At 63.4% G+C, this 57487-nt stretch carries 50 protein-coding genes and 1 pseudogene; 23 read left to right on the top strand and 28 right to left on the bottom strand.

Translation table 11 applies throughout. The features are described from left to right. Positions 1-748: 748 nt before the first annotated feature. The 4 genes from F1609_RS31745 to recA all read right to left on the bottom strand — a co-directional run bounded on the left by F1609_RS31745 (position 749) and on the right by recA (position 3854). Positions 749-997 carry a hypothetical protein gene (locus tag F1609_RS31745; RefSeq protein ID WP_167081543.1) on the bottom strand — a complete coding sequence of 83 codons (249 nt, stop codon included), beginning with the start codon at positions 995-997 and terminating at the stop codon, positions 749-751. A gap of 361 nt (positions 998-1358) precedes the next feature. After that, complete coding sequence (locus F1609_RS31740) at positions 1359-1718, bottom strand: hypothetical protein (RefSeq protein ID WP_167081541.1); 360 nt, start codon at positions 1716-1718, stop codon at positions 1359-1361. A 582-nt stretch (positions 1719-2300) separates the two neighbouring features. Next, the gene (gene recX / locus F1609_RS31735; RefSeq protein WP_167081539.1) at positions 2301-2756 is read right to left on the bottom strand and encodes a recombination regulator RecX; all 456 of its coding nucleotides are present in this window, start codon (positions 2754-2756) and stop codon (positions 2301-2303) included. A gap of 15 nt (positions 2757-2771) precedes the next feature. After that, complete coding sequence (gene recA, locus F1609_RS31730; protein ID WP_167081537.1) at positions 2772-3854, bottom strand: recombinase RecA; 1083 nt, start codon at positions 3852-3854, stop codon at positions 2772-2774. A gap of 173 nt (positions 3855-4027) precedes the next feature. Between recA and F1609_RS31725 the strand changes: the two genes are divergently transcribed. From F1609_RS31725 to F1609_RS31685, 9 genes are all read left to right on the top strand, one after another. Further along, positions 4028-4738, top strand: coding sequence for a response regulator (locus F1609_RS31725; RefSeq protein WP_167081535.1), 711 nt, complete (start codon positions 4028-4030; stop codon positions 4736-4738). Next, positions 4735-6261, top strand: a complete 1527-nt coding sequence (locus F1609_RS31720; protein ID WP_370661696.1) for a sensor histidine kinase — start codon at positions 4735-4737, stop codon at positions 6259-6261. The genes F1609_RS31725 and F1609_RS31720 overlap by 4 nt, the downstream gene beginning before the upstream one ends. Then, positions 6261-6575, top strand: a complete 315-nt coding sequence (locus F1609_RS31715; protein ID WP_167081533.1) for a DUF4212 domain-containing protein — start codon at positions 6261-6263, stop codon at positions 6573-6575. Before F1609_RS31720 ends, F1609_RS31715 begins: the two co-directional genes overlap by 1 nt. Next, positions 6572-8611, top strand: a complete 2040-nt coding sequence (locus tag F1609_RS31710) for a sodium:solute symporter family protein (protein ID WP_167081531.1) — start codon at positions 6572-6574, stop codon at positions 8609-8611. Before F1609_RS31715 ends, F1609_RS31710 begins: the two co-directional genes overlap by 4 nt. Before the next feature lie 137 nt (positions 8612-8748). Further along, complete coding sequence (locus tag F1609_RS31705; RefSeq protein ID WP_229422170.1) at positions 8749-10812, top strand: alpha/beta hydrolase family protein; 2064 nt, start codon at positions 8749-8751, stop codon at positions 10810-10812. An 82-nt stretch (positions 10813-10894) separates the two neighbouring features. Continuing rightward, on the top strand, positions 10895-12943 hold the full coding sequence (locus F1609_RS31700) for a S9 family peptidase (protein WP_167081529.1): 2049 nt from the start codon (positions 10895-10897) through the stop codon (positions 12941-12943). Between the two features lie 15 nt (positions 12944-12958). Beyond that, the gene (locus F1609_RS31695) at positions 12959-13324 is read left to right on the top strand and encodes an MmcQ/YjbR family DNA-binding protein (protein ID WP_167081527.1); all 366 of its coding nucleotides are present in this window, start codon (positions 12959-12961) and stop codon (positions 13322-13324) included. Between the two features lie 183 nt (positions 13325-13507). Further along, entirely contained in the window at positions 13508-15949 is a 2442-nt protein-coding gene (locus F1609_RS31690) for an acylase (protein WP_167081525.1), read from the top strand. A gap of 92 nt (positions 15950-16041) precedes the next feature. Further along, positions 16042-17259 (top strand): 6-phosphofructokinase, encoded by a 1218-nt coding sequence (locus tag F1609_RS31685; protein WP_167081523.1) that lies wholly within the window; start codon positions 16042-16044, stop codon positions 17257-17259. A 75-nt stretch (positions 17260-17334) separates the two neighbouring features. Here the strand turns inward: F1609_RS31685 and F1609_RS31680 are convergent, their stop codons facing one another. The 3 genes from F1609_RS31680 to F1609_RS31670 all read right to left on the bottom strand — a co-directional run bounded on the left by F1609_RS31680 (position 17335) and on the right by F1609_RS31670 (position 19251). Further along, positions 17335-17763: a type VI secretion system amidase immunity protein Tai4 gene (locus F1609_RS31680; RefSeq protein ID WP_187363182.1), complete on the bottom strand. Its 429-nt coding sequence runs from the start codon at positions 17761-17763 to the stop codon at positions 17335-17337. 106 nt (positions 17764-17869) lie between these two features. Further along, complete coding sequence (locus tag F1609_RS31675) at positions 17870-18796, bottom strand: hypothetical protein (RefSeq protein WP_167081521.1); 927 nt, start codon at positions 18794-18796, stop codon at positions 17870-17872. Further along, positions 18793-19251, bottom strand: a complete 459-nt coding sequence (locus F1609_RS31670) for a DUF3828 domain-containing protein (RefSeq protein WP_167081519.1) — start codon at positions 19249-19251, stop codon at positions 18793-18795. Before F1609_RS31670 ends, F1609_RS31675 begins: the two co-directional genes overlap by 4 nt. A gap of 554 nt (positions 19252-19805) precedes the next feature. Here F1609_RS31670 and F1609_RS31665 point away from each other — a divergent pair. Both F1609_RS31665 and F1609_RS31660 read left to right on the top strand, forming a co-directional pair. Next, positions 19806-22235 (top strand): acylase, encoded by a 2430-nt coding sequence (locus F1609_RS31665; RefSeq protein WP_167081517.1) that lies wholly within the window; start codon positions 19806-19808, stop codon positions 22233-22235. 107 nt (positions 22236-22342) lie between these two features. After that, on the top strand, positions 22343-22600 hold the full coding sequence (locus F1609_RS31660) for a hypothetical protein (protein ID WP_167081515.1): 258 nt from the start codon (positions 22343-22345) through the stop codon (positions 22598-22600). Positions 22601-22724: 124 nt separating this feature from the next. Here the strand turns inward: F1609_RS31660 and purM are convergent, their stop codons facing one another. Further along, on the bottom strand, positions 22725-23768 hold the full coding sequence (gene purM / locus F1609_RS31655) for a phosphoribosylformylglycinamidine cyclo-ligase (RefSeq protein WP_167081513.1): 1044 nt from the start codon (positions 23766-23768) through the stop codon (positions 22725-22727). Positions 23769-24022: 254 nt separating this feature from the next. Here purM and hda point away from each other — a divergent pair, with 254 nt between their 5' ends. Genes hda through F1609_RS31630 form a run of 5 tightly spaced genes read left to right on the top strand, consistent with a single transcriptional unit; the run spans position 24023 to position 27589 of the window. Then, the gene (gene hda / locus F1609_RS31650; RefSeq protein WP_167081511.1) at positions 24023-24706 is read left to right on the top strand and encodes a DnaA regulatory inactivator Hda; all 684 of its coding nucleotides are present in this window, start codon (positions 24023-24025) and stop codon (positions 24704-24706) included. Then, positions 24703-25377 carry a histidinol-phosphatase gene (locus F1609_RS31645; RefSeq protein ID WP_167081509.1) on the top strand — a complete coding sequence of 225 codons (675 nt, stop codon included), beginning with the start codon at positions 24703-24705 and terminating at the stop codon, positions 25375-25377. Before hda ends, F1609_RS31645 begins: the two co-directional genes overlap by 4 nt. Further along, positions 25370-26770 carry a polynucleotide adenylyltransferase PcnB gene (gene pcnB, locus F1609_RS31640; protein ID WP_167081507.1) on the top strand — a complete coding sequence of 467 codons (1401 nt, stop codon included), beginning with the start codon at positions 25370-25372 and terminating at the stop codon, positions 26768-26770. Before F1609_RS31645 ends, pcnB begins: the two co-directional genes overlap by 8 nt. Next, the gene (gene folK / locus F1609_RS31635; RefSeq protein ID WP_167081505.1) at positions 26767-27240 is read left to right on the top strand and encodes a 2-amino-4-hydroxy-6-hydroxymethyldihydropteridine diphosphokinase; all 474 of its coding nucleotides are present in this window, start codon (positions 26767-26769) and stop codon (positions 27238-27240) included. The genes pcnB and folK overlap by 4 nt, the downstream gene beginning before the upstream one ends. Position 27241: 1 nt before the next feature. Beyond that, positions 27242-27589, top strand: a complete 348-nt coding sequence (locus tag F1609_RS31630; RefSeq protein ID WP_167081503.1) for a DMT family protein — start codon at positions 27242-27244, stop codon at positions 27587-27589. A 5-nt stretch (positions 27590-27594) separates the two neighbouring features. Here F1609_RS31630 and F1609_RS31625 read toward each other — a convergent pair whose 3' ends face one another. After that, positions 27595-28194 carry a hypothetical protein gene (locus F1609_RS31625; protein ID WP_167081501.1) on the bottom strand — a complete coding sequence of 200 codons (600 nt, stop codon included), beginning with the start codon at positions 28192-28194 and terminating at the stop codon, positions 27595-27597. Between the two features lie 139 nt (positions 28195-28333). Between F1609_RS31625 and panB the strand changes: the two genes are divergently transcribed. Then, entirely contained in the window at positions 28334-29194 is an 861-nt protein-coding gene (panB, locus tag F1609_RS31620; RefSeq protein WP_167081499.1) for a 3-methyl-2-oxobutanoate hydroxymethyltransferase, read from the top strand. 4 nt (positions 29195-29198) lie between these two features. Here panB and F1609_RS31615 read toward each other — a convergent pair whose 3' ends face one another. Both F1609_RS31615 and F1609_RS34950 read right to left on the bottom strand, forming a co-directional pair. Beyond that, positions 29199-30542, bottom strand: a complete 1344-nt coding sequence (locus F1609_RS31615) for a sigma-54-dependent transcriptional regulator (protein ID WP_167081497.1) — start codon at positions 30540-30542, stop codon at positions 29199-29201. Next, entirely contained in the window at positions 30539-32398 is a 1860-nt protein-coding gene (locus F1609_RS34950; protein WP_167081495.1) for a sensor histidine kinase, read from the bottom strand. The genes F1609_RS31615 and F1609_RS34950 overlap by 4 nt, the downstream gene beginning before the upstream one ends. A 195-nt stretch (positions 32399-32593) precedes the next feature. Between F1609_RS34950 and F1609_RS31605 the strand changes: the two genes are divergently transcribed. Further along, the gene (locus F1609_RS31605; protein WP_167081493.1) at positions 32594-33172 is read left to right on the top strand and encodes a hypothetical protein; all 579 of its coding nucleotides are present in this window, start codon (positions 32594-32596) and stop codon (positions 33170-33172) included. Positions 33173-33180: 8 nt separating this feature from the next. Next, positions 33181-34035 carry a fatty acid desaturase gene (locus F1609_RS34945; RefSeq protein ID WP_229422169.1) on the top strand — a complete coding sequence of 285 codons (855 nt, stop codon included), beginning with the start codon at positions 33181-33183 and terminating at the stop codon, positions 34033-34035. A 118-nt stretch (positions 34036-34153) separates the two neighbouring features. Here F1609_RS34945 and F1609_RS34940 read toward each other — a convergent pair. From F1609_RS34940 to F1609_RS31550, 11 genes and pseudogenes are all read right to left on the bottom strand, one after another. Continuing rightward, a pseudogene (locus F1609_RS34940) lies at positions 34154-34702 on the bottom strand (HAD hydrolase-like protein); the annotation flags it as partial. After that, entirely contained in the window at positions 34695-36182 is a 1488-nt protein-coding gene (locus F1609_RS31595) for an aldehyde dehydrogenase (protein WP_167081491.1), read from the bottom strand. The gene F1609_RS31595 and the pseudogene F1609_RS34940, both read right to left, overlap by 8 nt. A 10-nt stretch (positions 36183-36192) precedes the next feature. Next, positions 36193-37596 (bottom strand): DUF3138 family protein, encoded by a 1404-nt coding sequence (locus F1609_RS31590; RefSeq protein WP_167081489.1) that lies wholly within the window; start codon positions 37594-37596, stop codon positions 36193-36195. Positions 37597-37668: 72 nt separating this feature from the next. Beyond that, entirely contained in the window at positions 37669-38508 is an 840-nt protein-coding gene (locus F1609_RS31585) for an ABC transporter permease subunit (RefSeq protein WP_167081487.1), read from the bottom strand. Between the two features lie 20 nt (positions 38509-38528). Then, positions 38529-39434, bottom strand: coding sequence for an ABC transporter permease (locus F1609_RS31580; protein WP_167081485.1), 906 nt, complete (start codon positions 39432-39434; stop codon positions 38529-38531). 7 nt (positions 39435-39441) lie between these two features. Next, entirely contained in the window at positions 39442-40575 is a 1134-nt protein-coding gene (locus tag F1609_RS31575; RefSeq protein WP_167081483.1) for an ABC transporter ATP-binding protein, read from the bottom strand. Between the two features lie 67 nt (positions 40576-40642). After that, positions 40643-41752: a polyamine ABC transporter substrate-binding protein gene (locus F1609_RS31570; protein WP_167081481.1), complete on the bottom strand. Its 1110-nt coding sequence runs from the start codon at positions 41750-41752 to the stop codon at positions 40643-40645. A gap of 23 nt (positions 41753-41775) precedes the next feature. Then, positions 41776-43209: an aspartate aminotransferase family protein gene (locus F1609_RS31565; RefSeq protein ID WP_267876827.1), complete on the bottom strand. Its 1434-nt coding sequence runs from the start codon at positions 43207-43209 to the stop codon at positions 41776-41778. 71 nt (positions 43210-43280) lie between these two features. Beyond that, entirely contained in the window at positions 43281-44651 is a 1371-nt protein-coding gene (locus F1609_RS31560; RefSeq protein ID WP_167081477.1) for a glutamine synthetase family protein, read from the bottom strand. A gap of 146 nt (positions 44652-44797) precedes the next feature. Continuing rightward, positions 44798-45553, bottom strand: a complete 756-nt coding sequence (locus tag F1609_RS31555) for a gamma-glutamyl-gamma-aminobutyrate hydrolase family protein (protein ID WP_167081475.1) — start codon at positions 45551-45553, stop codon at positions 44798-44800. A 190-nt stretch (positions 45554-45743) separates the two neighbouring features. Continuing rightward, entirely contained in the window at positions 45744-46865 is a 1122-nt protein-coding gene (locus F1609_RS31550) for a PEP-CTERM sorting domain-containing protein (RefSeq protein WP_167081473.1), read from the bottom strand. Between the two features lie 289 nt (positions 46866-47154). Between F1609_RS31550 and gabD the strand changes: the two genes are divergently transcribed. Beyond that, positions 47155-48609, top strand: a complete 1455-nt coding sequence (gene gabD / locus F1609_RS31545) for an NADP-dependent succinate-semialdehyde dehydrogenase (protein ID WP_167081471.1) — start codon at positions 47155-47157, stop codon at positions 48607-48609. A gap of 23 nt (positions 48610-48632) precedes the next feature. Here the strand turns inward: gabD and F1609_RS31540 are convergent, their stop codons facing one another. After that, positions 48633-49001, bottom strand: a complete 369-nt coding sequence (locus F1609_RS31540; protein WP_167081469.1) for a nucleotide pyrophosphohydrolase — start codon at positions 48999-49001, stop codon at positions 48633-48635. Between the two features lie 223 nt (positions 49002-49224). Here F1609_RS31540 and F1609_RS31535 point away from each other — a divergent pair, with 223 nt between their 5' ends. After that, positions 49225-50049, top strand: coding sequence for a carbonic anhydrase (locus tag F1609_RS31535; protein WP_229422168.1), 825 nt, complete (start codon positions 49225-49227; stop codon positions 50047-50049). Positions 50050-50193: 144 nt separating this feature from the next. Next, on the top strand, positions 50194-51021 hold the full coding sequence (locus tag F1609_RS31530) for a hypothetical protein (RefSeq protein WP_167081467.1): 828 nt from the start codon (positions 50194-50196) through the stop codon (positions 51019-51021). Between the two features lie 27 nt (positions 51022-51048). On the opposite strand, the gene can is transcribed toward F1609_RS31530, so the two are convergent. The 4 genes from can to grpE all read right to left on the bottom strand — a co-directional run bounded on the left by can (position 51049) and on the right by grpE (position 55641). Then, positions 51049-51708 carry a carbonate dehydratase gene (gene can, locus F1609_RS31525; RefSeq protein WP_166880165.1) on the bottom strand — a complete coding sequence of 220 codons (660 nt, stop codon included), beginning with the start codon at positions 51706-51708 and terminating at the stop codon, positions 51049-51051. An 87-nt stretch (positions 51709-51795) separates the two neighbouring features. Further along, a complete protein-coding gene (dnaJ, locus tag F1609_RS31520) occupies positions 51796-52932 on the bottom strand; it encodes a molecular chaperone DnaJ (protein ID WP_167081465.1) in 1137 nt (378 codons plus the stop codon). Positions 52933-53072: 140 nt separating this feature from the next. Then, positions 53073-55013, bottom strand: a complete 1941-nt coding sequence (gene dnaK / locus F1609_RS31515) for a molecular chaperone DnaK (protein WP_167081463.1) — start codon at positions 55011-55013, stop codon at positions 53073-53075. Positions 55014-55104: 91 nt separating this feature from the next. Then, positions 55105-55641, bottom strand: coding sequence for a nucleotide exchange factor GrpE (gene grpE / locus F1609_RS31510; RefSeq protein ID WP_167081461.1), 537 nt, complete (start codon positions 55639-55641; stop codon positions 55105-55107). A gap of 179 nt (positions 55642-55820) precedes the next feature. On the opposite strand from grpE, the gene F1609_RS31505 reads away from it, so the two are divergent. Continuing rightward, positions 55821-55985, top strand: coding sequence for a hypothetical protein (locus tag F1609_RS31505; protein ID WP_167081457.1), 165 nt, complete (start codon positions 55821-55823; stop codon positions 55983-55985). 76 nt (positions 55986-56061) lie between these two features. Here F1609_RS31505 and hemH read toward each other — a convergent pair whose 3' ends face one another. Further along, positions 56062-57168, bottom strand: coding sequence for a ferrochelatase (gene hemH, locus F1609_RS31500; protein WP_167081459.1), 1107 nt, complete (start codon positions 57166-57168; stop codon positions 56062-56064). Between the last annotated feature and the right edge of the window lie 319 nt (positions 57169-57487).

Raw genomic sequence — 57487 nt, 5'->3', positions numbered from 1 at the left:
ATCATTCGAACCACTTCCAGCTTCAGGCTGGGATCGAATGTCTTCCGCTTTCTTGTTGCCATGTATTACTCCTCAGATGGTGGATTTTCCACCTATTGAGGTGTCCGAGCAAATTAGACCACAGCAATGCTCATGATTGTTGCCCTCTATTTTAAAGCATCACAAGCCGTCTCCTCTTTTTTCATTGGCCTTCTTGCACGCAAAGCAAACCTTCTTTTATAAAAAAGAGCGTGGAAACGGCCAATTTAGCTACGCCCAGCCGTGTCCGTTTGCAAGACCTGACCCGTGTCCCTTGACTCTCAGCCCGATTGCTGCCCCTAAGCCGTAACTGTCAGCGCGGGTTCCTGTGCTGGCCCGCTCGCCCTGCCCCGCTACCCCTTTTAATCGTTGCAACTTGCTTTTTCAGGAATTAGCTTAGAAAATTCAAACTCTTTAAAAACAATCGATATCCACTCATCTTTATCAAAACACATCAGATGCTGGAATATCCCAGGTTCTTCAACGGTGAACTGATGAACCAAAAGATCTACCGGCTCGGACTGAAGTAATAGGAGAGGGACGGCCAAATCAATCCTTGTAACATTTAGATATGACAAAGCCGATTTTACGATTCTGTTCGTGTGCGATTGTAGGCACGGGCCCTCTGCAGCATGCATATAGAAGAACTGAAGCGGTCGATTTACTTAAACATTAGTCCCTGTCTAATATCGGATCTGAACCGTACCGCTCGTGACCCCGCTGGTCGGCGTTAATCGTTTTCGTCATCTTCATAGTCGTCACGCAGCATTGCTGGCGTCAGATCAGGGAAATCCTTAAACACCTTCACCATGACCTCTGAATACAAGACTCCGAGCACTTCGCCAATGCCTCGTCTTAGCTTAAGATAATCAGGATCATGTTCTCCGCTATCTGCCCGATCGTCGTAGACAACACTATTTAAGTCAGCGCTAACTTGCAAAAAAACTTTAGTCAAAAATTCAGCATTTTCAAGTTTCATAAGTATCCATCAACGAGGTAGCTTGAGCGAGAAAAGGTCCAGAAGTCCAGAACGATTCGTAGGATCAGAGCGGCAACAAGTCATCACAAGCCGTCTCCTCTTTTTTCGCAGGCCGTCTTGCAGGCAAAGTGTATTACAACGTTGCACACCGCATACGTAGTCACACTTGCTCACCATTGGTCGGGCGCCTTACCCTGCCACGCAGCGGGTGAGATGCTCAGTGCCGACGAAAAAATATATATCGGACAGTCGTACCGCACAAACAGGAACGGTCGAGGTCAACTGGAACTGCATGGCCTCTCCTTGAACGTCAAAAGGCGTGGAAAAGTTCTCGACCAAATGAAAAACAGCTTTCGTCCTCCTAGTCGTATTGGATGAATGAATTTTTCCCTATGATTTTTCCATCGTCAGTGAGGGAAACATCGCAATATGCCTTGTCCAGCATGAAGCCTTTGAAAATGAAGGTGTGCTTGTTGTTGGCAAAACCCGCTTCGGGAAAACCATAGTGACTGGCAGAGACCCTTCCTCCGGGTACTTTATGGTAGCCGATATCCTTCTCGAATTTTTCAATTTCAGAATGAATATCCGAACCCAATGGCATGCGTTCGCAAAAATTCCAAGCTTCTTTTTCAGCACTCGCGTTCGCATACCAAATGGACGCACACAATACGCTGAGCAAGGAGAGGAGGATCAGCGCGCCTTTGGTCAGTTGTTTAGCCATCTTTTATCCTGATGCTCCAGGTGCTACCTTGTTGCGGGCCGCTTACGCCCCACCTGCGCGACAAAAACGCGATCAAAAAATGCTGAAGCGAACTGTCTTGGCAGTGGCGACACACATAATTTTCTATTTTGACACATTCTTCGTACCAGTCATGTGGACTGGCAGTTGCATCAAATGTGTCCTGCTGTTCCCGCGTACGCAGAATCTCCGTCCTCGCGCTGGCCCGAAAGATGGCATGTCTGCTCGATGCGTGGCCTGCTTGGAAAGTTGGCGTACTCGCGACTAGCTTCAGCGGGGTGCGGACATAGCGCACCAAGTGCATCGACGCAGGCAGAACCGCCGATGTCGATGAATGCAAGAGGTGGAAGAGGAAACAGACAGGGCGGAAAAGCGCAGCGCCTTCCACCGTTGAGGAGTATGACAGGCGTACTAGCCCGGCATACGGCGAAAGGCGCTCCGCTTTTCCGCCCAAGGGCGTAGCCCACAGACGTGGCGCCAGCGTTGCGGCGCACTTGTAACAACCACCCGTAAACAACGGAATATATTATTTAGGAATAATAGGTACTCATCAGCCGGATCAACTCAGTCATCATCCGGATCGCGCCCCTGCATCGCCGCCTTGACCGCGCGCTGCGAAAACCCGCGCTGCATCAAGAACCGCATCTGCTTGTTGCGCTCGGCGGGATCGCTCGCCACCGTGCCGTACTTGCGCTCCCACACTTCGCGGGCGCGCGCCATCTCGCTGTCGGCAAGACCCGCCTTGAGTTCCTGCAAGGCTTCGCCCTTGACACCGTGACTTTGCAGCTCGGCCATGATGCGGCTGTTGCCGAAGCGCGCAGAGCGGCGGTGAATCAGGGATTCGGAAAACCGTTCCTGCGACAGCCAGTTGTTTTTCTCTAAAAAATCGAGAAGGGCGTCGACATCCTCACCCTCCTCCGCATGGCGCGCCAGCTTGCGCCCCAGCTCGAGCCGGCTGTGCTCGCGCATCGAGAGATAGCGCAGGGCACGGCCTTTCAGGCTCAGTTGGGGTGCTGCCATCGCCAAACCCGCCGATTACTCGGGGACTGCCTTCAGCTTGGCCGGCTTGACAGCAGGCTCTTCGCCACCGACTGGCGGCAGTTCGCGCACGCCGAGGGCGACGCGGACCTTGTTTTCGATCTCGCGCGCCAGAGCCGGACGCTCCTTGAGGTAAATACGCGCATTATCCTTACCCTGGCCGATACGTTCGCCGTTATAGCTGTACCAGGAACCCGACTTCTCGACGATCTTGTTATCCGCACCCAGATCCAAAATCTCGCCTTCGCGCGACGTGCCTTCGCCATAAAGAATGTCGAAGTGGGCTTCCTTGAATGGTGGCGCGATCTTGTTCTTGACGACCTTGACCTTGGTTTCGTTACCGATGACTTCGTCGCCGGATTTGATCGAACCGGTACGGCGGATGTCTAGGCGCACGGAGGCGTAGAACTTGAGCGCGTTACCACCGGTAGTGGTTTCCGGGCTGCCGAACATGACGCCGATTTTCATGCGGATCTGGTTAATGAAAATCACCAGGGTGTTGGTGCGGTTGATCGAACCGGTCAGCTTGCGCAGCGCCTGGGACATCAAACGTGCCTGCAAACCCGGCAGCGAGTCGCCCATGTCGCCTTCGATCTCGGCGCGCGGCGTGAGCGCTGCGACCGAGTCGATCACTACCAGGTCGACGCTGCCCGAACGCACCAGCGCATCGGTGATTTCCAGTGCCTGTTCACCCGTGTCCGGCTGCGAAATGAGCAGTTCGGACAGGTTGATGCCCAGTTTTTGGGCGTAACCAACGTCGAGCGCGTGCTCGGCATCGATAAAGGCGCAGGTGCCGCCCAGTTTTTGCATTTGCGCGATGGTCTGCAGGGTCAGGGTGGTTTTACCCGACGACTCAGGACCGTAGATCTCGACCACGCGGCCGCGCGGCAGGCCACCCACGCCGAGCGCGATGTCCAGGCCGAGCGAGCCGGTCGAGACGACCTGCACATCTTCAACTGGCGCATTGGCGTCCATGCGCATGACGGAGCCCTTGCCGAACTGCTTTTCAATCTGCGCGAGGGCAGCGGCCAGCGCTTTGCCCTTCTCGCCAGCATTTAATACGGTTTTTTTATCGTCCATAACTTTCTTTCAGTCCAGAGAGTGGTCCAGATCAAGGGCGGATGTCACGTCACAGGCAGTACTGTACAAATAAACAGTGGTTTGTGCAAGCGCCACACGCCCGATTTCAAAAAAATTCCCGGCGTTGCGGCAAATGAAACACAATAGCCTTAATTAGACGTCCCGGTGCCCAGATGCGTATTTTACTTGCCGAAGATGATAGCGTGCTTGCCGATGGATTGACGCGCTCCTTGCGCCAGTCGGGCTACGCCATCGATTGTGTGAAGAACGGACAGGAGGCCGATACCGCCCTGTCCACCCAGGAATTCGACCTCTTGATCCTCGACCTGGGCTTGCCGCGCCTGTCCGGACTGGAAGTGCTGCGCCGCCTGCGCGCGCGCGCGTCGCTCCTGCCGGTGCTGATCCTCACTGCGGCCGATTCGATCGAGCAGCGCGTCAACGGGCTCGACCTGGGCGCCGACGATTACATGGCCAAGCCGTTCGCCCTGTCCGAACTCGAAGCGCGCGTGCGCGCCCTGACCCGGCGCGGCGCCGGCGGCGGCGCGGCGGTGGTGCGCCATGGCCCGCTGGCCTACGACCAGGTCGGCCGCAGCGCCTATATCAACGACCAGATGCTGGACCTGTCGGCGCGCGAGCTGGGCCTGCTCGAGATTTTGCTGGCGCGCGCCGGGCGCCTGGTGTCGAAGGAACAGCTGGTCGACCATTTATGCGAATGGGGCGAGGAAGTGTCGAACAACGCCATCGAAGTCTACGTGCACCGCCTGCGCAAGAAAATCGAGGTGGGCGGGGTGCGCATCGCCACCGTGCGCGGGCTGGGCTACTGCCTGGAAAAATTCCTTGATCCCGGCCGCCCCACGCCAGACACGGGCGTGGCATCGAAGTGAGCGTGCGCGACGCCGCCCTGGCGCCGCCGGATGCCCCGGACGCCCTCGATACCCTGTATGTGCCGCCCGGCGCCGAACTCGAAGAAAACATCCAGCATTCCCTGTTCGGCGAAATCCTCGACTGGATGCTGGCGCCCCTGCTGCTGCTGTGGCCGATGAGTATCGCCATCACCTACCTGGTGGCCAAGTCGATCGCCAACCAGCCCTTCGACCATGCGCTGGAAGACAGCATCACCGTGCTGGCCCAGCAGGTGCGCGAAGTCGACGGCAAGGTGCTCTCGCGCCTGCCCGGCAGCGCGCGCGACATCCTGCGCGCCGACGATGTGGACCAGGTGTTCATCCAGATCACCGGTCCGCGCCGCGAGCACATCGACGGCGACCGCGACCTGCCGCTGCCGGCGGATGACGAGCGCCTGCGCAACGGCCGCGTGCATTTCCGCAATGAACTGATGCACGGCACGCCGGTGCGCATCGCCTTTTCCTACGTCAACCTGCGCCCGCTGGCCAAACGCGGCGACGAGCCCTGGGCGGCCCTGGTGCAGGTGGCCGAAACCCTGGACAAGCGCGCCCAGCTGGCCAACGAAATCATCAAGGGCGTGATTCTGCCCCAGTTCATCATCTTGCCGATCGTGCTGGCCCTGGTCTGGTTCGCCCTGGCGCGCGGCCTCTCGCCGCTGGCGCAGTTGCAGGAACGCATACGCGCGCGCCGTCCGGACGATCTGTCGCCGATCGATTCGCGCCAGGTGCCGGAAGAAATCTCGCCGCTGGTCGGGTCCCTCAACGATATGCTGGAGCGCCTGTCGCAAACCATCGAAATGCAAAAACGCTTCATCGCCGACGCCGCCCACCAGATGAAAACCCCGCTGGCCGGCATGCGCATGCAGTCCGAACTGGCGCTGCGCCAGCGCGACCCCGAAGAAATCCGCCGCTCGCTCGAGCAACTGGCCAAGAGTTCCGAGTCAGCCACGCGCCTGGTCAACCAGCTCTTGGCCCTGGCGCGCGCCGAAAACCAGCCCAACGCGGGTCTCGCCTACGAACAGCTGGACCTGCGCGAGAGCGCGCGCGACACCGTGCAGGACTGGGTGCAAGCCTCGTTCGCGCAGCGCATCGACCTCGGCTTCGAGCAGCCGGACCAGCCGGTGCATATCGCCGCCAACGCGATGATGCTGCGCGAAATGCTCTCGAACCTGATCGACAACGCCCTGCGCTACACCCCGGCCGGCGGCAGCGTGACGGTGCGGGTGCGGCGCGACGCTGAACTGGCGATCCTGGAAGTGGAAGACAGCGGCCCCGGCATCGCCCCGGCCGAGCGCGCCCACGTGTTCGAACGCTTCTACCGCATCCTCGGCAACAGCGCGCCCGGCAGCGGCCTCGGCCTGGCCATCGTGCGCGAGATCGCCCAGCAGCACGGGGCCGAGGTCGACATTTTCAACAACCCGCGCAGCGGACAGAAAAAATTGCCCGGCTGCCTGTTCCGCCTGACATTCCCGCCGCCGCGCATCACCGACGAGGACGACGCCTGATGCCGGCAGCCCTCGACTCGGTGGCCGCGCAGCGGCGCCGCCTGGTGGCCGCGCGCCGCGCGCACTGGCGCCGCACCCGCCGCATCACCGCCATCCTGCTGCTGGTGTGGCTGGCGACCGGTTTTTGCACCGTGTTTTTCGCGCGCGAACTGGCCGCCTGGTCGCTGGCCGGCTGGCCGCTGCCGTTCTACCTGGCCGCCCAGGGCGCCTCGCTGGTGTACCTGGCCATCCTCGGCGCCTACGTGCTGGCCATGCGGCGCGCCGACCGGCGTTTCCTGGCACGCCTGAAAGACGCACCGGAGGCCGCCTCATGAGCGCCGCGTTCCGGCGCCTGAGCCGCTATTACCTGTGGTTCACGGTCTGCTTTGTCGCCTTCATCGTCTCGCTGGCCCTGCTCGAGCGCGAAGGCATGCCGCGCGTCTGGCTCGGCTACCTGTATATGTTCGCCACCATCGTGCTGTACGCCGCCATCGGCGTGATCAGCCGCACCTCGAACGTGACCGAATACTATGTGGCCGGACGGCGCGTGCCGGCCCTGTTCAACGGCATGGCCACCGCCGCCGACTGGATTTCGGCGGCCAGCTTCATCAGCCTGGCCGGCGGGCTGTACCTGCACGGCTTCGACGGCCTGGCCTACATCATGGGCTGGACCGGCGGCTATTGCCTGGTGGCGCTGCTGATCGCGCCCTACCTGCGCAAGTTCGCCCAGTACACCATCCCCGACTTCCTGGCGGCGCGCTACGGCGGCGGCGCCGGCGGGCGCGGCGGGCCGGTGCGGGTGATGGCGGTGGCCGCCACCATCATCGTCTCGTTCACCTACGTGGTGGCGCAGATCTACGCGGTCGGGCTGATCGCCTCGCGCTTCACCGGGGTCGATTTTTCGGTCGGGATTTTCCTCGGGCTGGCCAGTATTTTGGTGTGCTCGTTTTTGGGCGGCATGCGCGCCATTACCTGGACCCAGGTGGCGCAGTACATCATCATCCTGGTGGCGTTCCTGCTGCCCACCATGTGGCTCTCGCTCAAGCATGCCGACAATCCGGTGCCGCAGGTGGCCTACGGCGCCGTCATGCCCAAGCTGGCCGCGCGCGAAGCCGAACTCGAGCGCGACCCGCGCGAGCGCGAAGTGCGCGCCATCTTCGCCCAGCGCGCCGCCGCCTACGGCGCCCTGGCGGCGGCCCTGCCCGGCTCGTGGGACATGGGGCGCCAGCAGGTGCAGCACCGGCTTGACGCGGTGCGCCTGCGCAACGCCACCATGGGCGAAATCCGCGCCGCCGAACGCGCGCTGGTGCTCTATCCCAAGAGCGCCGAAGAAGCGGCGCGCCTGTGGAGCACGGCGCGCGCGGCCAACCTGGCCCGTTCCCGGCCGCCCCAGCCGCACGCCACGCCGTTTCCCGGGGCCGACCGCGCCGCCTCCGACATCCGCCGCAACAACTTCCTGGCGCTGGTGTTCTGCCTGATGCTGGGCACGGCCGCGCTGCCGCACATCCTGATGCGCTCCTACACCACCGCTTCGGTGCACGACACCCGCGTGTCGGTGTTCTGGACCCTGTTCTTCATCCTGCTCATCTACCTGTCGATCCCGGCGCTGGCGGTGCTGATCAAGTACGACCTGTACAGCGCGCTGGTCGGCACCAAATTTTCCAACCTGCCCAGCTGGATCGGCTACTGGGCCAATGTCGACAAGCTCAATCCCCTGATCAGCATCGCCGACATCAACCGCGACGGCATTGTGCAGCTGGCCGAAATCGCCATCGACGGCGACATGCTGGTGCTGGCCACGCCCGAAATCGGCGGCCTGCCGTACGTGATCTCGGGCCTGGTGGCGGCCGGCGGGCTGGCGGCGGCGCTGTCGACCGCCGACGGCCTGCTGCTGGCCATTTCCAACGCGCTCTCGCACGACTTTTACTACAAGGTGCTCGACCCCGGCGCCTCGACCCAGAAGCGGGTGACCATTTCCAAGCTGCTGCTGCTGGCGGTGGCCTTCATCGCCGCCTACGCCGCCTCGCAAAAACCAGCCGACATCCTGTCGCTGGTGGGCGCGGCGTTTTCGCTGGCCGCCTCGACCCTGTTCCCGGCGCTGGTGCTGGGCGTGTTCTGGAAGCGCGCCAACCACGCCGGCGCGCTGGCCGGCATGGCGGCCGGCTTCGGCGTGTGCCTGTACTACATGCTGCACACCAATCCCATCCTCGGCGGCAGCGCGGCCGGCCAGTGGTTCCACATCGCGCCGATGTCGGCCGGAGTGTTCGGCGTGCCGGCTGGGCTGCTGGTGCTGGTGGCCGCCAGCCTGCTTACCCGCGCGCCGGATGCGCGCGCGCGCGGCCTGGTCGACCATGTACGCGCGCCCGAATGACGAATTGTCGTAACAACGCCGCAGCGCCGCGAAACGCGCTGGCAGCCGGGCGGCCAAGCCGCTAGGATTGATCGCTGGGCGGCGCTGCGCCGCGCATTGCCGTCTTCCGACAAGCGTCTTCCGACAAGCGAGGTCTTATGTCCGGCCACCTGCCGCATCCACTGCTGTATCGACTGCACTTGTTGCGCATCGCCTTCCTGTGCGCCTGCGCCCTCTTGATGCGCGCCGCCGCCGCCGCCGCGCCTGCCGCGCCACCGCCGCTGGCCGACTTCTTCGACAACCCGGCCTTCAGCGCCGCCACGCTCTCGCCCGACGGCAAGTTCCTTGCGGTGCGCTACAACAAGGACAACCAGCGCGACCGCCTGATCGTGATCGAACTGGCCAACCGGGATGTCAAGGTGGCGGCCAGCTTCAGCGACCGCGATGTCGGCAATTTCCAGTGGGTCAACAACGAACGCCTGGTGCTCGACACCACCGACAAGACCGTCGGCCCGGGCGACGAGCGCTACTGGCCAGGCCTGTACGCGGTCAACCGCGACGGCGCCAAATTCCGCCAGCTGGTGCAGGCCAGCGCGTCCTTTTTGCAGGACCGCGCCGTAAGCAGCAACATTTTGCCGGCCAACCATTTCCTGGTCGAACAAACCGGTGCGCAAAACTCGGACGATGTGTACGTCATCAATCCCAAGCGCGAAGGCTTGCACGGGGACGGAGACCTGAAACATGTCAACCTGCTGCGCCTCAATACCGTCACCGGCCGCAGCGAAACCGTGCGCCGGCCCGGGCCGGCGATGGGGTGGCTGCTCGACCACAAGGGCGAGCCGCGCATCTGCATCACGCTCGACAAGAATATCCAGACCACCTGGTACCTGGACCCGGCCAACAATCAATGGCGCGAGATCGCCGCCTTCGATGCCTACCTGGGCGGCAAGGATACCTTCACGCCACTGGCCTTCGCCCCCGACGGCACCCTGTACGTGAAGAGCGCCAGGGGCAAGGACAAGCAGGCCCTGCATACCTTCAACCTGAGCACCATGCAGATCAGCGCGGAGCCGCTGTTGGTGCTGGCCGACTACGATTTCAGCGGCGAGCTGATCACCACGCGCGACAAGCTGCTCGGCGTGCGCTACCTGAGCGACGCGCGCGCGACGGTGTGGTTCGACGCCAGGATGAAAACCCTGCAGGAAGCCATCGACGCCGCCCTGCCGGCCACCGTCAACCTGGTCGAGGTGCCGGCCCGCGCCGAGGCGCCCTGGGTGCTGGTGCGCTCGTATTCCGACCGCCAGCCCGAGCGCTACCTGCTGTACAACGTGGACACCGGCAAGTTCAACCCGGTCGGCAGCACGCACGAACGCATCGTGCCGGCCCAGATGGCTGCGCAGGAAGCGGTGCGCTACAAGGCACGCGATGGCCTGGCCATTCCGGCCTGGCTGACCGTACCCAACGGCGCACGCAACGGTGGGGGCAACAAGCTGCCGCTGGTGCTGCTGGTGCACGGCGGCCCCTGGGTGCGCGGCGGCGAATGGCGCTGGTCGGCCGACAGCCAGTTCCTGGCCTCGCGCGGCTATGCGGTGCTGGAACCCGAATTTCGCGGCAGCACCGGCTTCGGCAGGGCACACTACCACGCCGGCTGGAAACAATGGGGCTTGAAGATGCAGGACGATCTGGCCGACGGCGCCCGCTGGGCCATCGCCGAAGGCATCGCCGACCCCAAGCGCATCTGCATCGCCGGCGCCAGCTACGGCGGCTACGCCACCCTGATGGGGCTGGTGAACGACGCGGCCTTGTACCAATGCGGCATCAACTGGGTCGGCGTGACCGACATCAACCTGCTCTACACCGGGCACTGGAGCTCTACCTCCGACATGAGCAGCGACTACCTGAAGTACGGTGCGCCGGCCCTGATCGGCGATCCGGTCAAGGATGCGGTCCAGTTGCGCGCCACCTCGCCGCTGATGCAGGCCGCGCGCATCCGCCAGCCGGTGCTGCTGGCCTACGGCGCGGTCGACCGGCGCGTGCCGCTGTACCACGGCAAGAAGTTCGTCGAGGCGCTCAAGGAGCACAATCCCGACGTCGAATGGGTGGTGTACCAGGAAGAGGCGCATGGCTGGTCGCTGCCGAAGAACCGCATCGACTTCTGGAGCCGGGTCGAGAAATTCTTGCAGCGCCATATCGGCACGGCGCGCGCCGGGGACGAACGATAGCACTGGCGCCGGACTTGGCAAAACGCTAGTATTGACAGAATGGACAGAACATCGTCGTCGATCCCTTTTACCGAGCCCATCCATGCCCGCTGTACGCCCGTCCCTTCCGCACCGTCGCGCCCTGCACGTTTGCGCCCTGCTCGTCTGCGCTTTGGCCGCGCCCGCCTTTGCCGCCGAACCGGCCGCGCCGGCGCCGCCGCCGCTGGCCGCCTTTTTCGACAACGCGGTCTTCAGCGCCGCGGAACTTTCACCCAACGGCAAGTTCCTGGCCGTGCGCTTTTCCAGCGATAACAAGCGCGACCGCCTGATCGTGATCGACCTGGCCAGCAACGCCACCACGGTCGTGGCCCAGTTCGACGATCGCGATGTCAACACCTTCCAATGGGTCAACAACGAGCGCCTGGTGCTGGACTCGACCGACAAGCGCATCGGCCTGGGCGACATGGTGCACGGCCCGGGCCTGTTCGCGGTCAACCGCGACGGCAGCAATTTCAGGCAGCTGGTGCACCTCACCTGGGCGGCTTTCAAGCAACGCAGCGTGACCAGGATCACCTTGCCGCCCGACCACTACCTGGTGAGGCAGGCCGGCGCGCAGGCCTCCGACGAGGTGTACCTGACCAATCCCAAGCGCGACGGCGTGCGCGAGAACGGCGACATCAAGTACGTCAACCTGATCCGCCTGAACACCGTGAACGGACGCGCCGAGACGGTCGCGCGGCCGGGGCCGGCCCTGAGCTGGCTGCTCGACCACAAGGGCCAGCCGCGCCTGTGCGTCACGCTGGAAAACAATCTCGAAACCATCTGGTATCTCGATCCGTCCAGCAATGAATGGCGCACCCTGGCCTCCTTCGACCGCTACGCGGGCGGCAAGGATGCCTTCACCCCGCTGGCCTTCGGCCCGGACGGCACCTTGTACGTGACCAGCGACGCCGGCAAGGACAAGCTGGCACTGCATACCTTCGACCTGGCTAGCAAGCGCATCAGCGCCGAACCGGTGGTGTCGCTGACCGACTACGACTTCAAGGGCCAGCTGGTCACCTCAGGCGAAAAGCTGCTGGGGGCGCGTTACCTGAGCGACGCGCAAGCGACGGTGTGGTTCGACAGCAAGATGAAAACCCTGCAGGCGAGCATCGACGCCGCCCTGCCCTCGACCGTCAACCTGATCACGCCGGCGGCGCTCGCCGACAGTCCCTGGGTGCTGGTGCAATCGTATTCCGACCAGCAACCCGAGTACTACGCCTTGTACAACATCCAGACCGGCAAGTTCACCGGCGTCGGCAGCACCCGGGAGCGCATCGTGCCGGACCAGATGGCCACGCAGGAACTGGTGCGCCTGACGGCGCGCGACGGCCTGGCGCTGCCGGCCTGGCTCACGCTGCCGCACCCGGCCGGCCCAGGCAAGAGCGGGCGCAAGAACCTGCCGATGGTGGTGCTGGTGCACGGCGGGCCCTACCTGCGCGGCAGCGAATGGGGCTGGTCGGCCGAAGGCCAGTTCCTGGCCTCGCGCGGCTACGCGGTGCTGCAACCCGAGTTTCGCGGCAGCACCGGCTTCGGCGACAAACACTACAAGGCCGGCTGGAAGCAATGGGGCTTGAAGATGCAGGACGACATTGCCGACGCCACCCGCTGGGCCATCGCCCAGGGCATCGCCGACCCCAAACGCATCTGCATCGCCGGCGCCAGCTACGGCGGCTATGCCACCCTGATGGGCCTGGTGAACGATCCGGCCCTGTACAAGTGCGGCATCAACTGGGCTGGCGTGACCGACATCAAGCTGCTCTACACGGGCCACTGGAGCGCTACCTCGGATGCCAGCAGCGCCTACCTGAAGTACGGCGCGCCGACCCTGATCGGCGACCCCGACAAGGATGCGGCCCAGCTGCGCGCCACCTCGCCGCTGCTGCAGGCCGCGCGCATCACCCAGCCGCTGCTGATGGCCTATGGCGGGGCCGACCGGCGCGTGCCGCTGTATCACGGCCAGAAGTTTTACGACGCCGTCAAAGCCGGCAATCCCGAGGTCGAATGGGTCGTGTATCAGGAAGAAGGGCATGGCTGGTCGTTGCCAAAAAACCGCATCGACTTCTGGGGACGGGTCGAAAAATTTCTCGGGCGCCACATCGGTACGCCGTAACAGGCCGCCACTGTCATGAACACGCAACAATTACAACAGCGCTGCCGCGCTTTTGCGCATGCCAGCGAGACATTGCATCCGTATCCGGGCACTATTCCGGAGGATGCGGTGGGCGCAAAAAAGTTCGCCTGCGTCAAGACCAGCGAACCGGAAAAAGGGCGCTTCAGCCTGCGCGGCGCGCCCGGGCTGTTTCTCGGACTGAGCGCCATGCCTGGTGTAAAACCGGCGCCCACCATGCCGCGTTTTCATTGGGCGACGATGGGCGATGTGTGCCGTTTTCCGCCGCGGGGGCTGGCCGAATTGCTGGCCTGGCAGTACCAGAAAGCCCGTTCCGCGCTTAGCAAGGCAGAGCTCGCTGCACGGGACGGCAAGGCGGCTTGAGGACGCTCGTTCCCGGCTGGCGGGCGCCTGCCGGACGCCTGGCGCACGCCTGTCGGACGCCCATTTCTACCACGTCCACAGCGCGTTCTCAAAGTTATTATTTCTACAATTTTGATGCAATTTCGATATAAAATATCGCACTGCTGTGCCATCAATGCATCCAACACGAAACACGAGACCCACATGACCATCCCTTTCCAGTACCACCGCGCGCCCCGCCTGCTGGCGCTCGCCGGCGCCGTTGCCATGGCCTTCGCCGCCGGTTGCAGTAACGACGGTTCTTCCGGTTCCAATTCGAACAATTCTGCCAAGCCGGGCGAGGCGGCCGCCAAATACCAGGCCGAGATCAGCCGCACTTCGTTCGGCGTGCCGCACATCAAGGCCAACGATGAAGGCAGCCTGGCCTACGGCGTGGCGACCGCCTATGCGCAAGACAATGTCTGCCTGCTGGCCGACGAATTCACCACCGTCAGCGGCGAGCGCTCGAAACACTTCGGCCCGACCGCCACGCGCCAGACTTCGGACATTCCGAACCTGCAGACCGATTTCTTCTACCGCATCATCAACGATGACGAGGCGGTCAAAAACGCCTGGAACGCCCACTCGGCGCCGATGAAAGCGATGATCGAAGGCTATGTCGCCGGCTATAACGATTACCTCGACAAGACCGGCATGAACAACCTGCCCACCGCCTGCAAGAACGGCGCCTGGGTGCGCAAGGTGAACGAACAGGACATGATCAAGCTGCTGCGCCGCTACGCCGCTGAAGCCAGTTCCGGCCAGTTCATCGGCGCCATGGTGGGCGCCACGCCGCCCGGCCAGAATGGCTTGATCCCGGCCGTGCCGCCCAAGGCCGGCATGCATCCGATGGACCCCGACTACTGGGTCGCGATGCGCGAACGCACCGGCAGCAATGCCGTGGCGCTGGGCAAGGACGCCACCGACAACGGCCAGGGCATGCTGCTCGGCACCCCGCACTTCCCATGGCGCGGCGCGCTGCGTTTCTACCAGCTGCACCTGACCATTCCCGGCAAGCTCGACGCGATGGGCGCCGCCCTCGGTGGCATGCCGATGGTTAATATCGGCTTCAACCAGAACCTGGCCTGGAGCCATACGGTCAACAACTCGGCCCACTTCACGGTGCACATGACGCCGCTCGACCCGAGCGATCCGACCAAGTACATCGTCGACGGCAAGCCGCAGGCCATGACGCGCAAGACCATCAATGTCGAGGTCAAGGGCGCCGATGGTTTGCTGAGCACGCAGACGCGCACCTTCTACAGCAGCCAGTACGGCCCGGTGGTCGTCATTCCCGGCCAGCTCGACTGGAACGCCGGCATGGCGTTTTCGCTCAACGACGCCAACCTCGGCAACCATCGCCTGCTGGAACAGTGGTACGGCATGAACACGGCGCGCAGCCTGGACGAGTTCAAGGCCTCGATCGACCGCACCGTCGGCCTGCCATGGGTCAACACCCTGGCCGTCGACAAGGAAGGCGCGTCCCTGTTCATGGACGTCACCGTGGTTCCGCATGTCACCAAAGCCATGCAGGACGCCTGCGTGCCGGGGCCGTTCAAACCGCTGGCCGCGCGCGGCCTGTTCGTGCTGAGCGGCGCCACCAGTGCCTGCGCGCCCGCCACCGACAAGGCCGCGCCGCAGCCGGGCATCTTCGCCGGCGCCAGCCTGCCGCGCCTGGTGCGCAGCGACTACGTGCAAAACTCCAACGACAGCGCCTGGCTGTCCAACCCGCAAGCGCCGCTGACCGGCTTCCCGGATATCGTCAGCGTCGACAATGTCGAGCAGTTTGGCCGCACCCGCCTCGGCATCACCCAGGTGCAGAAGCGCCTGGCCGGCACCGACGGCCTGGCCGGACGCAAGATGACGGTGGCCCAGCTGCAAGCGCTGGCCTTGGGCAACCGCGTCTACTACGCCGACCAGATCATGGACGACGTGCTGGCCCTGTGCCGCGGTGACCAGGCCGACAGCGGCGATATCACGACCGCCTGCGCGCGCCTGAACCAGTGGGACCGCACGGTCAACCTCGACAGCAACATCGGCTATCTGTACTTTACCGGCCTGTGGGAGCGCATCCTGCGCGTGCCCGGCATGTGGGCGGTGCCGTTCAACCTGGCCGACCCGGTCAACACCCCGCGCGGCCTGAACCGCGACAACCCGGCCATCGCCACCACGGTACGCCAGGCGCTGGCGGCGGCGGCGCAGGACGTGGCCAAAATGGGCGTCTCGCAAGATGCGCGCTGGGGCGACGTGCAGCTGGCCACGCGCGGCACCCGCCGCATTCCGATCCACGGCGGCAAGGGCACCGATGGCGTGTACAACGCGATCGGCACCGTACCAAGCGGCGACGGCAAGCTTGAAGTGATCTACGGCACCAGCTACATCCAGACCGTGTCCTTCAACAAGGATGGCCCGCAAGTGCAAGCCATGCTGGCCTACTCGCAATCGACCGACCCGGCCTCGAAGCATTTCGCCGACCAGACCGAGCGCTTCTCAAAAAAAGAATGGATCACCCAGCCATACACGGAAGCGCAGATCAAGGCCGATCCGGCGTTCTCGACCATGACGGTGACGCGCAAGGCCGATGGCAAGGTGGCCGCCAAGCCGTAAGCTGAGCGTCCTCGTTCGTCCCAGGCTGTAAAGAAACAGGCAGCCGGCCGCCGTGGCGGTAGACTGCCTGTTCTCACCTCAAGGAGATGCACATGTCGTCAGGAAAAATTCTGGTCGCACAGGGAGGCGGACCCACCGCCGTCATCAACCAGTCGATGGTCGGCGTGGTGCTCGAAGCGCGCCGCTTTCGCAACGTCACGCGCGTGTACGGCGCCATGCACGGGGTGCGCGGCATTGTCGACGAAGACTTCATCGACCTGACCCAGGAAACCAGCCACAACCTGGAACTGGTCGGCAAGACGCCCTCCTCGGCGCTCGGTTCGACCCGCGACAAGCCCGACATGGCCTATTGCCAGAAGATTTTCGAGGTGCTGCGCGCACACGAGATCGAGCATTTTTTCTACATCGGCGGCAACGATTCGTCCGATACGGTGCGCATCGTCAGCCTAGAGGCGCAAAAGGCCGGCTATCCGCTGCGCTGCATTCACATTCCCAAAACCATCGATAACGATCTGGTCGGCAACGACCACACTCCCGGTTTTCCCTCGGCCGCGCGCTTCGTCGCGCAAGCCTTCGCCGGCGCCAATCTCGACAACGCGGCCTTGCCTGGCGTCTACGTGGGCGTGGTGATGGGACGCCACGCCGGCTTCCTGACCGCGGCCGCCGCGCTCGGGAAGAAATTTCCCGACGATGGCCCGCACCTGATCTACCTGCCCGAGCGCACCTTCGTGCTCGAGCAATTCCTGGCCGACGTCAAGGCCACCTATGAGCGCTACGGGCGCTGCGTGATCGCCGTGTCCGAAGGCATCCACGACGCTTCCGGCGAAGCGATCGCCAGTTTGCTATCGAGCGACATCGAGCGCGATGCGCACGGCAATGTGCAACTGTCGGGCACCGGCGCGCTGGCCGATTTGCTGTGCGACGAAATCAAGTCCAAGCTCGGCATCAAGCGCGTGCGCGGCGACACCTTTGGCTACCTGCAACGTTCCTTCATCGGCTGCGTGTCGGACGTGGACCAGCGCGAGGCGCGCGAAGTGGGCGAAAAAGCGGTGCAGTTCGCCATGTGGGGCGAGCGCGACGGCTCGGTGGCGATCAAGCGCACCGGCTACTACTCGGTCGATTACGAACTGGTGCCCCTGGAAAGCGTGGCCGGCAAGACGCGCACGATGGAAGACATTTTTATCAGCGAAAGCGGCACCGACGTCACCGACGCCTTCCGCCTTTACCTGCGCCCACTGCTCGGTTCGGGCATGCCCGACGCCTTCCGCCTGCGTCCGGCACCGGTCGAGAAGATCCTGGGCAAGAAATAGCGTAGACAGCGCCCGCGCCAGGTGGGGCCTGCGGGAAGATTCTCCTGACGCCGGGATGGCGGGCCGGCGAGCGCTTTATTTCTTCTTTCGCCTCGCTGGCGCATCACCTACCCAACCGGGATGGGGAACGTACTTGCGCACTTGCTCATCGAGTTCCCGGCTGTGGTACATATCCAGGCACTTGAGCAGCTTGAACTCGGCGCCGACGTATCCTTCGAACGGATTACTGTAGTCCCGGCGCAGGTATTTATCCACCAGCCGATTTGTGGCCCGGTTACCTTTATCGAGATCGTAATACGTCCAATCCAAGGAAATAATCGTGGTGATACGCGCATCGTCGCCTGCTGGCGACCCCTTGTAAGCTTCAGCGATGCACGCAGACAGCGCCCGGTCCTTGTAATTCTCGGCATTGGTACGGCTTGGTGCCATCACGGTCGATGTTCCTGCAGCGGCCGGCAAGGAAAAGCTCAACATGAGAGCGGCGAATGCGGGTGCGATGTTCATTAAGGGGTCCTGTCGTTCGCTCGGGTTGATGGGTATGCTGCGTCAGGTGGGTTGAATCAACAGCAGTTCACACGAACGGCATACGTGTTGTTCAAGGGTCTTCATGTCACCAATCGCGCCATTCGTCCGTAATGTCGCTGTCGGCGCGATCGAGCCCGGCGCTCTGGGCTGCGCATTGGATGAGTTTGCAAATATCCTCTCGTGCGTCGGTTTCGATGAGGCTGCGACCGCAGCGATCATTCAAGTCGTTGAGCGATTCGACCGCGTGCTGCACCGCCGCCATGATGCTGGCTTCATCGTCCCTCACCGCTGGAGCGTGAACAGTTTCCAGGTAATGGCTCAGGATCGCGTCGCATTGGGCGAGCTCGGCCTCGGTATAGCAATACGGATGATACCCGGGAGCTTTCGTTTGCACGTCGTCGCAGATCGCATCCAGATTCAGAAATGCCAGCGCCAGCATGGCGCGACGTAAGGCGTTAATCACCATGGGAATATCGGCATTCGCGGCCGGCTCCAACAGTCTGGCCAGGGAGATGTCAAAGACTTCGCGACATTTTTTTAGGAATTCCTCTTGCGCTTGAGCGTCTGGAGGGAGCGTGAAGGCACCGCTGACAAAGTCTTCAAAGCTGCCGTTACCGAGGTGATTCAATACCCACCGGATCTCGAACACAATGGCAAGAGGATCTTCCCACGCCGACTCCAGAAACACTCCCTCCAGGTGTTTTTTTAAGGCCAGCTCGCACGCTGTCAAGTTCAGAGGAATACGTACATCGTTATCCACAAGGGATGGCATGTAGTCGGCCATGCACGCGAGGATATGTGTTTTGAGATCAAGCAGTTCGGATGGAGGCGGTTGATTTGTCATAAATAAGCCTTTACTGGCCGATCCTGAGCCGGGCCGGCTCTGCATGAAGGATTGCGTCTGGCCGTTCGCAGTCGATTGTACTCGACACAATATCGACCGTGCACCGGCGCTTTTTTCCGCAAGTTCAACAAGTGCAACGGCCGATTCTGCGCCGTCGTTTTCTATCATTGTCGAACTCTGCGAATTTTCCAGACGCTGTCTTCTTTTTTTAAAGTCAGCTCCAGGTGGTGGATGCTTTCTTTGCTTGCTCCAAGCGTGACACGGACTGTTGCGGTATTTCCATTTATCCTGGATTTCGCAACTGAGATATTTTTTTCCCAATCATCATGATAGTCCTGCGTCTGGATAAAATGATCGGCATCCAGTCCATCCTCGCTATTCATACGCTTTTCAATTTCCGCAATCAGGGACTTTGAAACGTATGTGCCAAGTTTAACTTTTTCGTCGCGAAGCGGTTGATGATCCGTGACAAGCGAATGGATATACCATTTATAAAAAGCCGAAGTCGTAACCGCAGGTGATGAAAGTTCAGCGGCCAGCGCGGGAAAACTAAGGCAAGCTAACATGCATGAAAAAAACGCACAATGCGCCTTGGCGAATATTATCTTATTGATTTTTGACATAGACATATGATTTTAGTGAGTTCGCCCATAAAATTTTACCGGCGGCCGCAATTGCCTCCGAGGTGATTCAAGATTTCTTCCTTCGCTTCGCTGGCTTGAAACCTGTCCAATCGGGATGAGGAGCGTATTTGCGCACTTGATCAGCGAGTTCCTTGCTGTGGTACATGTCCAGGCACTTGAGCAGCTTGAATTGGGCGCCTTCGGCACAAGGAAAAGCGCAACAAAAGAGCTGCGGATGCGCGTGCTGTTTTCATTGGCGTGCCCAGTAGTTCGCTTTGGTTGTTCGGTAAGCTGCATCAGCTTGGTTGAAGTAACTGTGAAAGGTCAACCGGATTCGGGTAGAGGCACCTTCCTCAAGTCAGCGCTGTATCGGTGACTGCCCGACGCCGGCCGCTGCGGCTGCGAGCATAGCAGTGTTGCCACAGTCCTGACCAGAGCGTCGGGTACCGCCGGATGCGCCGCCCGGGCGCGTCCGATCGGTCTTTTTGCATTTCGATTGTTTTAGCAACGCCAACAACGCAACACTGCGGTCCCGTCAACCCATCCGGACCGCCATGACCCTGTTCCCTCGTTCCCATGTCCCTCTGCTGCGCGCCGGCAGCGCCGCCATGCTGCTGGCGCTCGCCGCCTGCGGCGACAAGGACGGCGCGCCCGCCGACCCCGCCCCCAAATACGCCGCCGAAATCCGCCGCACCGCCTACGGCATCCCGCACATCAAGGCCGATGACGACGGCGGCCTCGGCTACGGCATCGGCTACGCCTACGCGCAAGACAATGTGTGCCTGCTGGCCGAGCGCATCGTCACCGCCAACGGCGAGCGCGCCAAGTACTTCGGCGCCGAGGCGCGCGGCGCGACCGCGGACACGGCGCCCAACCTGGCCTCCGACTTTTTCTATCGGCTGATCAACGAAGCGGAAGCGGTGGCCAACGCCTGGCAGCAGCAGCCGGCGCCGATGCGCGCGCTGGTCGAGGGCTACGTGGCCGGCTACAACCAGTACCTGGACGAGCGCGGCAAGGGCGGCTTGCCCGACGCCTGCAAGAACGCCCCCTGGGTGCGCAGCATGACGACCGACGACATGATGAAGATCGTGCGCCGCTACGCCGCCGAAGGCGCGGGCAGCCATTTCATTACCGAACTCGTGTCCGCCGTGCCGCCGGACGCGGCCGTGCCAGCGCCACCGTCACGCGCCGCCACCGCGCGCCGTGGCAGTCCTAGCGTGATCGATCCGCAATACTGGCAACAGCAGCATGCCCGCACCGGCAGCAACGGCGTGGCCTTGGGCAAGAATGCCACCGAGAACGGCCAGGGCTTGCTGCTGGCCAATCCCCACAACTGGTGGAACGGCGATCTGCGCTTTTACCAGCTGCACCTGACCATTCCCGGCAAGCTCGATGCGATGGGCGCCTCGCTCGGCGGCATGCCGATGGTCAGCATCGGCTTCAACAAGGATGTGGCGTGGACCCACACCAATAACACCTCCAGCCACTTCACCGTGCACCAGTTGCAGCTCGACCCGCGCGATCCGACCAGCTATGTGGTCGACGGCAAGTCCCAGCCCATGATTCGCAAGCGCATCGAGGTCGAGGTGCGCCAGCCGGACGGCAGCCTGGCCACGCGCAGCCACGATTTTTACCAGACCGATGTGGGCGTGGTGATGCGCGTGCCGGACCAGCTGGAGTGGAACCGCAAGGTCGCCTACACCCTGCTGGACGCCAACATGGGCAATCACCGCATGCTGGAACAATGGCGCGCCATGAACAGCGCGCGCAGCCTGGACGAGCTGCGCGACGGCATCGACCGCATCGTCGGCCTGCCGTGGGTCGGCACCATTGCCGCCGACAAGGAAGGCAAGACCATGTACCTGGACGTGACGGTGGTGCCGAACGTGCCGCTGTCCAAGGAAAAAGCCTGCGTGCCGGACGCCTTCCGCGAGCTGGCGGCCGGCGGCGTGCTGGTGCTGGATGCCTCGACCAGCGCCTGCCGCCCCGGCAACGATCCGGGCGCGCCGCAAAGCGGCATCTTCGCCGGCGCCAGCCTGCCGCGCCTGCAACGCGACGATTTCGTACAGAACTCGAACGACAGCGCCTGGCTGACCAATCCGGCCGCGCCGCTGACCGGCTTTCCGTCGATCGTCAGTCTCGACGCCCAGGAGCAAAGCGGGCGCACCCGCATCGGCATTGCCCAGTTACAGGCGCGCCTGGCCGGCACCGATGGCCTGCCCGGGCGGCGCATCTCGATGCCCCAGCTGCAAGGGATGTTGTTCAGCAACCGCGTCTACTACGCCGGCCAGATCATGGACGACGTGCTGCGCGCCTGCGACGGCGAACGCCAGGCGCGCGCCGCCAGCGGCGCCATGGTCGACCTGGCGCCGGCCTGCGCCAAACTGCGCGCCTGGGACCGCACGGCCAACCTGGAGAGCAATATCGGCTTCGGCTATTTCGCCAGCATGTGGGACCAGCTGTACGGCTCGCCCCTGTTCTGGGCCGTGCCCTTCAACGCGGCCGATCCGGTCGGCACGCCGCGCGGCCTGCGCGTGGACGATGCGGCCGGCGTAACCGCCCTGCGCACGGCCCTGGCCAGCGCCGTGCTCGAGATGGAAGCGAGCGGCTGGGGCCTGAACAGCCGCTGGGGCGAAATCCAGCACACCGAGCGCAACGGCAAGCGGATTCCCATCCATGGCGGACGCTATCAGTACGGCATCTATAACGTCATCGCCAGCGAACCGTCCAAAGGAGGCGGGCGCGAGGTGACCGAAGGCAGCAGCTATGTGCAGACAGTGATGTTCGACCGCAACGGCCCGCAGGCGCAAGCCATGCTCGCCTATTCGCAGTCGGTCGACCCGGCCTCGCCCCACTACGCCGACCAGAGCGAGCTGTATTCGCGCAAAGCCTGGCACACCCTGCCCTTTACCGACGCGCAGATCGCGGCTGATCCCAAGCTCAGCCGAATTGCCATCAGTCACAAGACGAAAGGCACCCAGTAACGCGCGCGCAACACACGCCGTGCTTATAAAAACTAAAACGTTTTTAAAAAGGCATTTTTGATGGGGCTGTGTTAAGTTATGGTTACTGTCCCCTGACTGGAACGATGATGAAAAATCTGATTCTGGCGTGTGTGTGCTTTCCCCTGCTGCTGGCCGCCTGCAACGGGCCGCTCGACGTCACCCTGGCCGACAGCGGCGACCCGGTCAAGGGCGAAGCGCTGAAAAAGGCGCTGACCCCGGAAGAGAGCGAACTGCTGGTGTCGTACGTGGCGCAGCACACGATGGCCCAGGACATCGACTACAAGATGACCGTCAAGCAAGCCATCGCGGCGCGGCGCAAGGAACTTGCCAGCAACCAGAAGTAAATATCGCTGGCGCTGCCGCTGTTCCGGCAAGGCAGCCATGCCCGGCATGATCGCCATGAAAAAAATCAAAAAAAACGGACGGGACCCGAAGGCGCCGTCCGTTGTTTGTTTGACCGCAGCTCGTTTAGCTGACGATGGTCTGGTGCTCGTCGCCCTCGCGCGCGCGGATCGTGCCGATGCGCGAGACCGTCTCGCCGGCCGCCTGCAACTGCGCAAACGCCGCATCGGCGTTTTCTTTCGACACGATGACAATCATGCCGATGCCGCAGTTGAACACGCGGTGCATTTCGGCGTCGGCCACGCCGCCGTGCTGTTGCAGCCACTGGAACAGCGGCGGCATGGTCCATGCTTTTGAGTCGAGCACCGCCGTCAGCCCCGGCTGCAGCACGCGCGGCACGTTTTCGACCAGCCCGCCGCCGGTGATGTGCACCATGCCTTTGACTTCCATCGATTCCATCAGCGCCAGCAAGGGCTTGACGTAAATACGGGTCGGTTCCATCAGCACGTCGGCCAGCGGACGGCCGTGGAAGTCGGCGTTCAGGTCCGGCTTGGCCACTTCGATGATCTTGCGCACCAGCGAGTATCCGTTCGAGTGCACGCCCGACGAGGCCAGGCCCAGCACCACGTCGCCCGGGCAGATCTTGGTGCCGTCGATGATTTTCGATTTTTCCACCGCGCCGACCGCGAAACCGGCCAGGTCGTACTCGCCGGCCGGGTACATGCTCGGCATTTCAGCGGTTTCGCCGCCGATCAGGGCGCAACCGGCCTGCTCGCAGCCCTGGGCGATGCCCTTGACCACGGCGGTGGCGGTCGGCACGTCCAGCTTGCCGCATGCGAAATAATCGAGGAAGAACAGCGGCTCGGCGCCCTGCACCAGGATGTCGTTCACGCTCATGGCGACCAGGTCGATGCCGACCGTGTCATGGCGGTTCAGTTCGAACGCGAGACGCAGCTTGGTGCCCACGCCGTCGGTGCCGGACACCAGCACCGGCTCCTTGAACTTCTTGCTGATCTCGAACAGCGCGCCGAAACCGCCGATGCCGCCCATGACGCCTTCGCGCATGGTTTTCTTGGCAAACGGCTTGATCGCTTCGACCAGGGCATCGCCCGCATCGATATCGACACCGGCGTCGCGGTAGGAGAGGGAAACATTAGAAAGTTGGCTCATGGTGTATTTGGCAGCGGAGGCGGTAAAATAGAAGGCGGCGAACCGATTCGAGCCGCGGACGGCCAAAACCGGTCAATCCGCTATTTTATCAAAATGCCCCGTCCACAGCCGATTTAACCCACATTACAACAATAAGATGCTCATTCTCTCCGCCAAAGCACCGCAGCACCGGGCCGGCCAGCCGCCACCCCCACGATCCGCGTGGCAGCTTCTATAATGATGCCTGATGTATACGACGGCGCAAGAATGAACTCATGAAACAGCTGGTACTCGATTTGGGCGCAGAGCAGGCGCACAGCCTCGATACCTTCGAGGTAGGGCAAAATGCCGAACTGGCGCACCTGATGCACCAGTTCGCGGAGCGTCGTTCGCGCGAACATTTCGCTTACCTGTGGGGCGAGACCGGCGCCGGCAAGACGCACCTGCTGCAAGCGCTGGCCGCCACGCCCGGCTCGCGCTACATCGCCTGCAACGCGCCGGAATCCGAATTCACCTACACCCAGGGCACCACCCTGTACCTGCTCGACGACTGCGAACAGCTCTCGCCGCAGGCCCAGATCGACGCCTTTGCGCTGTTCAACCAGATCCGCGAACACGGCGCCTACATGGTCAGCACCGGGCCGGTGCCGCCGGTGGTGCTGCCGGTACGCGAAGACCTGCGCACGCGCATGGGCTGGGGCCTGATCTACCAGATCCACGGCCTGGCCGATGAACAGAAGATCGCCGCCCTCACGCACGCCGCCGAAGCGCGCGGTTTGACCTTGTCGGCCAGCGTGTTACCCTATCTGCTGTCCCATTTCAAGCGCGACATGCGCTCCCTGTCGACGATGCTAGACGCACTCGATCAGTATTCCCTCGAAACCCAGCGACCGGTCACCCTGCCGTTGCTGCGCGATTTACTATTACAAGCGAACCCGCAAGCGGACACCAAAGAATGAAGAACCTGGCGCTGTTTGACCTGGACCACACCCTGCTGCCGATCGATTCGGACCACGAATGGGGCGAATTTTTAGTCCGCACCGGCGCTGTCGACCCGCTCGAATTCAAGCGCCGCAACGACGACTTTTTCGAGCAGTACAAGGCCGGCACGATCGACCCGGTCGAATACCTCGAATTCGCCCTCGGCACCCTGGCGCGCTTTCCGCGCAAGGAACTCGACGCCATGCACGCGCAGTTCATGGCCGAAGTGATCGAACCGGCCATCCTGCCGAGCGCGCGCGCCCTGCTGCGCCAGCACCAGGACGCTGGCGACCTGGTGGCCATCATCACCGCCACCAACCGCTTCGTGACCGCGCCGATCGCGAAGGCGCTGGGGGTGGAGCACCTGATCGCCGCCATCCCCGAAGAGGACGAACACGGCAACCTGACCGGCAAACTGCTTGGCGCGCCGACCCAGGGCATGGGCAAGGTCACCCACACCCACGCCTGGCTGGCGCAGATAGGCACCCCGCTCGGTGGCTTCGGGCGCAGCCACTTCTACAGCGATTCGCACAACGATCTCCCCCTTCTGTCCGTCGTTACCCACCCCGTCGCGACCAACCCGAACGCCGTGCTGGCGACCCACGCCACACGCCTTGGCTGGCCTTTACTCCATCTATTCAATGATTAAAAAATTCATCCGCAAAATCCTCGGCGTCAAAGAGAAGCAGCCAGTGCGCGACCTGACCGAACCCATTATCCTGGGACCGGCGGAGCACGGAATCGACCCCAAGCTGCTGTCGTCGAACGCGATCCGCGTGACCCAAACATTGCAGGAGGCGGGCTTCAAGGCGTTCGTGGTGGGCGGCGCCGTGCGCGACCTGCTGCTGTCGGTCAAACCGAAGGACTTCGACATCGCCACCGATGCTACGCCCGAACAGGTCAAGCGCCTGTTCCGGCGCGCCTTCATCATCGGCAAGCGCTTCCAGATCGTGCACGTGATGTTCGGTTCCGACCTGCTGGAAGTGACCACCTTCCGCGGCGCCGGCGAGGCCAGCGCGCCCAAGGATGAACACGGGCGGGTCCTGCGCGACAATAACTTCGGCCCCCAGCACGAAGACGCGATGCGGCGCGACTTCACCATCAACGCCATGTACTACGATCCGGCCACCCAGGTGGTGCTGGACTACCACGGCGGCATTGCCGACATCCGCGACAAGACCCTGCGCATCATCGGCCAGCCCGAAGCGCGCTACCGCGAAGACCCGGTGCGCCTGCTGCGCGTGGTGCGCTTCGCCGCGCGCCTCGGTTTCACGATCGAACCGCACACGCGCGAACCGATTCCGATCATGGCCCCCCTGATCAACAACGTGCCCGCCGCGCGCGTGTTCGACGAAATGCTCAAGCTGCTCATGAGCGGCCACGCGCTGGCCTGCCTGCAGCAGCTGCGCAAGGAAGGCCTGCATCACGGCCTGCTGCCGCTGCTCGACGTGGTGCTGGAACAGCCGATCGGCATGAAGTTCGTGACCCTGGCGCTGGAATCGACCGACAACCGCATCAAGGCCGGCAAGGGCGTTTCGCCGGGCTTCCTGTTTGCTTCGCTGCTGTGGCACCAGGTCGTCGAAAAATGGACCGCCTACCGCGCGGCGGGTGAGTCGCCGATTCCGGCGCTGCACCTGGCGGCCGACGACGTACTCGATTCGCAGACCGAAAAACTGGCCCTGCAGCGCAAGATCGGCTCGGACATGCGCGACATCTGGTCGATGCAGCCGCGCTTCGAGCGGCGCAACGGCAAGGCCCCGTACAAGCTGCTGGAACACCCGCGCTTCCGCGCCGGCTACGACTTCCTGCTGCTGCGCTGCGAGTCGGGCGAGATCGAAATGGAGATCGGCGAATGGTGGACCGCCTTCTACGAAGGCGACGCGGTCGAACGCGAAAACCTGCTCACCAGCGCTGTTGCCGCACCGGGCGGCGCCAAGCGCAAGCGCGCACCACGGCGCGCCCCGCGCAACCGCGCCAATGGCGAGGGCGGCGACAACGCCGCCAGCACCAGCACCACCGGCAGCACCAGCGGCGACGAATGATTGCCTACGTCGGCATCGGCGCCAACCTGGGGGACGCCCGCGCCAACGTGGCCGACGCGCTGGTGCGTCTGGGTGCGCTGGCCGGCAGCCGCCTGCTGGCGCAGTCGTCGGCCTGGCGCACCGCGCCCATCGATTCCTCGGGCGACGACTACATCAACGCGGTGGCCTGCATCGACACGCCCTTGAGTGCGCAAGAGCTGCTGGCCGCGCTGCACGCCATCGAACTGGCGCACGGGCGCGAACGGCCCTACCGCAACGCCCCGCGCACCCTGGACCTCGACATCCTGCTCTACAACAATGAACGGATCGACACCGCCACCTTGCAGGTGCCGCATCCGCGCATGATCGAGCGCGCCTTCGTGCTGGCGCCGCTGCTGGAAATTGCACCAACCATCGACGTGCCGGGGCATGGCCCGGCGCGCGACTATCTGGCCGCTCTCGCCGGCCAACCTATCGAACGACTGAACTGACATGCAGATTCCGATTTTTATCCAGACCGCCGGCCTGCTGGTGCTGTCAAACATTTTCATGACGATCGCCTGGTACGGCCACCTGAAGAACATGTCGAGCAAGGCGTGGTGGTATGCGGCCCTGGTCAGCTGGGCCATCGCCCTGTTCGAGTACCTGCTGCAAGTGCCGGCCAACCGCATCGGCCACACCCAATACAGCCTGGCGCAGCTCAAGATCCTGCAGGAAGCCATCACCCTTACGGTGTTCGTGCCGTTTGCGATGTTCTACATGGGCGAACCGTTCAAACTCGATTACGTGTGGGCCGGGCTGTGCCTGGTGGGCGCCGTCTACTTCATCTTCCGCAGCTAAAGCGCTTACCATTTGCAGCCCTTGTCGCTCAGGGTGCCCTTGAGGATGGGGATCAGGACGAACAGATTTCCCTTCGCATCGCCACTGTGCGCGGTGCGGCAGTCGGCACGGTGCGCCTTGGCGACCGCCTTCGCCAGCGCGGTATCGTCCGCGCCCCTGATGCGCAACTGTTCACGCTCACGGTCGATTCCTGTCAGCGGTTCGGCTCCGATCCGCCTGGCGTCGGACAAGGCCTTGCCCATGTCAAAACCCGGCGCTGGCGTGATGGGGCTATGCTCCGCAGGCTGGCTGGCGGCATCCGCTTGCGCTTCCACTGCCGGCGCAGGGCGTTCCTGGTGCCCGGCGGCGGTACCGGCCCGCTTGCCCCTGGCGGGCGTTTGCGGCCGCGCGCGCGCAGTGGACGGCGCGGCGGGCGCGCCTTTTTCGGCAACCGGAAACAGCACTTGAAGGTACGATACCGCCGGCCCGGACGGGGTGCGTTCGTTCCGGGTGGAGACGATCAGATACCACGCCACCAGCAGGTGCCCGCATGCCATCGCCAGCAACACCACGGCATGGCCGCGCCGCGTGCCTGCCCGTGAAAACCCATTTTGCATAAACTGCATGTTTTATCTTTAAACAAGATGTCCGGCCGGCGATTATCGCACCTTCCGGCGGGACAACTTTAAGTCCTTCCCGGGCACATTCCGGCCGATGGCATTACACTATGCGCCGTTGCGACCATTTTGATATCAAAGGACTATTATGAGCGGTTATCTGCAGGGTAAGGACATGACGGGCGGCGATACGCCGGCGCCGGTCAAGCCAGTCATGACGAAAGCGGTGACGATTCCTTCGCTGAACGCGATGCGCGCATCGGGCGCCAAGATCACGATGCTGACCTGCTACGACGCCAGCTTCGCGACCTTGATGGACCGCTGCGGCGTGGAAGTGCTGCTGATCGGCGATTCGCTGGGCATGGTCTGCAATGGACATCACTCGACCTTGCCGGTCACGGTGGCCGAGATTGTGTACCACACCGCCGCTGTCGCGCGTGGGAACAAGAGCGCGATGGTGATCGCCGATATGCCTTTCGGCAGCTACGGCACGCCGGAACAGGCCTTCAACAACGCGGTGCAGCTGATGCAGGCCGGCGCGCACATGATCAAGATCGAAGGCGGCGCATGGCTGGCCGAGACGGTCCGCTTCCTGACCGACCGCGCCATTCCGGTGTGCGCGCACCTGGGGCTCACGCCGCAGTCGGTACACCAGCTCGGTGGCTACAAGGTGCAGGGCAAGACCATCGAAAGCGCGGCGCAGCTCAAGGCCGACTCGCTGGCGCTGGAAGCGGCGGGAGCGGCAATGGTGCTGTACGAGGCGATTCCGAGCGCCCTGGGCAAGGAACTGACCGAGGCCTTGAAGATACCGACGATCGGCATCGGCGCGGGGCCGGACTGCTCGGGCCAGGTGCTGGTGATGCACGACATGCTGGGCGTTTTCCCGGGCCGCAAAGCGCGCTTCGTGAAGAACTTCATGGACGGGCAGACCAGCATCGACGCCGCCGTGAGCGCGTATGTGAACGCGGTCAAGGATGGCAGTTTTCCGGCGGTCGAGCACTGCTTCTGACCCGTCACCGTAGTCCGTAGCGCTTCATCTTGTTCAACAGCCCCACCCGCGAAATGCCCAGCTGTTTCGCGGCGTGGGTGTGGTTGTGCGCCGTCTCGTCGAGCGCGGCGACGATCAGGCGCTTTTCCAGCGCCGCCACCTGGGCATCGAGCAAGCCATCGCCTTCCAGCGCGGTTGGCGCGGCCGTCTCTCCGCACGCCAGCGCCAGGTCGTCGACCGTGATCGTGCCGGCACTCCCCGCCAGCGCCGCCGCCGTCGACACCGAATGCTGCAGCTCGCGCACATTGCCCGGCCAGTTGCGCGACACCACCCACTCCAGCGCGTCCGGCGCGAGCCGCTTGGGCGGCGCTAATCTCGCCGCCACCGCTTGCACGATCAGCGCCACATCCTCGGCCCGCTCGGCCAGCGCCGTGGTGCGGACCTGGATGCCCTTCAGGCGATAAAACAAATCGTCGCGAAACGATTTTTCTTCCACCATCGCCGCCAGGTCGCGGTTGGTGGCCGCCACCACGCGCACGTCGACCCGCGTTTCGCTGCGCGCTCCCACCGCGAAAAAACTCCCGGCCTGCAAAAAGCGCAGCAGCTTGACCTGCATCGACAGCGGCATGTCGCCGATCTCGTCGAGAAACAGGGTGCCGCCGTTGGCTGCGGCGATCAAACCGATGCGGTCGCGGTCCGCTCCCGTAAAACTGCCCTTGCAATGGCCGAACAATTCGCTCTCGAACAGCTCCGCCGGAATCGCCCCGCAATGCACCGCCACGAACGGCTTGGCGCTGCGCTTGCCGTTGGCGTGCAGCGCGCGCGCCACCAGCTCCTTGCCGGTGCCGCTCGGCCCCGTGATCATCACCGGCACCTCGGTCGGCCCGATGCGGCGGATCAGCGCGCGCAGGTCGCGCAGGTCGGCGCTGATACCGATCAGGCCCATGGTGGCGTCGTCGGGTGCGGCGCGGGCGCGCCAGTCGGCCAGCTCGCGCTCCAGGCGGCGCTTGGTCAGCGCGCGCTCGACCACCACGCGCAGCAGGTCCGGATCGAGCGGCTTGGGTAAAAAGTCCCAGGCGCCGGCGGCAATGGCGCGCAGGGCCAGCTCGCGGTCGGCGTGGCCGGTCATCACCACCACTGGCGCCGAGGCCAGGCCGGGCAGCAGCGCCAGCCCTTCGTCGGGACGGAACGACGGCGGCAGCGCCAGGTCGAGCAGCACCAGATCAAAAGTGTGCCCGGCCCACAAGGCCAGTACCTGTTCGGCTGACGCGGCCACCTTGACGTCGTAGCCAAGGCTCGCCAGCCAGTTGCCGCACAGGCGCTGGAAGGCGGGTTCGTCGTCGACGAGAAGAATGCGTTCTTGGGTCATGGCATGCCTGGTAAAAGAAGTTCGAAACAGCAGTTCCAGCCGGCCCGCTGGCCCAGCCTGACCGTGCCGCCGTGGGCCTCGACCAGGCGCCGCACGATGGCCAGGCCAAGGCCGGTGCCGCCGGGACGGCGCGTGGTGAAGGGCTGGAACAGGTCAGGCGCCAGGTCGGCCGGCACGCCCGGGCCGTTGTCGCACACGCGCAGCAGCACCCGGCCGTCAAGCTGCGCCTGCGCGTCGACCAGAATGCGCGGGTCTGCGCGGCCGCGCAGCATGGCCATGGCGTTGCCAATCAGGTTGCCGAGGATTTGTTCGCCGCGCATCGGGTCGATGTGCAAAAACAGGTCGGCGTCCACATCGAGTTCGATCCGCTGTGATGGATGGCCGGCCGCGACCCGCTGCACCAGTTCGGCCACCGCCACGCGCTGCGGGTTCAGGCGCACCTCGCCGGAATAACTGAGCAAGTCCTGGATCAGGTGGTCGGCGCGCTCGATCTGGGCGCGGATCTCGGCGCGCGTCTCGGGCGGCGACATAACCGCCGCCATGCTGATGATGTTAAGCGGGTTGCGCAATTCGTGCGCCACAGTCGCGGCCAGCCCGCCCAGTTCCAGCAGGTGCGCCTGCTGCATGCGCTCCTTTTCGTGCTCGGCGTAGCGCAGCAGCTGGTCCAGGCGCGCCGCAGCCGCCGCCAGCAAGGCGCCGAACACTTCGCCGACGCGGGTCACGCTCGGGGTCGCGCCCTCCCACTCCATTAAATCGGTGCGCCAGTGCGCCGCTTCGCCATCCTTCTCCGGACCGGGATGGCAGTGCAGGCCGGGCTTGCCGTCGCCGGCCGGCCTGGCGGCGCCCAGCACCACCCGCATCGGCTGGCGCAGGTGCGCGCCGAGGGTGGACGCGGCGATCCGCTCCAGGTCTTGCCAGCTGCTGGCGGCGTCCAGGCGCAGGCGCCAGTCGGCCAGCACGCCCGCTTCCAGATGCGCGCCGGGGAAGACCAGCCGTTCGATGGCGCGCCGCGACGGCCCTTCCAGCACCAGCATCACGCCCAGCATGGCGGTGCCGAGCAGCCAGAGCTGCCACAGGGGCACCGCGGCGAGTGACGCAAACCCGGTGCGCGCGGCCACGCTCAGGAGCAGGCTCGCCAGCGCCACCGTGATCGCCGTCAGTACCAGCCAGGCCAGCAGGCGGTTGGCCCACAGGTTCACCACCATCAGGTCGTAGCGCAGGATGCCGAACACCAGCAGCAGCGCGTAACCGGGCAGCAGGATCACGCTGTACGGGAAGATGTCGATCCCGAGCGAGGCGTTGAGGAACATCAGCGAGGCGCCCGAGCCCCATACGCCGGCGAACCAGATCGCCAGGATCTTGCCGCGCTGTTTGGGTGCGGCCTTGGGCCACGCCGCCAGCAGCAGCAGGTAGGCCCAGACGCTGATCGAGGTGACCACGACGCCGGGTATCGCTCCCCAGACCGGGAAAAAGTAGTAGCGCTCGAAGCCCAGCCAGGGCGCCAGCGTGCCCATGTCGAGCACCTGCACCAGCAGCAGGGTCGCGATGCCCAGCACGTAGATGCCCAGCAGCTGGCGCGGGCGCTCGCGCTGCAGGAAGCGGAACACGAAGTGCAGGAAAAACACCGCGTTGATCGGACCGCAGTTGACCAGGCGCTTGCCCAGCGCGGCCACGCTGTCGCCGCCCAGGTGCATGCCCAGCTGCCCGAGCGCCCAGCAGCCGATACCGACGCAAAACAGCGCCAGCGGCTTGATGCCGCTCTGGTGCGGCGCCTTGGCCCACAGCCACGCCGCCAGTCCCAGGCTGATGCAGACTTGGAACACCAGGGAAAAATAGTAAATGCGGTAGATGTCCATGCGGGCCGGGGTGTAAGGCAGCTTGATAGTTGCAACGGGCTAACTATATAGCAAGTTGACAGGCCATGCGTATTCATCTTTAATTTTCTGTTTAAAAACAGTAGCTTAGGATCGCTGGGCGGGTGGCATGCGGTTTGCGTATTGAAGAGTATGGCGGCGAAAGCCGCAAGGACTCAACAAAGGCGCTGACGCATCATGAAAACACTGCAATTACTCCACATCGGCGCGCTGGCGCCGCCAAAAGTCATCTGGATGCGGGTCAACCGCGTGCTGGCGTGGGCGCTGATCGTCTCGCCGCTGGCCCAGATCGCGCTCGGCACCGCGTTCATGCGCGGCCTGGCGCTCGACCTGGCGATCCTGCTGGCGCATGCGGCGCTGTCGCTGGCCTTGTTCGGCATGCCCAACAACGCGGCGCGCCGCTTCAGCGTGGCGCTGCATGTCTTCGGCCAGCAGCCGGAAGACATGAGCCCGCGCAACCAGTATCTGTTGAGCGGGCACCGGGTCGGACTGACGCTGCTGTTCGTGATGCTGATCGTGGCGGCGCGGCCGTTGACAGGCCTTCCCGGCTTTTTCGTTTTTGTGGGGCCGACCATTCTGCTGCTGATGGTCGCTTGCTGGCCGCTGGTGCGCATGCCGCTCACGCTGTTCCAGCACATCTATCCATCGATCGTCCAGGCGCTGCGGCGCTGGGGCATGCGCCGGCATGCGGACGATGTCGCCGCCGTGATCGTCGGATTGTTCGTCTTGCTGTCCTCGATTAACCTGATCAGGTAGTCGCCATCATGTTTGCCTTTACCGCAGTAAGCCGTACCTCCGCTTTCCCATCACTGACACGGCGCAACGCCGGCATGCCGCAACTGGGCACCTTCGACGGCGACCTGCTGACGGTCGCCGCCTGGCAGCGCATCGCGCTCGCCGCCCTGCCCTCGCTGACACTGGCCGCCTTCGGCGCGCTCTACGCGCACGGCGCGTACCTGGCGCTGCCGGTCGTGATGCTGATGCACTTCGTGGTGACGGTGGCCTACCTGCACGACGTGGCGCACGGCTCGGCGGGCCTGGACGCGCGCGTCACCCATGTGGTGCTGTTCATCGTCAGCGTACTGGTGCTGCAAAGCGGGCATTCGTTCCGCTACACCCACCTGCACCACCACGCGCACTGCCTGGAAGAAGACGACCTGGAAGGCGCACCGGCGCGCGCCAGCCTGCTCGGAGCCCTGCTGGCCGGCCCGCTGTATTTGCCGCGCCTGTGGCGCGAATCGCTGCGCAAGATCCGCCCGGCGCGCGAGCGCCGCTGGATGATCGCCGAACTGGCCACCTCGCTGGCGCTGGTGCTATTGGCCCTGTGGCTGACGCGCTGGACGACCGGGCCGCTGCTGTACTGCGCCATGGCCTGGATCGGCGGCTGGTTCTATCCGCTGGCGACGGCCTACCTGCCGCACTACAAACCGGGCAGCAAGCCGCTGGAACAGGCGCGCACCATGCGCGGCGCGATCGTGCCGGCGCTGTTCATGAACCTGACCTACCACCTTGAGCATCACTTGTATCCGCAAGTGCCGACCCTGAACCTGCGGCGCCTGGCGCGCCGGCTCGATCCGCATTTTGCGGCGCAGGGGCTGCGCCCAACCCGGGTGTATTGAGCATGTACCCGGCCCCCGACAAGTACGCCAGCATCGCCGCCACCGATGCGAATTCTTCGGCCGGCCCATGCGCGCGCAATGCCTCGACCGGCGCATAGCCCCACGCCACCGCGCCGAACGCCACGCCGGCTTTTGCGCATGCTTCGGCATCGGTGCCCTGGTCGCCCACGTACAGGGCGTCAGCCACCTCGATCCGGCTAAGCTTGACCACCTTGCGAATGCGCGAGGCCTTGCCGAACACCGACATGCCGCATTCGACGTGGGCAAACAGGCTGCTTAACTCCGGCCCCAGCACGCGCCGCACGTTGTGCTCCGAATTGGACGACACCACCGCCAGCATCACACCGGCGCCGGCCAGCGCGCGCAAGGCCTCGGCCACGCCGTCGAACAGGGCGATGCTGGCCGCGTTTTCGCTCATCTTCGCGATGAAACTCTTCGACACCACCGGCATTTTCCAGGCCGGCATGCCGATGTGGCGCATGATCTCGCGCGTGCCCATGCCGCGCAACTGCGCCACCTGGTCGCCCTCGATACGCCTGAGGCCATGCTGGTCCGCCAACCCGTTGTACACGCTCTGAAAGAACGGAAACGAGTCGGCCAGGGTGCCGTCGAAGTCGAAGATGGCCAGGCGGTACTTCAGGCGCGCGCTTGCGCTGCTCTCATCCAATCTGGATCCAGGTGGTTTTCAGCTCGGTGTACTTGTCGAAGGCGTGCAGCGATTTATCACGCCCGTTACCCGACTGCTTGACCCCGCCGAACGGCACCGTGATGTCGTCGCCGTCGTACTGGTTCACGTGCACAGTGCCGGCGCGCAGGGCGCGCGCAGTCTTGATCGCCTTGTTCAGGTTACCGGTCCATACCGCCGCCTGCAAACCGTACTGGGTCGAATTGGCCTGGCGTACCGCGTCGTCGATATCGGTAAAACTGAGCACCGACAGCACCGGCCCAAAAATCTCTTCGCGCGCGATGCTCATGGAACCGTCAACCTGGTCGAACAGGGTCGGCGCCACGTAAAAGCCGCCGGTATCAAGGCGCGCCGCTTCGCCGCCGGCCAGCAGTTTGGCGCCGGCCTCCTTGCCCTGTTCGATGTAGCCCATCACGGTCTTCATTTGCGCCGCGTCGACAATGGCGCCCATGATAGTGGTCTCGTCGAGCGGGTCGCCCGGCGCAAAACCGGGCACCAGCGCCAGCGCTTTTTCCAGAAAAGCCTCCTTGATCGACGCTTCCACGAACAGGCGCGATGGCGCGTTGCAGCTTTCGCCCTGGTTAAAATAGATCGAGCCGATCGCCGCGCTCACCGCCGCATCGAGGTCGGGACAGTCGGCGCAGACGATGTTGGCCGACTTGCCACCCAACTCGGTCCAGGCGCGCTTGAGGTTCGACTGCCCGGCCATCTGCAGGATCTGCTTGCCGACCCTGGTCGATCCGGTAAAACCGATACAGTCCACATCCATGTGCAGCGCCAGCGCCGCTCCGGCTTCATGGCCGTAGCCGGGAACGACGTTGAACACGCCCGCCGGCAATCCGGCTTGGAGCGCGATGTCGGCCAGCCGCAGGGCGGTGAGGGGCGACTTTTCGGACGGTTTGAGGATCACGCTGTTGCCGGCGGCGAGCGCCGGGGCGATCTTCCAGGCGGCCATGATCATCGGGTAGTTCCATGGCACGATGGCGGCCACCACGCCGACCGGCTCGCGCGTGATCAGCGCCAGGCTGGTGTCCCCGGTGGGGGCGATTTCGTCGTAGATCTTGTCGATCGCCTCGCCATACCAGCGGATGCAGTTGGCCGCGGCCGGCACATCCACGCTCTGGCTGTACTTGATTGGTTTACCCATGTCGAGCGTTTCCAGCAGCGCCAGTTCGCCGGCGTGGGCCAGGATCAGGTCCGCGAACTTGATCATGACGCGCTTCCTCGCGGCCGGGGCCTGGCCGGCCCAGCGCCGGTCCTCGAAGGCCGCGCGCGCCGCAACCACGGCCGCGTCGACATCAAGCCCGTCGCAGCGCGCCACCAGGCCAAGCTGGCGCCCGTCGACCGGCGAGAGATTATCGAACTGCTGCTCCGACCTGGCCCAGACCCGTTCACCGCCGATGAATGCGCGTCCGTCGATGTCCAGGGCTGCCGCCCGTGCGTGCCATTGCGTGTTTCCCATGCCGTGCTCCCTAAAAGCTCACTACTGTCGATACGCCGATAACCTGATTGTCGCGGCGGTACTGTCCGTCCAATGTCTTGAATGTCCTGGCGGTGGCGTAGTCGTAGCGGTACTCGCCCTTGACGCTCACGCCCGGAACAAGCAGGTACTGCGTGCCCACCGACAGCGTACCGCGATTGGCGCCGCGGGTGGGGTCGAGCACGAACCATTCTCCAGCGCGAAATAGCATGCCGGGACCGAAGCCGTTGCGCCCGTCCGGGCAGTTGGCCGCAAAACCGGCCAGGTCCCGGCAGCCGGGCGCCAGGGTCGCTCCGAACACGCCGCCGCCGCCCGTGCCGTTGAAAATGTAATCGAAGCGGGCGATGGCGTCGAGGCGCGGCATGATCTTGTACGACACCAGCGACGACAAGCCATACCAGCGCTGCTGCTGCGCGCCATACCGGTTGGCGGCGGTGGCCTGCTGGCGCCCATAGCTTAACTGACCCTGGATATTCCAGTCGCCACGCGTGTAAAAGCCGTCCACCTCCATCAGGTCCAGGCGCCCGATCGTGTCGTCGTCGTCGAAGCCGGCATGGGTGCCGGACATGCCGAAACCTGAAAATTCGCTGCGCGCGTAATCGACGCGGTAGAACACGCCGGGCGTGCGCTCGCCGCCATCGTTGACGCGGGCGCTGTTCATATTACCGAGCATGATCTTGCTGTCCCATTTGCCGCGCACCAGCTGCAGGCCGGCGCCCGTGTAGAAGTTAGCCGCCGAAAAATCGAACAGCAGGTTGTGGGTCAGCAGTTTGTTCTGGGTCGAGGGGATGTATTCGTAGCCGCTCCAGTCGGGAATCTGGCCGAGCAACAGGCGGGTCGACTGGTCGCCCAGCGGAATCGAGGCCGAGGCTTCGTGCACCAGGTTGCCGAAATTGTAGCCGGAAGCCGTGCCCTTGCTGGGCATGAGCGAGATTCTCACTTTGCTGCCGCCTTCGAGCTCCTTGTCGAGATTGAGCATGGCGCTGCCGAAGTAGGTGTTGTCGTAGCCGAAGCTCTCGCCGGAACCGTTGATCGAGCTGTTATTGTTCAGGAAGACGAAGCTGGAGGTGCCGGCGTTGCGGTTGCGGATGTAGGTCGGATCGATGTAGCCCGAGATCTTCAGGCCTTTCAGCCCGCTCGCTTCCATGGCGTCGTCGGCGGCGTCGCTTTTTACGCGCAGGCGCGCCACTTCGGCCGCGGTGTCCGGCTCGGGCGAAGTGGCCTTGGCCTTGGCCTCGGCCTTGGCCTGATCGGCCGTCTCGATCATGGCTTCGAGCTTCTGCACATGCGCCTTGAGGGCGCTGAGTTCGGCCTTGAGTTGTTCGGTGCTCTGGGCTTGCACGACGATGGGACAAGCTGCGGCGAATGCGATGACGGCGTTGCGGTAGACATGCATGATCTCTCCTCGGGCCAACGGTGAGGGTGGCGGGCATGCTTGCCCGCCACCGTGTACAGCGGCCGAAGAGCGTTACGACTTGACTGCGGCCGCCACCTGCTTCTGGCGCTGCCGCTCGGCGCGCGCCATCATGATGGCGGCGCCGATCACCCCGATCGACACCACCAGAATCGTCAACGCCGCCACCGCGTTCACGCGCGGGTCCAGCCCCAGGCGCGCGCGCGACATGATCACCAGCGGCATGGTCGTCGAGCCGGGACCGGACAGGAAGTTCGACAGCACCACATCGTCGAGCGAAAGCGTAAACGTGAGCAGCCAGGCCGAGGCCAGCGACTGCGTGATGTTCGGCAAGGTCACCAGGAAAAACACCTGGTACGGACGGCAGCCCAGGTCCATGGCCGCTTCTTCGAGCGAGCGGTTCATCTCGCGCAGGCGCGACTGCACCACCACGGCCGCATATGCCATCCCGAGCAGGGTGTGGCCGATCCAGATGGTAAACGCCCCGCGCTCGGGGAAGCCGAACATCTTCTGCACCGACACGAGCATGAGCAGCAGCGACAGGCCGATGATCACCTCGGGCATGACCAGCGGCGCGCTGACCATCCCGGAGAACAGCAGGCGGCCCGGAAAGCGCTTGTAGCGGTTCAGGGCGAAGGCGGCCATGGTCCCCAGCAGCACGGCGGCGGTGGCGCTGCCCAGGGCGATCTTGAGCGACAGCACGAAGCCGCTGACCAGTTCCGCATCCTTGAACAGTTCCGGGTACCACTGGGTCGAAAAGCCGCTCCATACCATGTCCTGGCGCGAGCTGTTAAACGAAAACACGACCAGCACCAGCAGCGGCAGGTACAGGAACAGGTAGCCCATCGAGAGCCAGCCGCGCCCGAACCAGCGGGCCAAAGTCATTTTGTTCATGCGCGTGCTCATTTGCGTCTTCATGCGCGGCCCTCCGCTTCCTGTTCATCCTTGTACTTGTTGAAGATGGCCATCGGCACCAGGATCAGCGCGATTGCCACCACCGCCAGCGCGGAAGCGCGCGGCCAGTCGGTGTTGACGAAAAATTCGTCCCACAGCAGGCGCCCGATCATCAGCGTTTCGGGGCCGCCGAGCAGTTCGGGAATGACGAATTCGCCCACCGCCGGAATGAACACCAGCATGGCGCCGGCGATGATGCCGGACTTCGAGAGCGGCACGGTGATGCGCCAGAACGCCTGCCAGGGCGTGGCGCCCAGGTCGGCCGCCGCTTCCAGGTAGCGCACGTCCATCTTGACCAGGTTGGCGTACAGCGGCAGGATCATGAACGGCAGGTAGGCATAGAACATCCCCAGCACCAGCGCGAACGAGGTATTCATCATTTTCAGCGGTTCGTCGATCGCGCCGAGCCACAGCAGCAGGTTGTTGAGCAGGCCCTGGTTGGCCAGGATGCCCTTCCAGGCGTAGATGCGCAGCAGGAAGGAGGTCCAGAACGGCAGCATCACCATCATCAGGAGCACCGTGCGCCAGGCCGGATTGGCGCGCGCCATGAAGTAGGCGAACGGGTAGCCGGTGACCAGGCACAAAACCATGGTCAGGGCGGCGTAGCCGAGCGAGCGCAAAAAGGTCCACAGGTAGGTGGAGTCCTCGGTCAGGGCGACGTAGTTGACCACCTTGGCCTTGATGGAGAGCACGCCGTCGCTGAAGGTGACCAGGGGGCCGAACGGGCTGCCGGTGTCGTCGAGTTCCGCAAAACTCATGCGCAGCACGATCAGGAACGGGATCAGGAAGGCGATGCCGAGCCAGACCAGCGGCACGCCGATGACGAAGCGGCGGCCGGCCGCAGATTGACGGAAAGGCTTGATCATGGCCGCCTCAATGGGTCAGGACCACGATGTCGCTGCCGTCCCACCACGCCACCACGTGCTGGCCGCGTTCCATGCGCGCCTCTTCATGGCGCGCGGCGTTGGTGCGCGCCACCTTGAGGATGCCGCCCTGCGCCATGCGCACCTGATAGTGCGTCTCGCTGCCGAAGTAGGACACGTTGACGATCTCGCCGGAGACGCAGTTGTAGCCGTCCTCAAAGGCCGAGGCGCGCTGCTCCACGCCGGGCAGCTCGCGCTGGAGGGCGATTTTTTCGGGCCGCACCGCCACCGTCACCGGCATGTTGTTGGTGCCGCTGATGCCGTGGCTGACGTAGTGGCGGCATTCGCCCGTTTCGACGATGACGTGGTCGGGCTGGTCGACCCGCACATGGCCGTTGAACATGTTGGCGGTGCCGATGAAGTCGGCCACGAAGCGGCAGTTCGGCGTTTCATAGATTTCGCCGGGCGCGCCCACCTGCAGGATGCGCCCTTCGCTCATGACGGCGATGCGGGTGGCCATGCTCATGGCTTCATCCTGATCGTGGGTGACCATCACGCAGGTCACGCCGACCTGCTCGATGATGTTCACCAGTTCCATCTGGGTCTGTTCGCGCAGTTTTTTGTCGAGCGCGCCGAGCGGCTCGTCGAGCAGCAGCAACTGCGGCCGCTTGGCCAGGCTGCGCGCCAGCGCCACGCGTTGCTGCTGCCCGCCCGAGAGCTGGTGCGGCTTGCGTTTGGCGTAGGCGCCCAGCTGCACCAGCGCCAGCATCTGGTCGACCCGTTCGGCGATCTGCGCCTTGGGCAGGCGGTCGCGGCGCAGGCCGAAGGCGACGTTGTCCCACACCGTCAGGTGCGGGAACAGCGCGTACGACTGGAACATCATGTTGACCGGGCGCTCGTAGGGCGGCACGCCGACCAGGTCCTGGCCGGCCAGTTCGATGACGCCGGCGCTCGGGGTCTCGAAGCCGGCCAGCATGCGCAGCAGGGTCGACTTGCCGCAGCCGGAGCTGCCCAGCAGCGCAAAGATCTCGCCCTTGTCGATGGCGAGCGAAATGTCATTGACGGCGCGCACGCCGTCGAATGCCTTGACGAGGTTGCGGATCAGGAGAAAGGGCTGCGAGCTTGCGGGTTGTGCAATCGTCATAGGGATGATGAAAGATAAGGCAAAGCCGCAATTTTATCGGACATACGCGGGTATGCAGGCAAAATGATTACATGCCGGTCTTAAAGCGGGTAAATACGCGCGTCATGGTGCGGCGCGCGTCGGCGCTCAGGGGTTCGGGCACCACCATGCGCTGCTTGTCGGCATCCGACAGGTAGACCGTGCGGTTGTTGGCGATCTCGGGCCGCACCATCGGCGTGGCGGCCTTGTTCGGATTGGCGTAGAAGACCTTGTTGGTCAGGGTCGCGTGCACTTCGGGGCGCAGGATATAGTTGATCCACAGGTGGGCATTGGCAGGATGCGGGGCGTCGGCCGGAATGGCCATGGTGTCGAACATCAAAGTGGCTGTCTTGGGCACCAGCGCCACGATGTTGTGGCCATTCTTGTTGTCGATGGCGCGCTGGCGCGCGATGTTGATGTCGCCCGACCAGCCGAGCGAGACGCACAGCGCGCCGTTGGCCAGGTCGTTGATGTAGCCGGAGGAGCTGAACAGGGTCACCGACGGCCGGATCGCCTGCAGCATGCGGCCGGCGTCCTGGTAATCGGCGCTGTTCTTCGAATAGGCCGGTTTGCCCATGTAGAGCAGCGCGGCGGGCAGCACTTCGGACGGCGAGTCCAGGAACGAAATGCCGCACGAGGTCAGCCTGCTGGCGTAGCGCGCATCGAACACCAGGTCCCACACATTGGCCGGCATGGGCAAGGAGCCGAGGGCCGCCTTGACCTTGTCGACGTTGATGCCGAGCGTGGTGTAGCCCCACAGCCAGACCACCAGGTGCTTGTTGTCCGGGTCGACCCGCTTCACCAGGTCCTGCAGGGTCGGGTCGAGATTGGACAGGTAAGGCAGGCTGGCCTTGTCGAGGGGGCGCAGCAGGCCGCCGTCGATCTGCAGGCGCGCCCAGTGCGCGGTGGGGACCACGATGTCGTAGCCGGTTTTGCCGGCGGTGAGCTTGGCGTGCAGGACTTCGTTGCTGTCGAAGACATCGTAGCGGACCTTGATGCCGGTTTCCTTTTCGAAGTTGCGGACCGTGTCTTCGGCGATGTAGTCGGACCAGTTGTAGATGTTGAGGACTTTCTCTTCCGGCGGCGCGGCCACCGCCACGCTGGCGGCGGCCGCGAGGCCGAGGATGAAGCTGAGTGCGATGCGGCGTATCGTCTTCATCCTGCCTCCGGTTCAACGTTGGTTCAAGCTACCCAGCCCCGCTTCTGCAAGTCGATCAGGGTGGCCTCGAGGCAGTACCTGATCTTGAAAATCATTTCGTCGATTTGCGCGCGCGTCATCACCAGCGGCGGCGCGATGATCATCCGGTCGCCCACGGCGCGCATGATGATCCCGTTGGCGAACATGTAGCCGCGGCAGATCATGCCCACGCCCTGGTCCGGATCGAAGTACTCGCAGTCGTGCACCGCTGCGGCCTTCTTGCGCACCAGGTTCAGCCCCGCCACGAAACCGCAGGTGTCGGCGTAACCCACCAGCGGGTGGTCCATCAGCGCTTCGAACTTCTCTTTCAGGTACGGGCCGGTGTCTTGCGCCACCTGCTGCACCAGGCGCTCGTCCATCAGGATGCGGATGTTCTCCAGCGCCGCCGCGCAGGCCACCGGGTGCCCCGAATACGTGAAACCATGATTGAAGTCGCCGCCTTCGTTGATCAACACGCTTGCAACCCGGTCACCGACCAGCACGCCACCAAGAGGAACATATCCCGAGGTCACACCCTTCGCGAATGTAATCAGATCAGGTTTGATCTGCATCAACTCGGAGCCAAACCATGTACCAAGACGGCCAAACCCGCAAATGACTTCATCGGCGATCAAGAGCACGCCGTACTTGTCGCAGATGCGTTGAATTTCGGGCCAGTAGGTGGCCGGGGGAATGATCACGCCGCCGGCGCCCTGCACCGGTTCGCCGATGAAGGCGGCCACCTTGTCGGCGCCGACTTCCAGGATTTTGGCTTCGAGCCAGCCGGCCGCCACGATGCCGAATTCCCCGGGCGTCATGCCGCTGCCGTTTTCCAGGTAGTTTGGCTGGCCGATATGCTCGATCCCCGGAATCATGCCGCCTTGCTCGTGCATGCCCGCCATGCCGCCCAGCGCCGCGCCGGCCACGGTGCTGCCGTGGTAGGCGTTGTAGCGACTGATGATGGTGTGGCGCTGCGGCTGGCCCTTGAGGTCCCAGTAGCGGCGCACCATGCGCAGGTTGGTGTCGTTCGCTTCCGAGCCGGAGCCGGTGAAGAACACGTGGTTGAACTGGGGCGGCGAAATCTCGACCAGCAGCGCGGCCAGGCGGGTGGCCGGCACGTTGGTGGTGTTGAAGAAGCTGTTATAGAAGGGCAGCGTCTGCATCTGGCGGTAGACCGCGTCCGAGATGCTGGTGCGCCCGTAGCCGACGTTCACGCACCACAGGCCGGACATGCCGTCGAGGATCTTGTTGCCTTCCGAATCCCACAGGTAAATGCCGTCGCCGCGCACCATCACGCGCGCGCCGCGTTCGCCCAGCGCCTTGTGGTCGGTGAAGGGATGCATGTAGTGCGCCGCGTCCTGGCGCTGGATTTCGGCAGTGTCGTAGACGTCGTGCGTGGCGGCCTTGACCGACGCGACCAGCTCGGCGCTGGGGACCATGGGGTTGGCTGTCATGATGGACCTCGTTTATCGTTATTGTTATGGTTATCGTTGCTGGTGCTGCGTGACGCTTACACGTGCAGTAGCAGGTGTTCGCGTTCCCACGGGCTGATGACGGTCATGAACTCCTGGTGTTCCAGGTCCTTGATGGCCGCATACACGTCGATGAAGCGCTCGCCCAGCACCGTGCGCAGCTTGTCCTCGGCGCGCAGCAGGTGCAGCGCTTCGGGCAGGCCTTGCGGCAGCTCGAACGGCATTTCATAGGCGCTGCCGTTCATCATCGGGGTCGGTTCGAGCTGCTCGGTCATGCCGAGGTAGCCGCAGGCAAGGGTCACGGCCAGCGCCAGGTAGGGATTGGCGTCGGCGCCGATGATGCGGTTTTCCACGCGCCGGTCCTGCACGCCCGATTCCGGTACGCGAAAGCCCACCGTGCGGTTGTCCAGGCCCCACTGGATGTTGATCGGGGCGGCGGTGTGGCGCACGATGCGGCGGTACGAATTGACGTACGGCGCGACGATCGCCATGGCCGACGGCATGTAGCGCTGCAGGCCGCCGATGTACTGCTTGAACAGGGGCGAGGCCGAGCCGTCTTCGCTGCTGAAGATATTCAGGCCGGTCTTGGTATCGACCACGCTCTGGTGCACGTGCATGGCCGAACCGGGTTCGCCGGCCATCGGCTTGGCCATGAAGGTGGCGTACATATCGTGCTTGAGCGCCGCTTCGCGCAGGGTGCGCTTGAAGAAGAACACCTTGTCGGCGAGACCGAGCGGATCGCCATGCAGGAAGTTGATTTCCATCTGGCCGGCGCCGATCTCGTGGATCAGGGTGTCGACGTCGAGGTTCATCAGTTCGCAGTAGTCGTAAATGTCTTCGAACAGCGGATCGAATTCGTTGACGGCGTCGATGCTGTAGACCTGGCGGCTGGTTTCGGCGCGGCCGCTGCGGCCGATCGGCGGTTTGAGCGGCAGGTCGGGGTCGATGTTCTTGGCGGTCAGGTAGAACTCGAGTTCGGGCGCGACCACCGGCTTCCAGCCCTTGTCGGCGTACAGCTTGAGGACGCGGCGCAGCACCGTGCGCGGCGCGAAGTCGACCAGTTTGCCGTCGGCGAAATAGCAGTCGTGGATCACCTGCGCGGTCGGGTCGACCGCCCACGGCACCATGGTGATGGTGGTCGGATCGGCCTTCAGGATCATGTCGCGGTCGGTGGCCGAGATGGCGCGGTCGTAGGCTTCGTCGTCGATCGGGTAATTGCCGGTCACGGTCATGCCCAGTACCGCCTCGGGAATGCGCATGCCGCGCTCCTGCGTGAATTTACCGCGCGGGAGGATCTTGCCGCGCGCGACCCCGGTCAAGTCGGGAATCAGGCATTCGATTTCGGTGACCCGTTTCTCGTTGAGCCACAGGTCCATGTCGGTGTAGGTGAAGTTTTCGCGAATTGCCATGATGTTCTCTCTGTAGTTGGCGCTCTAATTTTGCTCATACGCGCGCAGGCACATGCCGCGCGCGTGCTGTGGAATCGACGATAGCAAGCGGCGCTACGGCACGCAGCAGAGGGCCCACTTTTCGTAGCGGCTGGCGCTGCGGATGTTCATGCGCGCCCCGCCTGGAAAGCGCGGCAAGCCAGACCGAAGGCGCCGAACATGGCCATCGAGGCCGGGTTTTCCAGGATCAGCCACTCGGGATGCCACTGCACGGCCAGGGTAAAGCCGGGCGCGGACGGCACCGAAAACGCTTCCACCAGGCCGTCGTGCGAGACCGCTTCGATGGCGATGCCGGGCGCGAGCCGGTCGATGCCCTGCCCGTGCAGCGAATTGACGGCGATACGCGTCGCGCCACCGAGCATGCGCTGGAAGGCGCCGCCGGGGGTAACGATCACGTCGTGGGCCGGGCGGTACTGGTCGTCGATGGAAGCGTGCGGGTCTTCGCGGTGGTCCATCTTGCCTTCGACTTCCTGCACCGCCTGGTGCAGGCTGCCGCCGAGGGCCACGTTCATCTCCTGGAAACCGCGGCACACCGCGATGATCGGGATGCCGCGCTCCAGCGCGGCGCGGATCAGCGGCAAGGTGGTGGCGTCGCGCGCCGGGTCCTGCGGCAGGCTCGGGTCGTACACATCCTGGTTGTAATGGCTCGGATGGACGTTCGAGGCCGAGCCGGTCAGCATGATGCCGTCGCACACGGACAGGGAAGCCTCCAGGTCGAGCGCGGCGCCGAGCGCGGGCAGGACCATGGGAGCGCAGTCGGCGCCGAGGACGACGGCGTCGACATATTTAAGCTGCGCGGCGTGATACGGATGAGGTCCGATCTGGCGCGTGCAGGCGGGAACGAGGACGATAGGGCGGCGCATGATTGTCGGTATAGGAACGAATGACGCACCCGGATCATCATAATGGCTTATCGGCCTGATGGCGAGTGCTGCTTGATCCATCTCAAATGGACAACATAGGTTTGGCGCAGATCAATGCGCCTGACCACAGTTAGAGCTTACCGGCAAGTTGTCAAACATGCCAACACGAACCGCCACCGCCTCATATTTCTTAATGGAAACTATCTTCCTGGCGGCGCCGCCGGCCCCTTACGCCCACCAGCGCCAGCCCGGCGGCCAGCATGGCCCAGGTCGACGCTTCCGGCACCGGCGCCATGCTGGCGGCCGGATCGAGCCGCAGCATGCCGCACACGCCCAGCCCCTGATGGCAGCCGCTGGCGGCAATCTGCCCCAGGTCGTTGATGGCGCCGGCATCGGTCAGGTGCCAGCCGGAGGCCGGGTCGATCAGGCTGTTCAGATTGAACAGCGAGCCGCCCTCCCACAGCACCGCCTCGTTGATGTCCCAGCCCTGATAGGACAGCCCCACCACCTGGCCGGCATTGTTCATGCCGCGCGCCGCGCTGTCCATGCCGGACAAGGCGCCCAAATCGCTCATCACGCCGTTCACGTACAAAAAGGCATGGTCGCCCGCCTGCCCGCCCAAGGCCGAGCTGCCGGCGACGTGTCCGGCCTCGTTGATCGCGCTCGCGCTCGACCATTCGCCGCCCAGGGTGCCGAGGTCGCGCATGCGGCCCTGCTCGTACAAAAAGGCACGCGGGGTGTAAGGGCCGGCCAGCGCGGCCCAGCCGACGATTTGCCCGGCATTGTTGATGCCGTCGGCGTTGCTCGACTTGCCGCCCAGCGTGCCCAGGTCGGACACGCCGCCGCGCATGAAGCGCGCCGCGTGGAAATCCAGGCAGTCGCAGGGAATCGCGCCGACCGCGGTGCCGGCGTTGTTGATGGCGGAGGCGCCGCTTTCCCGCAGCGCCCAGGGCGTCAGGTTGGTTACCGTGGCGCCGCTGAACATGACCGCGTGGCTGATGCCATCCGGCGTCTTCGATTCGCCCACGATCTGGCGCGCCTCGTTGATGGCCTGCACCCGCGTGTACTGGCCGCCCAGGCTGCCCAGCTGCGTGGTGCGGCCGTCGGCGAACAGGTAGCCGCGCCACTCCTGGCCGGTCACATAGGTGCCGCCCACCACGTCGCCGCGGCTGTTGATGCCGGTCGCTTCGACATAGTCGAACTGGCCGGCCAGGATGGTGGTGATGCGGTAGCGCGGCGCTTGGGCGGCCAGCGCCGGCAGGCAGGCGGCGCACAGCAGCAGTGCGGGAAGGGAACGGGCAAGTTGACGCATAGGGCACCTCAGCATGAGCGGGGTTGCGGTCCCCGCAGGGATACCGGGCAACGCCAACAGCGGCGCCGCCATCGCTCAGCATGGTCGCGGCCGGGCACGCGGGCTTGCGCCGCCGCAAAAAGTTCCGCGCAGAATGCGGATCGCCTGCGCGCAATCAAGACGGCGGCAAGCAAATGCTGCTTCTCGGAAAGCATCGCGCCACGCGCGCGCGGCTGCCCGGCAACCAGTTGCAAAAAACGCTAAGATGATTTCCCGGCCACGCGCCAAGCCTGATCAAGAAAGCCCTGCCATGTTGAATCTGAAAGACCCTGCGCTGCTGCGGCAGCAATGTTTTATCGACGGCGAATGGTGCGATGCGAGCGATGCCGCCACCATCACGGTCACCAACCCGGCCACCGGCGAGACGCTCGGCACCGTGCCGCGCATGGGCCAGGATGACGCCGCGCGGGCGATTGCCGCCGCCAACGTGGCCTGGCCGGCCTGGCGCAAGAAAAGCGCGCGCGAACGCAGCGTCATCCTGCGCAAATGGAACGACCTGATGATCGAAAACGCCGACGACCTGGCCCTGATCATGACCGCCGAACAAGGCAAGCCGCTCACCGAATCGAAAGGCGAAATCGCCTACGCCGCCTCCTTCATCGAGTGGTTTGCCGAAGAAGGCAAGCGCATCGAGGGCGACACCCTGCAATCGCCATGGCCCGACCGCCGCCTGGTGGTGACCAAGGAGCCGATCGGCGTGTGCGCGGCGATTACGCCGTGGAATTTCCCGGCGGCGATGATCACGCGCAAGGTCGGTCCGGCCTTGGCGGCCGGCTGCCCGATGGTGGTCAAGCCGGCCGAGCTGACCCCGTTCTCGGCGCTGGCGCTGGCCGAACTGGCCGAGCGCGCCGGCGTGCCGAAGGGCGTGTTGAGCGTCATCACGGGCGACTCGAAGGCGATCGGCGCCGAGATGACAAGCAATCCGCTGGTGCGCAAACTCACCTTCACCGGCTCGACCCAGGTCGGCCGCGTGCTGATGGAGCAATGCGCGCCGACCATCAAGAAGCTGTCGCTGGAATTGGGCGGCAACGCGCCCTTCATCGTGTTCGACGATGCCGACCTCGATGCGGCGGTCGAAGGCGCGATTGCGTCCAAATACCGCAACGCCGGCCAGACCTGCGTGTGCGCCAACCGCCTGTATGTGCAGGATGGCGTGTACGAGCGCTTTGCCGAAAAACTGGTGGCGGCGGTGGCCAGGCTCAAGGTCGGCAACGGCCAGGACGTGGGCGTGACCCAGGGCCCGCTGATCGAAGAAAAAGCCGTGCTCAAGGTCGAGGAGCACATCGCCGACGCGCTCGCGAAAGGCGCGCGCCTGCTCACCGGCGGCAAGCGCCACGCGCTCGGCCACAGCTTCTTCGAGCCGACCGTGCTGGCCGACGTCACATCCAAGATGCAGGTGGCCACCGAAGAAACCTTCGGCCCGCTCGCGCCCCTGTTCCGCTTCGATACCGAGGACGATGTCATCGCCATGGCCAACGATACCGAGTTCGGGCTGGCGGCCTACTTTTACTCGCGCGACATCGGGCGCGTGTGGCGCGTGGCCGATGCCCTGGAAACCGGCATGGTGGGCGTGAACACCGGCCTGATTTCGACCGAGGTGGCGCCGTTCGGCGGCGTCAAGCAGTCGGGCCTGGGCCGCGAAGGCTCGCGCTACGGCATCGACGACTACCTGGTCATCAAGTACATCTGCATGGGCGGGCTGTAAGGCTGGCTGGCATTCCCGCCGGCTCAGTCCGGCGGGTATTCGTGGTATTTGCGCGCATCGCCGCGCACCTTATCGGCCGGGTATTTGGCCCGGTTGAGCACCATCTTTTCCTGCACCGCCGCGCCCAGGTCGACATCGAGCTGGTCCGCCAGCAACACCAGGTAGACCAGCACGTCGGCCATTTCGTGGCGCACCTGCACAAGTTTTTCCGCACCGAGTTCTTCCTGCGTGCCCGTCTTGAGCCACTGGAAATGTTCCAGCAGCTCGGCCGCTTCCACCGACAGCGCCGACGATAGATTCTTAGGCGTATGGAACTGGCCCCAGTCGCGTTCCTCGACAAAGGTGCGCGCCAGGGTCCGAATGGTGTCCAGCCGATGAATGTCCTGATTCAAATTATTACTCCATTAATATTTTCCACGCTTGGGCGGACGGGGCCGCGCCAGCAGTGTGTTGTTTCCTTGCAGCAAGTACGTACTTTCTTGTATTTACTTGCGCTAGGACAAGATAGTATTGCCGGACAGAGCGAGCGCCACGACGCGTCCCTGTGTTTTGTGCGGCCATGCCCCCGCCGCGACGCCACTCCATACGTTACCCCATTCGATCAAAGGAATTCACATGTTTTCACGTATGACCGTCGTTTCGCTGGCGCTGGCCGCCATCCTGCCATTGCCGGTGCAAGCCCAGGACCCGGCCGAGGCGCCAGCGCCGGCCGCGGCAGCAGCACCGGCGGCACCCGCCGCCCACGGCGCCCACGCCCCGCATGAGTGGACCTATTCCGGCAAGACCGGGCCGAAGCGCTGGGGCGGCATCAAGTCCGACTATGTGGTCTGCAAGACCGGTCACGCACAGTCGCCGATCGATATCCGCACCAACGCGACGACCAAGTCCACGCTCGCCCCGATCCTGTTCGAATACCAGCCGTCGCCTTTGAGGATCATCGATAACGGCCACACGGTGCAGGTCAATTATGCGCCGGGCAGCGGGATCTCGATCAGCGGCGTGCGCCATGAATTGCTGCAATTTCATTTCCATACGCCGAGCGAAGAGCGCATCAACGGCAAGCAGTATCCGCTGGGACTGCACCTGGTGCACAAGAACGCGGACAACAAGCTGGCCGTGGTCGCGGTGCTGTTCAAGCTGGGCAAGGAAAACCCGGCGCTGACAAATATCTTCAACAACCTGCCGAAGGAAGCCGAAGTCGAGCAGGCGGTCGATGGCGTGACCATCGACATGATGGGCATTTTGCCGCCGACCCAGGGTTATTACAACTTCCCCGGCTCGCTGACCACGCCGCCGTGCAGCGAAGAAGCGAACTGGTTCGTGCTGAAGACGCCGGTCGACATGTCGAAGGCGCAGCTGGCCCAGTTTCACAAGCTGTACAAGCACAACGCCCGTCCGGTGCAGCACCTGAACGGACGTGTGATCAAGGAAAACAACTAAACCGGGATCCCCGCCGCGAACCTGCTGGCGGGGCAATTGTCGGGCGTTTGAGCTCGATGAACGACATGTGTTTCGTTGACAAAAAGTTACTTAACAACCAAAATGGCCGCTCTGGCAATCTAATCAAGACTGGAGTCGCAGGCCATGGCAGTTCAATTTCATGCTGTTCCGATGACGGCGCGCTGCGTCGCGGCTGTCGTGGGCGGGTGCGCTGCCCTCCTGTTCAGCTCCACGGCCGCAGCTGCCGCACCGGCAGCCGCACCAGCACCAGCGTCAGCGGCACCGGTCTGGTACGGCTCGGCGCCGCTGCTCAAGCTGCTTGCGGGGACCTACGACGCCGACTGTACACAGGAACAGGTCAAGGTCGCGGATAGCAAGCGCCCCGGAGGCTCGATTCGCATTGCGGAGGACGGAACGTTCTCATCCGGGAAGATGAAAGGCGTCCTGCGGGACGATGTCTCCCTGCTGCGCAGCCTGGCTCCAGACGGGGCGCTCAAGCTCCAGGTAAACGCAAGCGACAACGACGTTCACCTTGCCATTGCCGGGAGCGAGCAAGGGAACATCTACATTGCCGTCATAGACGATCAGTTGGCGGTCCAATGTACGGTACCGGTGCCCAAACCTCTGCAGGCGCCCACGCTTTTCTCGCTGTACGGCCACGTGCTCGATGTCGAAATGGAACTCAGCTGCGTGACGAATGGCAGCAAGAAAAAGAAATACCCGATCACCTACCGCGTGCAACAGGGTGTGCTGCGCGTGTTCGATCAGGAATATGACCTAAAACAAGGCAACACCGAGATGATCATGTTGCACATGGGTGAGTATGGGTCGAAGAAATTTACCTATAACGCCAGGACGCGCGAGGATCACAATGTCGATATCGTCGTGGCGGAAGGTAAGTTCGCCGGTGTCAAAGTGACGAGAAACGACGGCAAATTCTACATGTGCCTGGCGCCTGGCCAGACACCCTGACCAGGGGAGGCGCGCGCCCCGCCGCGTTTATTCCTGATACTCGAGCAAGCGCGCCGCCAGTTTCGGCGCCAGTTCATCGGCGCCGCTCACGCTCATGCCCAGGTCGCGCAGCAAGCCGTCGTGCAGGCCGTACACCCAGCCGTGCACCGTCAGCGGCTGGCCGCGTTCCCAGGCATCCTGCACCACCGTGGTTTGCGCTGTGTTGACCACCTGCTCGGTCACGTTCAGCTCGCACAAGCGGTCGGCGCGCGCGCGCGACGGCAATACATCGCCCAGGTATTTTTCGTGCTTTTGCTGCACATCCTGCACATGGCGCAGCCAGTTGTCGGCCAGGCCCACGCGCTTGTTGATCATGGCCGCGTGCACGCCCGAGCAGCCGTAGTGCCCGCAAATGATGACGTGCTTGACCTTGAGCACGTCGATGGCGAACTGCAACACGGTCAGGCAGTTCAGGTCGGAATGCACCACCACGTTGGCGATATTGCGATGGACGAACAGTTCGCCCGGCGCCAGTCCCAGCAGCTCATTGGCCGGCACGCGGCTGTCGGAACAGCCGATCCACAGATACTCCGGCGACTGCTGGGCGGTCAGGGCCTTGAAGAAATTCTCATCCCGGGCCACCATCGCCGCAGCCCAGTCGCGGTTGCGTTTGAAGAGCGCGTCGATATCGTATTGTGCTTGAGTCATATCTGTCCTGTGTGTTCGAAAAAAAACCGCTGACAGGGCCGTGGGCCGAATTCAGCGGTTGAATGAATACGCGTGGCTAGGCCCGCCTTATTCGAAAAAATCTTTCACCTTGTCCATCCAGCCCTTGCTCTGCGGACTATGCTTGCCGCCGCCTTCGACCGTCAGGCGCTCGAATTCGCGCAGCAGGTCTTTTTGCTTGTCGGTCAGCTTGACCGGCGTTTCGACCGCCACGTGGCAGAACAGGTCACCCGGATAGCCGGAACGCATGCCCTTGATGCCCTTCGCTTTCAGGCGGAACGTGCGGCCCGATTGCGTGCCTTCAGGAATCGCAAACGAGACCTTGCCGGACAGGGTAGGCACTTCGATTTCGCCGCCCAGGGTTGCCTTGACGAATGAGATCGGCATTTCGCAATGCAGGTCGTCGCCTTCGCGGTTGAACACCGAGTGCGGCTTGACCCGTACTTCGATCAACAGGTCGCCCGGCGGCCCGCCGTTGGTGCCCGGCTGGCCGAGTCCCTTGTAACGGATGCTGACGCCGCTTTCGATACCGGCCGGAATACTGACTTCCTGGATCTTCTGGCGCTTGATCATGCCTTCGCCGCCGCACGGCGCGCACGGTTCGGCAATGATCTTGCCGCTGCCCTGGCAACGCGAGCAGGTTTGCTGGATGCTGAAGAAGCCTTGCTGCACGCGCGTCTGGCCGTGGCCGCCGCACTGGGTGCAGGTGACCGGCGAGGTGCCCGGCTTGGCGCCGCTGCCGTGGCAGGTTTCGCACTTGTCCCAGCTCGGGATGCGCAATTCCTGGGTGTGGCCGTGCGCCGCCTGCTCGAGCGTGATCTCGAAGCCCATGCGCATGTCGGCGCCGCGGTACACCTGCGGGCCGGAACTGCGCCCGCGGCCGCCGCCGCCGAAAATGTCGCCGAAGATATCGCCGAAGCTGTCCGGGAAACCACCGGCGCCGCCGCCGAAGCCGCCACCGCCGCCGCCACCCATGTTCGGATCGACACCCGCGTGACCATAGCGGTCGTACGCTTCGCGCTTCTCCGGATTGGTCAGCATTTCGTACGCTTCTTTGACTTCCTTGAACTTCTCTTCCGATTCCTTACTGTCCGGATTGCGGTCCGGATGGTATTTCATCGCAAGCTTGCGATACGACTTCTTGATTTCTTCTTCAGAAGCATTCTTGGCGACCCCGAGGATCTGATAAAAATCACGCTTTGCCATTTGTCGGCACCTTGCTGTCTAGCTACTACGCTACTGTTTATGCAAAAAAACCGAGCCGCGGGAGGGCTCGGCTTGTCGTCGCCTTTGCTCGATTTGGCGCGGGCTGCTCTGCAGCAGCCCGCACCTTGCACCGGCATCAATTACTTGGCGTCTTTGACTTCCTTGAAGTCGGCGTCGATCACGTCGTCCTGGGCAGGCTTGCCTTCAGCGCCGCCTGCCTGCTGGCCGGCGTCAGCGCCGCCGGCAGCTTGCTGCGCCTGCTGGTCGGCGTACATCTTCTCGCCCAGCTTTTGCGACGCAGCCGACAGTTTTTCGATCTTGGCATCGATCTCGGCCTTGTCGCCGGACTTGATCGCGCCTTCGACGTCGGTGATCGCCGCGTCAATGGCTTCTTTCTCGCCAGCGTCGAGCTTGTCGCCGTATTCGGTCAGCGACTTGCGGGTCGAGTGCACCAGGTTATCGGCCTGGTTGCGCGATTCGGCCAGTTCCTTGACCTTCTTGTCTTCTTCGGCGTTGACTTCGGCGTCTTTCACCATTTTCTGGATTTCGGCTTCGGTCAGGCCGGAGTTGGCCTTGATCGTGATCTTGTTCTCTTTGCCGGTGGCCTTGTCTTTCGCGCCGACGTGCAAAATGCCGTTGGCGTCGATGTCGAAGGTCACTTCGATCTGCGGCGTGCCGCGCGATGCCGGCGGGATGCCTTCGAGGTTGAATTCGCCCAGGCCCTTGTTGCCGGCCGCGATTTCACGCTCGCCCTGGAACACCTTGATCGTCACCGCAGGCTGGTTGTCTTCGGCGGTCGAAAACACCTGGCTGAACTTGGTCGGGATCGTGGTGTTCTTGTGGATCATCTTGGTCATCACGCCGCCCATGGTTTCGATACCCAGCGACAGCGGGGTCACGTCCAGCAGCAGCAAGTCCTTGCGCTCGCCCGACAGCACGGCGCCCTGGATGGCGGCGCCGACAGCGACGGCTTCATCCGGATTGACGTCCTTGCGCGGCTCCTTGCCGAAGAATTCCTTGACCTTTTCCTGCACCTTCGGCATACGGGTCATGCCGCCGACCAGGATGATGTCGTCGATGTCGGACACTTTGACGCCGGCATCCTTGATCGCCATCTTGCATGGCTCGATGGTGGCCGCGATCAGTTCCTCGACCAGCGATTCGAGCTTGGCGCGGGTCATTTTCAGGTTCAGGTGGACCGGCGCGCCGTTCGCCATGGCGATGTACGGCTCGTTGATTTCGGTCTGCTGCGAGGACGACAGTTCGATCTTGGCGCGCTCGGCCGAGGCCTTGATGCGCTGCAGGGCGATCGGATCTTTTTTCAGGTCCAGGCCGTTGATCTTCTTGAATTCGTCGATGATGTAATCGATGATGCGCTGGTCGAAGTCTTCGCCGCCGAGGAAAGTGTCGCCGTTGGTGGACAGCACTTCGAACTGCTTTTCGCCATCGACATCGGCGATTTCGATGATCGAGACGTCGAACGTGCCGCCGCCCAGGTCATACACGGCGATCTTGCGGTCGCCCTTGTCGGTTTTGTCGAGGCCGAACGCCAGCGCTGCCGCGGTTGGCTCGTTGATGATGCGCTTGACGTCGAGACCGGCGATACGGCCGGCGTCTTTGGTGGCCTGGCGCTGCGAATCGTTGAAGTACGCAGGCACGGTGATGACCGCTTCGGTCACTTCTTCGCCGAGGTAGTCTTCAGCGGTTTTTTTCATTTTGCGCAGGACTTCAGCGGAGATTTGCTGAGCCGCCAGTTTTTTGTCGCGCACGCCGATCCATGCATCGCCGTTGTCGGCTTTGATGATCGAATATGGCATCAGGCCGATATCTTTCTGCACTTCTTTTTCGTCGAACTTACGGCCGATCAGGCGCTTGACCGCGAACAACGTGTTCTTCGGATTGGTGACGGCCTGGCGCTTGGCCGGTGCGCCAACGAGGATTTCGCCATCTTCTTGGTAAGCAATAATGGAAGGCGTCGTACGCGCGCCTTCTGCGTTCTCGATTACCTTTGGCTGACCGTTTTCCATGATGGCCACGCAAGAGTTCGTCGTGCCAAGGTCAATACCGATAATTCTGCCCATGATTTTTTCCTTTTAATTACTTAGTTTCAGATGACTTGAATATGTGGAAAAACTGCGTGCTTTCAAGACCTTGCAAGAGAGCACACCGTATTTATTTTGCTTGCGCTGCGGTAACGATGGCTGGACGCAACAAACGGTCGGCGATCATATAGCCTTTTTGCAGCACGCTGACCACGGTATTGGCTTCCTGCTCGGCCGGGACCACGGCCACGGCCTGGTGCTTCATCGGATCGAGCTTGTCGCCCTGGGCCGGCAGCACTTCGACCAGCTTGTTCTTCTCGAACGCCGAGGTCAGCTGCTTGAGGGTCATTTCGACGCCTTCCTTCAGCGACTCGATCGATGGCGACTCGACCTTGAGCGCCATTTCGAGGCTGTCGCGCACCGGCACCATGGCTTCGGCGAAGCTTTCGATGGCGAATTTGTGCGCCTTGTTGACGTCTTCCTGGGCGCGCCGGCGGATGTTCTCGCCTTCGGCCTTGGCACGCATGAAGGCGTCGTGCATCTCGGCCAGTTTGGCTTCGGTGGCGCTGAGCTGCTCTTCGAGGCTCGGCTCGCCATTTACCGGCGCGGCGGCCTGGACGGATTCGTCGGACGGTTGCGACACTTCTGGATTTTCTTGCTCTTGCATCGGAAAAGCTCCTGGAATCAATGACTTAACTAATTGTTTGAGGTGTCTTGCTAGCCACATAGGGACCCAGATGGGGCTATAACCTACATTTTCAAGGGGAATCCTACAGCGTTGCTTTTTAGTGCAATGTTACAAATATTACCAATGAGGGGATTCTTTTCGCGGCGGCCCGGACTACCATGAAGTCATCCAGCTCGCATGCGCGTGCATCGCCCGCGCAAAGCTGTTTCAGGGAGTTCGACATGAAGTTGCCGTTGATTGCCGCCAGCGTTGTTGCCTACACCGTGCTCGCGCTGGCCTGGATCTGCTACGCCGGTCTGAGTGTGCACGGAACGCTATTTTAACAGGCGGCAAATAGCGCCTGTCAATGCCGCACGGCGGTAGGCCGGCGGTAGGCAGAGCGGCAGGGGCGGCGGGCGGTCAGCTTGCGCCCAGTTTCAGTGCGTGGCGGCGGCCCGTTTCCTTGTCCTGCTTCTCGGCTTCGCGCTGGGCCGGCGTGGCTTTCGTATCCCATCCCAGCATGTGCTGCTCGGTAATATCGGCCAGGCCGGCGATCCAGCCGGGCGACTCGTTCAGGCACGGGATGTAGTGGAATTCACGGCCGCCGGCGGTCTCGAAGTCGTGCTTCGCTTCCATGGCGATCTCTTCCAGCGTTTCCAGGCAGTCGCTGGTAAAGCCGGGGCAGATCAGGTCGACGCGCTTCTGGCCATCCTTCGCCATCTGCACCAGGGTCGGCGCCGTATACGGCTGCAGCCACTCGGCCTTGCCGAAGCGCGACTGGAAGGTGACCAGGTATTGCTCGGATGACAGGCCCAGCCTGGTCGCCAGCAGGCGCGCCGTCTTGTAGCACTCGCAGTGGTAGGGGTCGCCCAGCATCAGGGTGCGTTTCGGCACGCCGTGGAAGCTCATCACCAGCTTGTCGCCGCGCCCGTTCACTTTCCAGTGCGCCAGCACGGTATCGCGCAGGGCGTCGATGTAGCCATCCTTGTCGTGATAGTGCTTGATCATGCGCAGTTCCGGTACGTTGCGCACGCCCGCGTAATGGGCGAACACGGCGTCGCTGATCGAGCCGGTGGTGGTGCCCGAGTACTGCGGATAGGCCGGCAGGATGGCGATGCGCTCGCAGTTCTCGGCCTTGAGCTGGTCCAGCACTTCCGGCAGCGACGGCGAGCCGTAGCGCATCGCCATCACCACTTTCACCGAATCATGACCGCGCTCGCCCAGCAGGCCGCGCAGCAGGATGGCTTGCTTCTGGGTGTGGACTTTGAGGGGGGAGCCTTCCTTGGTCCAGATCGACGCGTATTTCGCGGCCGATTTGCTGGAGCGAAATGGCAGTATGATGAGATGCAAGATCATCCACCAGATGGCGCGCGGAATTTCGACCACGCGCGGATCGGACAGGAATTCCTTCAGGTAACGCCGCACGGCCTGCGTGGTCGGCGCGTCGGGCGTGCCCAGGTTGACCAGCACCACGGCGTTGCGGGTCGGGGTGCCGTGGGCGAAGGGGGGTTCTTTGCGGAAGGACATGGAGTCGGCGATCGTGAGCGGAAGAGCCGATATTATAGGGTTCTGCGTTAAACCCCAGCATTATTTACGCGGGTTGAACCGGTTTTAAGACCGCGTGACCCGGTAGGACCACCAGCCTCAGATACGTCGTCCCCGCGCAGGCGGGGATCCATAGCACTTTCGCTAATCGTAGGTGCTATGGGTTCCCGCCTGCGCGCTATGCTATGCCCACATTTTTGCAAGTTTCCAGCCGTGCACCATGCTGTCGAAGCGCTGTAGCCCATGCAGCATGGTGATCGGTCCCGGTTTTGCTTCGCTGGCATAGCCGGTCCATCCTCCT

This window comes from Massilia aquatica (genome assembly GCF_011682045.1).
GTDB lineage: Bacteria > Pseudomonadota > Gammaproteobacteria > Burkholderiales > Burkholderiaceae_D > Telluria_A > Telluria_A aquatica.
Note: the sequence above shows the minus strand (reverse complement) of the source record. Positions and strands in the feature narration are given on the sequence as shown.

Bases quoted from the DNA above. Each gene is read 5' to 3' on its own strand.
- F1609_RS31690 (WP_167081525.1), top strand. From the start codon at position 13,508: ATGACCATCCCTTTCCAGTACCACCGCGCGCCCCGCCTGCTGGCGCTC.
- F1609_RS31595 (WP_167081491.1), bottom strand. From the start codon at position 36,182: ATGGGAAACACGCAATGGCACGCACGGGCGGCAGCCCTGGACATCGAC.
- F1609_RS31675 (WP_167081521.1), bottom strand. From the start codon at position 18,796: ATGATAGAAAACGACGGCGCAGAATCGGCCGTTGCACTTGTTGAACTT.
- F1609_RS31555 (WP_167081475.1), bottom strand. From the start codon at position 45,553: ATGCGCCGCCCTATCGTCCTCGTTCCCGCCTGCACGCGCCAGATCGGA.
- F1609_RS31625 (WP_167081501.1), bottom strand. From the start codon at position 28,194: ATGCAGTTTATGCAAAATGGGTTTTCACGGGCAGGCACGCGGCGCGGC.
- hemH (WP_167081459.1), bottom strand. From the start codon at position 57,168: ATGTCCTTCCGCAAAGAACCCCCCTTCGCCCACGGCACCCCGACCCGC.
- F1609_RS31605 (WP_167081493.1), top strand. From the start codon at position 32,594: ATGAAAACACTGCAATTACTCCACATCGGCGCGCTGGCGCCGCCAAAA.
- purM (WP_167081513.1), bottom strand. From the start codon at position 23,768: ATGAGCCAACTTTCTAATGTTTCCCTCTCCTACCGCGACGCCGGTGTC.
- F1609_RS31685 (WP_167081523.1), top strand. From the start codon at position 16,042: ATGTCGTCAGGAAAAATTCTGGTCGCACAGGGAGGCGGACCCACCGCC.
- F1609_RS31710 (WP_167081531.1), top strand. From the start codon at position 6,572: ATGAGCGCCGCGTTCCGGCGCCTGAGCCGCTATTACCTGTGGTTCACG.
- recA (WP_167081537.1), bottom strand. From the start codon at position 3,854: ATGGACGATAAAAAAACCGTATTAAATGCTGGCGAGAAGGGCAAAGCG.
- F1609_RS31535 (WP_229422168.1), top strand. From the start codon at position 49,225: ATGTTTTCACGTATGACCGTCGTTTCGCTGGCGCTGGCCGCCATCCTG.
- F1609_RS31745 (WP_167081543.1), bottom strand. From the start codon at position 997: ATGAAACTTGAAAATGCTGAATTTTTGACTAAAGTTTTTTTGCAAGTT.
- recX (WP_167081539.1), bottom strand. From the start codon at position 2,756: ATGGCAGCACCCCAACTGAGCCTGAAAGGCCGTGCCCTGCGCTATCTC.
- gabD (WP_167081471.1), top strand. From the start codon at position 47,155: ATGTTGAATCTGAAAGACCCTGCGCTGCTGCGGCAGCAATGTTTTATC.
- F1609_RS31680 (WP_187363182.1), bottom strand. From the start codon at position 17,763: ATGAACATCGCACCCGCATTCGCCGCTCTCATGTTGAGCTTTTCCTTG.
- F1609_RS31530 (WP_167081467.1), top strand. From the start codon at position 50,194: ATGGCAGTTCAATTTCATGCTGTTCCGATGACGGCGCGCTGCGTCGCG.
- F1609_RS31695 (WP_167081527.1), top strand. From the start codon at position 12,959: ATGAACACGCAACAATTACAACAGCGCTGCCGCGCTTTTGCGCATGCC.
- panB (WP_167081499.1), top strand. From the start codon at position 28,334: ATGAGCGGTTATCTGCAGGGTAAGGACATGACGGGCGGCGATACGCCG.
- pcnB (WP_167081507.1), top strand. From the start codon at position 25,370: ATGATTAAAAAATTCATCCGCAAAATCCTCGGCGTCAAAGAGAAGCAG.
- F1609_RS31570 (WP_167081481.1), bottom strand. From the start codon at position 41,752: ATGAAGACGATACGCCGCATCGCACTCAGCTTCATCCTCGGCCTCGCG.
- dnaJ (WP_167081465.1), bottom strand. From the start codon at position 52,932: ATGGCAAAGCGTGATTTTTATCAGATCCTCGGGGTCGCCAAGAATGCT.
- F1609_RS31615 (WP_167081497.1), bottom strand. From the start codon at position 30,542: ATGACCCAAGAACGCATTCTTCTCGTCGACGACGAACCCGCCTTCCAG.
- F1609_RS31715 (WP_167081533.1), top strand. From the start codon at position 6,261: ATGCCGGCAGCCCTCGACTCGGTGGCCGCGCAGCGGCGCCGCCTGGTG.
- F1609_RS31700 (WP_167081529.1), top strand. From the start codon at position 10,895: ATGCCCGCTGTACGCCCGTCCCTTCCGCACCGTCGCGCCCTGCACGTT.
- F1609_RS31505 (WP_167081457.1), top strand. From the start codon at position 55,821: ATGAAGTCATCCAGCTCGCATGCGCGTGCATCGCCCGCGCAAAGCTGT.
- F1609_RS31585 (WP_167081487.1), bottom strand. From the start codon at position 38,508: ATGAACAAAATGACTTTGGCCCGCTGGTTCGGGCGCGGCTGGCTCTCG.
- F1609_RS31645 (WP_167081509.1), top strand. From the start codon at position 24,703: ATGAAGAACCTGGCGCTGTTTGACCTGGACCACACCCTGCTGCCGATC.
- F1609_RS31665 (WP_167081517.1), top strand. From the start codon at position 19,806: ATGACCCTGTTCCCTCGTTCCCATGTCCCTCTGCTGCGCGCCGGCAGC.
- can (WP_166880165.1), bottom strand. From the start codon at position 51,708: ATGACTCAAGCACAATACGATATCGACGCGCTCTTCAAACGCAACCGC.
- F1609_RS31575 (WP_167081483.1), bottom strand. From the start codon at position 40,575: ATGACGATTGCACAACCCGCAAGCTCGCAGCCCTTTCTCCTGATCCGC.
- F1609_RS34945 (WP_229422169.1), top strand. From the start codon at position 33,181: ATGTTTGCCTTTACCGCAGTAAGCCGTACCTCCGCTTTCCCATCACTG.
- F1609_RS31590 (WP_167081489.1), bottom strand. From the start codon at position 37,596: ATGCATGTCTACCGCAACGCCGTCATCGCATTCGCCGCAGCTTGTCCC.
- F1609_RS31740 (WP_167081541.1), bottom strand. From the start codon at position 1,718: ATGGCTAAACAACTGACCAAAGGCGCGCTGATCCTCCTCTCCTTGCTC.
- F1609_RS31630 (WP_167081503.1), top strand. From the start codon at position 27,242: ATGCAGATTCCGATTTTTATCCAGACCGCCGGCCTGCTGGTGCTGTCA.
- hda (WP_167081511.1), top strand. From the start codon at position 24,023: ATGAAACAGCTGGTACTCGATTTGGGCGCAGAGCAGGCGCACAGCCTC.
- F1609_RS31565 (WP_267876827.1), bottom strand. From the start codon at position 43,209: ATGGTCCCCAGCGCCGAGCTGGTCGCGTCGGTCAAGGCCGCCACGCAC.
- F1609_RS31670 (WP_167081519.1), bottom strand. From the start codon at position 19,251: ATGTCAAAAATCAATAAGATAATATTCGCCAAGGCGCATTGTGCGTTT.
- F1609_RS31580 (WP_167081485.1), bottom strand. From the start codon at position 39,434: ATGATCAAGCCTTTCCGTCAATCTGCGGCCGGCCGCCGCTTCGTCATC.
- F1609_RS34950 (WP_167081495.1), bottom strand. From the start codon at position 32,398: ATGGACATCTACCGCATTTACTATTTTTCCCTGGTGTTCCAAGTCTGC.
- folK (WP_167081505.1), top strand. From the start codon at position 26,767: ATGATTGCCTACGTCGGCATCGGCGCCAACCTGGGGGACGCCCGCGCC.
- F1609_RS31725 (WP_167081535.1), top strand. From the start codon at position 4,028: ATGCGTATTTTACTTGCCGAAGATGATAGCGTGCTTGCCGATGGATTG.
- dnaK (WP_167081463.1), bottom strand. From the start codon at position 55,013: ATGGGCAGAATTATCGGTATTGACCTTGGCACGACGAACTCTTGCGTG.
- F1609_RS31560 (WP_167081477.1), bottom strand. From the start codon at position 44,651: ATGGCAATTCGCGAAAACTTCACCTACACCGACATGGACCTGTGGCTC.
- grpE (WP_167081461.1), bottom strand. From the start codon at position 55,641: ATGCAAGAGCAAGAAAATCCAGAAGTGTCGCAACCGTCCGACGAATCC.
- F1609_RS31705 (WP_229422170.1), top strand. From the start codon at position 8,749: ATGTCCGGCCACCTGCCGCATCCACTGCTGTATCGACTGCACTTGTTG.
- F1609_RS31550 (WP_167081473.1), bottom strand. From the start codon at position 46,865: ATGCGTCAACTTGCCCGTTCCCTTCCCGCACTGCTGCTGTGCGCCGCC.
- F1609_RS31660 (WP_167081515.1), top strand. From the start codon at position 22,343: ATGAAAAATCTGATTCTGGCGTGTGTGTGCTTTCCCCTGCTGCTGGCC.